We start from the raw sequence: 57,671 nt of genomic DNA, 5'->3' as shown, positions 1-57,671 counted from the left end.
TACCAATTGAATCAATCAACCCCTCAACAGAAAGATAAGTCAGACTGTCCGCACCAATGATTTGGCGAGTTTCTTCGACCGTATGATTGGCCGCAATTAGCTCCTGACGGGTCTGGATATCAATCCCGTAGAAACATGGATAAGCTAGCGCTGGACTACCAATAGCAACGTGAACCTCAGTTGCACCCGCTTCTTTCAAGAGCTGAACGATCCGACGAGAGGTTGTTCCACGTACAATAGAGTCATCAATCATAACCACACGCTTGCCTTTTACAACACCAGAAACAGCAGATAGTTTCATCCGCACCCCTTGCTCCCGCAATTCTTGAGTCGGTTGGATAAAGGTACGTTGGGTGTATTGGTTCTTGATGAGGCCCATTTCATTTGGTAGCCCGGACTCTTCCGCAAATCCCATAGCCGCGCTGAGGGAAGAATTGGGCACACCGACCACGATATCCGCCTCATGCTTGAATTCACGCGCCAATTGGGCACCCATACGTTTACGAGCCGTATGAACATTGACACCATGAATGTTAGAATCAGGCCGAGCAAAGTAGATATACTCCATAGAACAAATTGCCAGCTGGGTATCATCTGTATAGCTATCATACTGGATGCCCTTGTCATCAATGATCACAATCTCACCTGGCTTCAAATCGCGAATCCATTCTGCACCAATAACCTCAAAAGCACAAGTTTCAGAGGAAACTACCACAGCTCCGTTGGCCATTTTCCCGATCGAAAGCGGACGGAAGCCATTAGGGTCAAGAGCCGCAATCAACTTGTCTTCAAACAACAAGATATAGGCAAAACCACCTTTGACAAGACTGAGCGCTTCCTTGATTTTGCCCATCAGACTAGGATTGTGACTGCGACGAATGAGGTGAGCCAAGATTTCAGAGTCCGAAGTCGCACTGAAAATCGCTCCTCTATCTTCCAATTCTTTCTTGAGAGAGGCTGCATTGGTCAGATTTCCATTATGAGCCAAGCCAAACTGCATATCGTGAAAACGGAAGAGGAAGGGCTGGATATTATCTACAGAAGCTTCGCCAGCAGTCGCGTAACGAACATGCCCAATCGCACCAGTTCCTGTCAATTTATCTAAGTTAGCAGGATTTCTGAACACTTCTGATAGAAGTCCCATGTCACGATGGCGCTTCAATTGTCCCTGATCGTTGGAGAGGATTCCTGCCCCCTCCTGACCACGGTGCTGAAGACTATGGAGACCAAAATAGGTCAATTTAGCAGCATCTGGATGTCCCCAGATACCGAAAACACCACATTCTTCATTAAGAGATTTTACTTCGTATGTCATTTTTTATACCTAATTTTCATTTGTAATCACCAAGAGCTAGATCTACATGACTTTTACATTGCAGATACTATCTATTAGAAAATCTGCAAGTCTTATTTTCCAGTAAAGTATTTAACCGCCGACGCGAACAGGTGCTGGTCTTTATTTCCTGGGATGTTTTGGAAAAGACCGTCCTCATAACGTTCTGAGTGGCCCATCTTACCGATGATTTGACCGTTTTTGCTGGTAATTCCTTCAATGGCATGGACGGAACCATTCGGATTGTACTTAGAATCCATACTTGGTTTGCCGTCAAAATCAACGTATTGGCTCAAAATTTGGCCATTGTCACGGAGCTCTGCAAATTCCTCGGCCGTCACGACAAATTTCCCTTCACCGTGCGAAACAGGAATGGCGTGGATATCACCCACTTGCACACCAGTCAACCATGGTGAGTTGGTATTGGCAATGCGGGTTTCCACCATCTTGGCCACGTGTTGGTTGGCATCATTGTAGAAGAGGGTTGGACTAGTACTAGTAGCATCCTCAAAGTTCCCGTATGGAAGAAGACCTGATTTGACCAAGGCCTGGAATCCATTACAGATACCGATAATTAAGCCACCACGGGCGATAAAGCTATCAATAGCCACACGGACTTTTTCATTAAGCAGGATATTGACGATAAACTTGGCTGAACCATCTGGCTCGTCCGCAGCTGAGAAACCACCTGCAAAGAAGAGGATGTTAGCCTTGCCGATGTTGTCAACCATAGTTTCAACTGACTTGACAATGGCTTCTTCATGCAAGGTCACAAATGGTACCAAGTTAACCTCTGCACCTTCTTTTTCGAAGGCCTTGGCTGAGTCATATTCCGAGTTGGTGCCTGGGAAGACTGGGATGTAAACCACAGGTTTTTCAACCTTTTCTTTTGCTTTAATCACAACATCTGATACCACAGCTGGTACTTCATCTAGTTCTTTGGCTTGGGCAAACTCTGTTGGGTAAACTTTTTCCAGTTTTCCTTGGAAGGCACTGTCAAGCTTGTGTCCATCTAGCTTCACACCGTTGACAAGGAGTGTAAAGTCTGCACTTGTTTGACCGATTTTCTCTACTCCAGCAATTTCTTCAGGAGATGTGAAGACAAATCCGCCCAATTGTGCTGTCAAAGAACTTTCAAGTTCAGGCAAGATTACCTCTGCACCGATATGATTTCCAAAAGTAGCAAGTGCCAAACTTTCAACCACACCGCCGTATTTGACAGCTAAAGCAGCTGTTACTTTGTGAGCCTTTTGAAGGGATTCAAACTGAGCAAAGTTAGACTTAATCAAGTCAAAATCAATCTCTGCAGCAAGAGCTTGACCTGGGATGTAGTAGATGTTTTCCCCAGCAACTTTAAATTCTGGAGAGAGCACCTTACGGCTATCTGCTGTCGTTACCCCAAAGGCAACCAAGGTTGGTGGCACCGTCAACTCTTCAAAGGTACCAGACATAGAGTCCTTCCCACCGATAGATGGCAAGCCAAGCTGAATCTGAGCTTCGATAGAACCTAGAAGAGCAGCTACTGGCTGACCGAAACGCTCAGCTTGTTTGTCCATGCGCTCGAAGTACTCTTGGTAAGAGAAGCGAGCCTTAGACCAATTGGCACCTGTCGCTACTAGACGAGCCGTAGCTTCGATAACCGCATAAGCAGCACCGTGGTATGGAGACCATTCTGCCAAATAAGGGTTAAATCCTTGAGCCATGACTGAGGCAGTATGAGTCACACCATGTTGTACAGGCAATTTCTGCACAGAAGCCTCAGTCGGTGTGAGTTGGTAGCGACCACCAAGCGGATGGTTGACTGTAGAACGACCGACCGAACAGTCAAAGATGGTCTGCAAGCCTTTTTGACTCACATGGTTGAGATCAGACAAGACTTCAAGAGTATCCGCTTCAAGGGTTTCAGCAGATGTTTGACGTTCTTCTGGAAGCTTGACATCCTTGTCAACGACCTTAGCATCTACCACAACACGTACACCATTAGTATCAAGGAAACAACGTTCCAAGTCGACAATGGTTTCACCATTCCAGTGCATGACAAGATTTGGTTTTTCAGTCACTGTCGCCACAACAACAGCGTCAATATTTTCTTTGTTACATTCAGTAACGAAGGCATCCACATCTTCAGGACGAACCACAACCGCCATCCGTTCTTGTGATTCAGAGATGGCAATTTCTGTACCATTCAAGCCTTGGTATTTAAGAGGAACCTTGTTGAGGTCGATTTCAAGACCGTCTGCCAATTCACCGATAGCCACACAGACACCACCAGCACCAAAGTCATTAGACTTCTTGATAAGACGTGTTACTTGGCCATTACGGAAAAGGCGTTGAATCTTGCGTTCTTCGATGGCATTCCCTTTTTGAACCTCAGCACCAGCAGTCTCAACTGACTCAACTGTTTGAACCTTAGAAGAACCTGTCGCACCACCGACACCATCACGTCCAGTCTTACCTCCAAGGAGAATAATCACATCTCCCGCTTCCGGTTTTTCACGAACGACATTGCCCTTAGGAGCCGCACCAACAACGGCACCAAGTTCCATACGTTTAGCTACAAAGCCTGGGTGGAAGTATTCACGAACGTAGGTCGTCGCAAGCCCAATTTGGTTACCGTATGAAGAATAACCATGAGCCGCTGTCTTAGAAATGACCTGTTGTGGTAATTTCCCAGCACGCGTTTCCGAAATCGGTGCTGTAATATCACCGGCACCTGAGATACGCATAGCTTGGTAAACGTATGAACGTCCTGACAATGGGTCACGAATAGCACCACCGATACAAGTAGCCGCCCCACCAAATGGCTCAATTTCCGTTGGGTGGTTGTGAGTTTCATTCTTGAACATTAGGAGCCATGGCTCTTTCACACCATCAACGTCCACTTCGATTTCAACCGAACAGGCATTGATTTCGTCTGATACTTCCATGTCGTCCAAACGTCCATTAGCACGCTCATAACGACCGAAAATAGTCGCCATATCCATCAAGGTTTGCGGTTTTTCAGAACGCCCCAACTCCTCACGCATGGTAATATACTTGTCATAGGTTGACTGCAATTGTTTTTGGAATTTAGAAGCTGAAAAGTCGATGTGTTTCAACTCTGTCTCAAAAGTCGTGTGACGGCAGTGGTCAGACCAGTAAGTGTCCAAAACCTTGAGTTCTGTTTCCGTCGGCACGCGCCCGATTGACTTGAAATAGTCTTGGATAAAGAGTAAATCATCCACTTCCATGGCCATCCCTTGCTCGGCCTTGTAGCGAGCAAAGTCTTCTGCCGTATAGCTTTCAAAGAAAGTCAATTTTGGAATGGTCTTGTCTGACTCTGAAAATTCCTGCTTGGCAATCCCTACCGTGATGTCCTTGAAACGAGAATCAACTGGGTTGAGCAGATAGTTCTTGACCGCTTCCAACTCAGCCGCATCAATATCTTTATTCACCAAGTAAAGTTGGGCTGTATTAACCGTTACATCAGTCGAACTTCCTAGTAAAAGCAAGGCTTCCTGCGAAGATGCTGCACGCTGGTCAAACTGCCCTGGTAGGCTTTCAATGGCAAAGAAAGCATAGTTGGCAAGATCCGCCTGCACAGCTACTTCATCCAAAACATGGTCTGTCACCTGCTCAGAGAATATGTGCTTCTCTGCAGGTGCAAACAAGTCCTCAACCAAGTCAAAGACATCATACACTTGCACGATGCGAATACTTTTCAAGCTTGAAAGTCCCAAGTTATGCTGGAGTTCTCTAACCAAACTCTCTGACTTGACCTGAAAATCAGCCTTTTTTTCAACAAAAATACGTTTATCCATCAATTCTTATTCCTTTATTTCAGCTCTTGCAATGTTTCCAAATGACCTTGAGAGTCTTGCAAATAGATTATTTCAATTCCTTCAACTTTTCCCAAACAATCTCATAAACGTCTGTTAGCTCTCCTAATCCCCTACGGAAAACATCCTTATCCATGTGGTTGCCATCTGCATCCCACAAACGGCAGTTATCTGGTGAAAATTCATCTGCCAAGATAATCTTGCCATCCTTGTCAAAACCGAACTCTAGCTTAAAATCAATCAACTTAAGCCCAATCTCAGCAAACCAGACCTTCAAAAGTTCATTAATACGACGCGTTTCTTCCTTCAAGTAGACGATTTGCTTGTCATCCGCAATCTGTAGGAATTTCACATGCTCGTCATTGATAAATGGATCATCCAAATCATCATTTTTGTAGTAAAATTCGACAATCGGAGTCTCCAAGGCAATTCCCTCATCCACACCAAAACGTTTTGAAAAGGAGCCAGCAGTATAGTTGCGGAGCACGACTTCCAAAGGAATAATCTTAACCTTTTTATTGAGTTGTTCCGTGTCTGAAAGCTTCTCCACAAAGTGAGTCGCCACACCAGCCGCATTTAATTTCTCAAAAATAAAAGATGAAATCTGATTATTCAACACTCCCTTGCCCGCAATCTGCTCCTTCTTAACACCATTGAAAGCAGTCGCCTGGTCCTTGTAAGTTGAAATAATAAGATTTTCATCCTCAGTTGTATAGATATCTTTAGCTTTTCCCGAATAGATCAATTGTTTTGACATTTTAAAGTTCGCCTTTCGTATTACTTGAGCACATTCTACCATAAAAAACCTAAAATTACAAGAATTTAACCGAATAAATAACGTGGTAACCTCAAAAATCATAAAGAAAAAACTGCAAGAAGGATCTTTCTCACAGTTTTAAAATCATTTATACTCTTCGAAAATCAAATTCAAACCACGTCAGCTTCACCTTGCCGTACTCAAGTACAGCCTGCGGCTAGCTTCCTAGTTTGCTCTTTGATTTTCATTGAGCATTAACTCCAAAAACACGAACATTACTCTTTGTTCAAAAATTGATCCAAATAATAACGTAGGTAACTTTTCTTGCCCGTAATCATCTGCAGACGACCTTCCACCCCGTACCGAAGTTTTTCAGCCTGCTCCGAAGTTAGATTAGTCTCCGCCTCGATTTTAAAGAAATTCCCTTTTTCAGTCTTGGTAGCTGTCGCATCAATACTTGTAATCGTAGAATCCAAGAAAATTTGATTCTTGGCATCATGAGTCGTCATATAGCGAACAGAATCACCGACCTTGACTCTAGCAACATCTTTGGAACTTAGATAAGCTGTAAGTTTGGCATTCCCTTCTTTTTCCAAGGACGGATAGAGTTGGGCTAGTAAGGCACCTTCTGCAACCATGGTAGAATCACTGGTCTCAGGATTAAGATGAAGCACCCCATCCTCACTCGCCGTAATTTTCCCCTTGTCTAAAAGATTTCCCTGTACCTTCTTACCTGACTCCACCTCCAAGATTTTCTGGTCTAGAAGGGTCAATTCCTGACCAACCTTTGCTAAGTGTTGGGATTTGAGAGACTCCAATTGACTGCTTAAGCCTGACGCATAGGCTTGCTGGGTACCTGAACCTGCATACTGGACACGGTAAGTAGCAAGACTGGATTCTAACTGAGAAAGCTGTGCTTCAACCTGCGCAACAGCCTGAGCTTTAGCTTGCGGATTTTCCTCACCCTGAGACTTGTAGGACTGGTAGAGAGAGTAGGCTAGATTCTGACTGGCCAAGGAAGCACCTGTTTCAATAGCTGACTTAGCTGTCTGGTAATCGCGAATTTTAGCTTCTGTTTGACTGATGAGGTTCCCGATTTCAGCTTGGGTTTGGCTAGCTGCTGCATTCTGGGACGCGATGGTCTCATTTTGTTGCGATGTACTAGCCCTAAGACTGCCTGCTTGACTGATGTAGTCGCGAAAGGTGGCTTGGTAGCCAAACTTATCCTCCTCTGGAAAGTGGTTCTCCCCTTCTTGCAGGCTCTTTTGCAAATACTCCAATTGCTTTTTTTGATCCTTAAGCATGTCCAACTGACTGGCATAAGACTCCGCTTGGACACCCTCTGCCCCTTCTTGATATTGAACTAACAGTTCTCCCTTTTTAACCAGCTTATTTTCTTCCAGATGATTGACAAGAATACGATTGTTGCTAGTAGACTGGATACTTGCAAGGACACGACTAGGCTCGACAGTAGCTCTAGTAGACAAACTCATCTCCTTCTCTGCAAATGTTGCAAATCCAAATAAAAACACAAGCAGAAGGGACATGGGTACAATCACCCGACTGGAAAAATTATGGTAACGACGATTATAAAACTCCGCACTTTCTAAAAATTCTGGTTTCATCCTCTCCTCTTTCTAGCTATTTACCAAATGGGCATAAAATCCACCCTGTGCAAGCAAATCAGCATGATTTCCTTCTTCAACAATCTTGCCCTGATCCAAGACAACAACCTTCTCTGTCCGCTCAGCAATGGTCAAGCGGTGAGCGATGAAAATCAAGGTCTTATCTAAAGCCATGAGATTATCCACAATCCGCTTCTCTGTCAAAATATCCAAACTGCTAGTTGCCTCATCCAATATCAGAACAGGCGCATCTGTCAAGAGAGCACGCGCCAGAGCAATTCTCTGACGTTGACCACCTGAGATCCCTGCCCCATCCGAAGTCAATTCTGTCTGGTAATTCAGGGGCATGCGCTCGATATCCTCCCGAATCTCTGCCAACTCAACCGCCCGTAAGATATCTTCCTGTGTCGTCCCATCCTTGGCTCCAAGGAGAAGATTCTCCAAAATCGTTCCGTTAAAGACATAGGGCTGTTGAGGCAGATAGTTGATATACTGACGCAGGGCTTTTTTATCAATCTGATTGAGATTGACACCACCCAGACTAATCTCTCCCTGACTTGGGTCGTAAAAATTAACCATCATCTTGGCCAAAGTCGTCTTACCTGACCCTGAAATCCCCACAAAAGCCACCTTAGACCCTTGGGGAACGGTTAAATTGATATCCGACAAGACGTCTCGACCATAGCCATACTTGTAATGAACCTGCTTGAAGGTCATATCTCCCTTCATCAAGCTCAAATCCTCAACTGTTTTCTTCTCCTCAAACTCAGAAGCTACTAGATACACTTCATTTAGACGGTTATTGGCAACCTGCGCTGTCTGAAGCTTGGTTTGCAGATTGATGATATTTTCCAAAGGATTGGTAAAGTAAACCAGCAAGGTATTATAGGTAATCAACTGCCCCAAACTCATCTTGCCATCCATGACCAGAACAGCTCCCATCCAGAGAATGCCGACATTAAGCAAGAGATGGGCAACCTTTTTCAGAGCCTTTTGCTGACTCTCTGCCCGACTATAGGTAAAGGATTTCTTCAGATAATCCACAAATTCCTTGTCAATTTTTTGGTAACGCTGACTTTCACTGGTCAAGGACTTAATAGTCTCAATACCGTTGATGTCCTCGATGATAGAAGAAGACAGAACCGCATTGGCTTCCATGGTATCCCGATTCATCTTTTCAAAAGGCTTCATAAAGGCAAAGATAATCACTGTGTAGATAGGAAGTGCCAATAAGGTCATGAAAAAGAGATTGGTATTTTGTGAAAATAAAACAAGGGAAATAATGACAACCGTTGACACATCTAGGAAAATCGAAAGAATGGTCGAAGCCAGCGCATCAATGATACTGTTGGCATCTGTGAAACGAGACACGATTTCCCCTGTTCTACGTGTCGCAAAGAAGGACATAGGCAGGTGAAAAACATGCTTGATATAGGACAAAATCACATCAATCGACAAGCGTTGCCCCAAAACAAGTAAGAGATACTCCTGAGCGTAAGACAAAATCTGCTGGAGAATATAGACGATAACCAGCCCAATAGAAATAATCCCAAGCGTCGAACGCATCTGATCTGGCACATAGGTATCAATGATAGACTGCAGATAATAAGAACCCACAATATTAATCAAGGTTACCAAGAGTGTCGCCAAAACGATATTGGCAATCAAGCCACGCTGCTTCACTAATATAGGGATAAAAGAGAGCAGGCCATTCTTTTGATCCTTATGAGGCTTGTAGTCTGGACTAGGTGCCATAAAAAGAGTCACTCCTGTCCATTCTTCCGCAAAACGCTCACGTGGCAGTTTGGTCAATTTCACCCCAGGATCTGGATCGGCAATATGAATGCTATCCTTATCCTGCCCAGTCACCACATAGTAGTGGAGCAATTTTCCTTCCTTAAGCACATGGGTAACAAAAGGAAAAGTCAAATCTGGCAAGTCAAAAAGCGTCATATCCGCCTTAATGGCTCGCGTCTCAAAGCCAATCTCCTCTGCCACCTTGACCAAGCCCAAGGCCGTCGTCCCATCCATGGTCGTCTTGGCCAATTCTCGCAAGTGAGCCAAAGAATAATAACTACCATAGTAGCCAAAAACCATGGCTAATGAAGCTACACCGCAGTCCATCTGATCCACCTGCGGACGATAGTGACGTTTCCCAAATTTCATATTCATCTCCTTTTCCTAATACTCAATGAAAATCAAAGAGCAAACCAGGAAACTAGCCGCAGGCTGCTCAAAACACTGTTTTGAGGTTGTAGATAGGACTGACGAAGTCAGTCACATATATACGGCAAGGCGACGTTGACGTGGTTTGAATTTGATTTTCGAAGAGTATAAACTCATCTGATAACAACTATCTTACCCTAATCCCCAAACAAAAACTGGACTTCCTTCCCAAATGTGCCTATCTACCTCCCAAATGCACTTTTAGGATAAAAAAATAGGCAGAACAAACGTCATGCCTAAAATATATATTTATTTCTTTTTCTTCCTAATTCTTTTGTCAATCATATACAACACGATAATCGAAAACAGCGGTGGTACAATATAACTCTTTTCACTCATTGTCAGATGAAATCCCAGAGTTGCTAGTATCTTAAAGATGAAAATATTCATCAAAAATAGAAAAACAAATACTAAAAAATATTTTAAAATCTTCTTCATTTCTTTTCTTCAACTCTCCTAATTTCTATAACTATTTTATCAAAAATACATGTAATACTCAAGGAAAATCAAAAAGCAAACTAGGAAGCTAGCCGCAAGCTGTACTTGAGTACGGTAAGGCGACGCTGACGTGGTTTGAATTTGATTTTCGAAGAGTATAAAACTCCAAATAAACACCTCAACTACACTTTTTTTGGCAAAAAATAGGCAGAACAAACGTCCTACCTACTAAAAATATGCTATTGAAAGGAAAATGATTTTTTTCTGACACCCTAGGCAAGCTTGGGACAAATAAATCATTGATAGTAACCTTTACGACATCCTATTTAAAGTTACTTCAATTTTTAATGTCCCTGCTATTTCTAAGCCACCTATGGTATGATCTATTCATAGTCAGAATAGATTATACCGTTCTAAATTACGATTCATAGTTACTCCTTTTGTTGATTCGTTACTATAAGACACCTATTCCCTATAGAGCGTCTACTGCTTCAAATTTATCTATTCTTTTTTCTTTACTTCTATATAAAAGAATGAAGACCATCATAAATAATGCAATCGTTGGTATATTGAAACTATCAAGCCAAGTAGGTAAAGATACTTTATTTATGTCAGCTACTAATCTGATGATGATATAAGACATTGAACTAAGTAATACCATGATTTCAGGCCAAACTTTCAGTATTGATTTAACAAATTTCATATTAAACTCCAATGTGATGCATTCTGAGATTCTAGCCTAGTCATTTTAGCACAGACTAACAAATCATTCTTAACTGTTTACTCTACTCGCTTTTTATTGACCTTATATCCTAGATAAAAGAGCCCAAATAAAACGGGGTAAATTTCTGAATAAAATAGGATATTGATTGGATTTTTCAAAATCAAATACGTTACGATGTAGATTATGAGCGATACGGTAAAATAACCCTCAGTAAAGCCTAATAAAAATGTTTTCATAGAAAGCTCCTATTTACCTGACAAGAATGGCGGAAAAACGCTACCATTCATATACACAAAATCCTTTTGATTCATGTTCTTCATTTATAGTTTTGATTATTTTTTGACAAATCTTTGCGAAAATACCAAAATATCCTGCGAAAAGCAAACCAACTAAAGTCCATTGCCAATTAAAGGATACTAACGAACCTGTACGAATCACGTGAAGCGCGACATTAAGAGTTATTCCCAACAAAGGACATATAGTGGCTAGTTTAGGTAACAATGTATTAAGATTAAGGTTGCAACTGTTCATTATCTAACGCCCACGACGAGCCAAATCTGAACCGAATTTGTAACCAGCATTAAAAATTTGTACAGCAGCATTCAGTACTCCTGCAATCCCAACTGCTTCCGCAAGACCAAAACCACCTTTTGTTCCCACTAATTCATCGTTAGATAATTGATAAAATTGTTCTAAGTTCATAGTCGTCATTACCCCTTTGTATTATATTTTATTGCTATGTAAATGATTAAAATGAGTATTGGATAGGTAAATACTTCTGAGACATCCATAAAATTCATACTATACTGTCCAGATAATATTTTATAGTCAATTAAAATTTGAACGACAGTAAAAATAATACGTAGCGATAACAATACCCCTAATAATATCACTTCTTTTTTTAAAAACATAGAAATGCCTCTCTGACTACAATCAGATTATGGTCTATTCGCATAATACCCCAAAGCTGCTCCTCCAGCAAAAAGCGCTGCTGCTCCACCTGCTACTGCTGCACCTATCTTCCAGATAGACACTCCGGCGATTACAAGAGGCAATGCTCCCCCATCCACATCCATCAACTCTTCTTCTGTAAGAGCTACAAAGTTCTGTTCCATTTTGTCAAAATTTGTCATCTTTTTTCTCCTCTTGTTCTATTTTTTCTAAATCTTATCTTCTAAAAAATGGGGTTCCAATAAATATACCGCGTAACAATAGACCTGTAATTAGACCCCGTTGATAACTTTCCTTGCTACCACCCACCAGCAAAGCTAAGTCGCTCTCCTTTAATACTTCAATAGTATACTTATCATTCATTTCATTCATCTCTTATCCTCCTAAAAACCAAAACCTCTACGAAATCCAATGTACCAATCTGCAAGGGTCTTCACCCAATTTTCTCCACCTTGAATATCGGTCAATTCTTCCGAAGTTAGCTCAACAAATCCATAGTAATGTTCTTTCATTATTTTATTCCTTTCTTTTTTCCTCTTACTTATCTATTCGAAAAACAATTCGAAAATGTACAACTAATTAAATTTATTTGAAAAATAATTTAGTAAACCATGGATAGAAAATTGGTAGATACATGAAGCAAACTCCTTTCCTTTTCCTCTCACTTATTTATTCGAAAAAGAATTCGAAAATAAACAACTAAATCAAAATTTATTTGAAAAATAATTTAATGTACCATGAATAGAAAATTGGTAGATACATAAACCAGACTCCTTTCTTTTTCCTCTTACTTATCTATTCGAAAAACAATTCAAAAATGTACAACTAAATTAAATTTATTTAAAAAATAACTCAGTGAACCATGGGTAGAACATTGATATAAACATGAACTAGGCTCCTTCCTTTTTCCTCTTACTTATCTATTCGAGAAAGAATCCAAAAAAATAAGAATATCAGAAAATTTTCCGACATTCTTATTGATAAATTTGTAAGTCTATTAAAACTATTCTACCTTGTAAAAAAATCCCTCGGTACTACCATTGATAAGTTGGTGTCCAAACCATAAGCGGTCTTGTGTAATATCAGACGAGTCAGTATAGCCATTATCTGAAGAAGAGGTGACAGACATGGTTATAGGGATTCCTGCTGGTAAAAAGGCAATAGCTGCACCAGCACCTCCATCTTTAGAAACAGAATTTGCCTTAAGATAGTGGTCAATTTCTTTAGCATGTTCAATTGAAATTTTGGACTTATCACTTACTAAACCATTTTTGTCGAAAGTAAATTCAATACCTGAACGATTCCTCCAAGTTCCTGAGACACTAGAAAAATCTCCATTTTGAATTGCAGTAATATCCATCCCTTTACTTTCTGACGGAAGGCTTGTTTCTCCATTTATGAGACTTGTGACAGATTTCCAAAAGAAAGATCTTATGTCAAGGGAAGGTGGTTTTGTCCCCAGTCCCTCTTCTGTATCTGATTCCATAACTAGTTCTAACAGTGTTCCATCCTGATTTAACTTGTATAGTTTAAGTTGGATTTGATTAGTAGATACTCGGGTAGATAATTGAAAATAACCATTTTCTAAAGGATTAAAATGTACTCGCTCTCCAATAAAGTCCAGATTGTTTTCTGCATTGGTCAGTCGAATAACTTCACCATTTTTAAGAGTTCGAATATCTAATAAATCGTAATAGTTAGAATCCATTTTTAGGGCAATCAAAAGTTCGTCCGTACCGTCTTGGTCTAAATCATACAAGCTATACTGTAATCCATAATATTCGTTAGGATAACCATTTTTTAAGTTTGCTTTTGAATTGATCTCTGTATGTGAAGTTGACGAACCATCTAATACTTTGGCATATTCTTTAAGAACAGGATTATATAGGGTGTAATCAGGTTTCTTCTCTTCCGATGTAGAAGAAGTTGAACTAGTACTTGAAGCAATTGCTCCAGAACTTGTTGCAGAAGTGTTTTCACTCTGATGTTGGCAAGCCGTTAAAATAGAGATAGCTAATATACTAATACTGAATAGAAATAATTTTTTCATATGTTTAATCTTACAATTTGAAATTGTTTTTATACCCACTCACCGTTGTAATTGACACGATAACCGTCAGGTGTAGTTGTATTGATTGCGAGTGCACCAGAGCTATAGGCATAGTACCATTTGCCAGATACTTTCATCCAGCCTGTTTTCATAGCTCCTGAATCTTGAAGGTAGTACCAGCTACCGTTATCTTTGACCCAACCTGTCTTCATCGCACCTGAGCCGTCGAGATAGTACCACGTGCCGTTGTCTTTTACCCAGCCAGTTTGCATCCAACCAGAGTTATCAAAACGATACCAAACACCATTGATTTTTTCCCAGTCATTAGTTGTATAAGTGCCATCTTCGTGTTTATACCACCAGCGACCATTCGAATACATCCAAGTAGATTTAGACTGATGGGTCGTCATGGTTGTATCCGTGTTAGAATAGTTTCCAGATGACGAACTTGTAGAAGTTGACGAGCTAGATGAATTCGAACCTGATTGAGTTATTGTGTTAGTATTTGAATTTGTTGAAGGATTTCCGAAAGTCACCTCTTTTCTAGCTTTAAAGACACGTTTTCTGTTGTCAACTGAGTGATCGTGTGGAGAACCTGCCTCTCCTGACATCTCCAAGATATATGTTCCAGCAGGAAACTGTCTGATATCGAAAACATCCCCTTTAAATTTATTGCTATAGATTAAAGGTAAAAGAAATTGGTCGTTGACGTCATTAGTTAGACCACTAAAGATGACATCATTATTATGTTGGTAGACAATCTTTCCGCTAGCCTTATCAATTAGAGTAACATTTCCTCTAGCTGCATTATCTCCTCCGTGTTGTAGTGGCTCTGAGAGTACACCTTCAAAATTAACTCCAAAATGATGAATTTCAACCTTTGTAATTGTTGCTTCTATTTGTTTTTCAGTACTCGTATTTGAGATAATATTTGCTTGATTATTTGATAAGACTTCTAGTTTGGTCACATAAGTGTAAAAAGGTGCCCCTTTCCCTACGTTTTCTCTAACATCGGCTGTTAGTTTGTAACGAACTCCATCTAATTCAAACTTCATGGTATAGATACCATAGTCTGTTGCTTTAAAGACAATTGTTTTACCGTTGAATCTAGCGAGATAATTGGATTCAAAACTTGCAAATTGCTTAGAGAATTCTTGTCTATAAGCATTATCTACCCAATTAACCGTTACAAAATTAGTTTTTGACTTTGAAGCAGATAAAACATCTGTTAATTTTTCTTTACCTTTTGCTTCTCTTTTCTCTACAAGAGTCACATCTGTTGCGACTAAATCTGTATCACGATAACCAGGAGCAGGTTCTTCAACATAAGCATTAGCTGCAGGAGACCAGAACTTGATCATCGGGACGCCACTTATGGCATTGACACTTGAAATTGTAGCTCCTGTTGCTAGGAGTGATAAAACTGCTGTAGTCGTTAAAACGATTTTTTTCATAATTTTTGTATTCCTTTTCTTTTTATCTATTTTTTATAATCTTATCCTAGACCCACTCACCGTTGTAATTGACACGGTAGCCATCAGGGGTCGTCGTATTGATTGCGAGTGCACCAGAGCTATAGGCATAGTACCATTTACCAGATACCTTCATCCAGCCTGTTTTCATAGCCCCTGAGCTATCAAGATAATACCAGCTACCATTATCTTTGAACCAACCAGTCTTCATAGCACCTGAACCGTCGAGATAGTACCACGTGCCGTTGTCTTTTATCCAGCCTGTTTGCATCCAACCTGAACTATCGAAGTGATACCAGATATTATCTAATTTTGCCCACTGATTGTAAGGGTAAGACCCATCAAGTTGCATAAACCACCAACGAGAGCCCGATTGTCGCCAAAAACCCATACCCCTACCAATATCTTGCATTTGAAAAAAGAAACCTGGTTTATTAGTCCCGTTAGACTTACCTTGTTTTGTTTTCTTACTGGTATGAGTTCCGATAGCCTTCAAATCTTTGTCAAAAAGATTCGCCTTGGTCGCAAATGTTTGAATTTGAGAAGAATCGACTTCTGTGTATTGAATGGCTTTTCCATAACCGCCAGCTAATTCTTCAGAGCCACCAGATGCTGTTCCGAAACTTTGTGCAACGGTAATCCATCCATTTTTAGTGACAGGGTTTTCAAAGGCTGCCAAACCCATATAGGTCAATTCTGAATTGATTAAGGATTCGTAGTGTCCAGTTTGACCAGATACACTTGCCCCACTACGAGATTTGACGTAATCTGCTTTTTCGTCATACCATTGATTAATAGCTGTCATAAATCCATCATAGTTCCAAGCTAAGTTTTCGGCTAGTGAAAAATTCCCTGAAGGCCAGGCACTCCAAATATCTTTATTAGATAAACGTTTATGATGCCTAGTTACAGAAGCTTCTACTGCCCGAACGAAGGCTGTTTTTTCTAGTTCAGTTGACCATTTGATCGGAACATAGCTAGTAACTAGACCTTCATCTGCTGCCTCTTTTCGAATAGCATTGATACGATCTAAGATAGCCTGTTTATCTGGCGTTAAGAAAGTCCCTTCAATCCCAACTAGAGTAGTACCAGAAGAAGTACTAGTGACCTCAGAGTTTAAGATATTGTAGGATTGACCATTGATTGCTTGAGTGGAAACCAGCCTATCATTAGCAGCTACTGATTGTGATGTAACAATTCCTACCCCAAGAAGTGATAGAGCTGAAATCGTTGCAAGTGTGAACTTTTTAGCTTTGGTGTCCATTTCGTGTCCCTCTATTTTTATTTATTGTAAAGTAATCAGTTTGTCCTAAAATCTAGACTTTTTTGGACAAACTTGATAAAATGAAAGTGTAATAATAATTGGTCAAAATGCTGGATTTTAGAACCTTTTTTCTAACGAAAACGCTTCTAAAATAGACTGTATTTTCTGTCCAAAAAATCCTAGGTTTTTTGACAAGAACTATGAATTCTTTATCCAATTATGAAAGGTGCTTTTTGATACTCCTAAGATGTCTGCACCTTCTCGTAAGGTTATTTCTTTTTTCTTATATTGAGCTATCACATCAGGGAGATTATTCGGGACAATCAATTTTGGTCTACCGAATTTCTTCCCTTTTTTCTGTGCTTCCCGTATTCCTTCCCTTTGTCTTTGTTTGATTTGTTCTCTTTCAAACTGTGCCACATAAGATAGGACTTGTAAAACGATATCGGAGATTAGTTTTCCTGTGATATTATCATTGCTATTCTTTGTATTTAATAAGGGGAAATCTAAAACAGTTATATTTACTTTCTTTTTCTTAGTAATTGCTTGCCATTGTTCTAAAATTTCATCATAGTTTCTTCCCAACCTATCAATTGATTTAATAACCAATTCATCATTCTCTTTCAAGGTAGTTAATAATTTTTGATATTCCATTCTGTCAAAATCTTTTCCTGAAACGTAATCAATAAAAATATTTTCTTTTGATAATTTGTTTTCTACTAAGGCTGAAAATTGCCTATCAATATTTTGTTCTTTTGTAGATACTCGAACATAACCGTAACTCATAAAAACTCTCCTTTTTACACTTATTGTAAAATATAAAAGAGGGCAAAATGCCCTCAAGGAGTAGTGTATTCAATTTCTAGCAATTATATATTAGTTCAAACTACTTCATCAAGACTTAAAAGTATGTAAAAAATCACAAACTAAGACCTTCTTCATTCCTTTTCTTCAACTTTCCTAATTTCTATACCTATTTTTTATCAAAAATACATGTAAAACTCCAAATGATGCAAATAGACACTTCAACTGCACTTTTTAGCAAAAAATAGGCAGAACAAACGTCCTACCTACTAAAAATATGCTATTTTGAAAGGAAATTGATTTTTTACTGACACCCTAGGCAAGCTTGGGACAAATAAATCATTGATAGCAACATTTACGACATCCTATTTAAAGTTACTTCAATTTCTAATGTCCCCGCTATTTATAAGCCACCTCTGGTATGATCTATTCATAGTCAGAATAGATAACACCGTTCTAAATTACGATTCATAGTTACTCCTTTTTTGATTCGCTACTGCAAGATTCCTATTTACCTGATAAGAGGAGAGATGGTCCTCTTTACATGTGCAAGATAATTTTGAATCAGATTCATCATTTATCGTTTTGATTATTTTTTGACAAATTTTTCTGTTTTCTTCTCCGAAGACTTTAAAAATTTTTTTCTAATTAAATCATCCATATAGGGACCAAATATACCAACTACTAAACCAATAATAAAACTTTTAAAATCCATAATTACCACCAACATGTCGCTGCATATGCCACACCTCCAAGTATAGCTCCTCCCGCAGCACCAGTTGCTGCACCTTGCCATGTTCCTGTTTTAATTCCTAGCTGAAGACCTCGTGCTGCTCCTCCTCCAACACCTGCTTTGGCAAAATCTCCCCAATTGCATCCGCCACCTTCAAGGCAAGCGAGCATCTCAGTATCCATAATTTCAAATTGTGACATCGTTTTTGTATTCATAACGAATGCCTCCTTTTTTATTTTAATGCTTGTCTTGTTGCAAACTTGACAAGTTTGGTATAGCAGTGTTTATTAAATTGTTTCATCCAAATCTTGAATTACTGAAATAATCATTCCCTGTATTCCTCTTATTTATCTATTCGAAAACGAATTCAAAAATATAATATATGATATTCATTTTAATAAACTATATTAATAAAATGCATTGTAAACATTTCGCCCAAATGATCTACCAGCATTATAGATACCACCGAAAAATCTTCCCGTACTATCAATCACTTTGTGGACATCGATGTTAATATTACCTCTCCATGACACTCGACCACCCTCTACTGTTGCCAAATCTTTTTCTGTAAGACTTGTAAATTTTTCTTCAATTTTTATCATATTCATTATGTCTGTTCCTCTTTATCTATAATTTTTTATTGAAACAAATAATTGTAAATTGTTTCGCCAAACTTCTGCCCCGCCCAATAAACCGGTCCTAAAAGTAATGTCCCTAAAGCATAAATCCCAACTACTCCAACTATGAAAATGAATACTTTCACAGGAATTGACTGCAAACTGTAAAAATTCTCTACCCTAGTAATCCAACTTTCTATTATGCGTTCCATCAGCGCTCTTCCTTCCCTGTTAACGTCCACGACGCTTAGCATGTGCTCCTGAAGCACCATCTACCGCACCCAATAAAAATGTTCCTGCAATTGCGACTCCTCCAACTACTACCAGACCAAATAGCAAGCCTCCTTCTACATCGGCCAATTCCTCATGACTCATTACATGAAAATTATTTTCCATATTTTTAATTTGTTCCATCTTATTCTCCTTTTTTGATTCTTAACAATTGAAAAAGGTAGTTATTTGTATTTCCTTTTTCATATATTCTGTTCATTGTTGTAGGTAAGCTTCACTCTCTAAATATTATCTTAGAATCCAAATAATGCACGACGTAAAATGAACCCCACCATTAAACCATGTTGGTAACTTGCCTCACTACCACCCACCAGCAAGGCTAAGTCGCTTTCCTTTAATACTTCAATAGTATACTTATCATTCATTTCATTCATCTCTTATCCTCCTAAAAACCAAAACCTCTACGAAATCCAATGTACCAATCTACAAGGGTCTTCGTCCAATTTTCTCCACCTTGAATATCGGTCAATTCTTCCGAAGTTAGCTCAACAAATCCGTAATAATGTTCTTTCATTATTTTATTCCTTTCTTTTTCTTCTCACTTATCTATTCGAAAAAAATTTCGAAAACGTACAACTAAATTAAATTTTATTTAAAAAATAACTCAGTGAACCATGGGTAGAACATTGATATAAACATGAACTAGGCTCCTTTCTGTTTCCTCTTACTTATCTATTCGAAAAAAAGTTAAAAAAATAAGAATATCAGAAAATTTTCCGACATTCTTATTGATAAATTCATTCAAATCTAACAGATATTAGACATTAAGGTGTTTTTTTAGAGTTCTTCTGGCTGTTCGTGATACAGGGAAATGCAAGCCTTCTAACAAGGTCACTTCTGTGGCAGTCATCTCTTCAATGGCCTGTAAACTGACCAACGTATTGCGATTGGCATAGATAAAGTAATCTTTTTCAGCCTTGGCAGCTATATCCTTAAGACTGCCATAAATGGTCTTGATAGAATGATTGGCATAGTAGACCTTGATACGATGGGATTCCACTGAGGTTTCAAAGGCTAAAATCTCATGGTAGGGCAGAGTAAAGCCCCGTCTTCCCTCAAAACTATAGGTGAAGAGACGCATATTTTCCCTCTTGTCCACTGCCAGTACATAGTCCAGACAGCGCTCCAGCTGATGACAGTAGTCCGCCTCTGGCTGATCCTTGGAAATAAAATCCAAGGCAGATAAGTGGTAGCGAAAAGCTAGAGGTAAGGCCTCCGAGTGCGTGGACACAAAGACAATGCTTGTAAAAGGATCCCGCTCCCGAACCTGTTGAGCAACCTGAAAGCCCCGTTCACGCTCTCCATCAATCTCTAAATCCAATAAATAGAGTTGGTAATGGTCAAAATACTGAGAATACTTTTCAACATCTCCATAGCTTTTAGCAATATCAATTTCCAATCTTAAATTGCGAGAGCGACCGATATCTAGTAAAGTCTGCTCTATACGTCCCTGCTGAACTCTATCGTCTTCCAAAACTAAAATTCTCATTCCTCTCCCCCTCGTTTCTCATCCTTAAATGGCAATTCTAAATCTTGTCTAAAAGTCGTCTCTCCTAGCTGGGTATCTAAGTTCAAATCATAATGGAAAACCATATCTTCCAAGGTTGCTAAGCCCAGTCCACTGTGGTTTCCCTTGGTAGAGTAACCCTTTTGACTGAGAATGATGGGATTCAGTTCTTCTTTCTTACGAGTGTTTTCAATGATAAAACGAACACTCCTATCACTTGCCAACAAAGCAACCCGAATCTGCGGATTTTCCGCCTCACTGGCTGCTTCTAAGGCATTTGTCGTGAGGATAGAGAGGATACGGATAGCCTCCAACATCGGCAATGCCAGCTCTTCGACAATCCCCACCGTCTCCAAACTAAAATGAATTCCTTGATTATCTGCCACAATCATGGCTTTTGCCAAGGTATTGCGAATGGCTATATCTTGGATATTATGAAGATTAAAGGCCGTGTAGTCCGCCTTTCTCAGCTTTTCATTGGTCTTTAGAAAGACATCTTGATAAATAGTAGAAACCTCAGTCATATCTTGATTAGCTATGGCAGGCTCCATGCTGGCGACAATCCCTGCAAAATCATGACGGAAACCTCGAACCTCATCATAGAGATGACCCAACTTATCCACCATCCCTTGCAAGGAACGATTTTCTTCTTCCTGTCTCTGAATGGTCTGCTCATCACGATAAACCTGCTCTAAGTGTCTGATATAAAAGAGCCAGGAGAAAAAGAGAATGAAAATCAGGAGAGAAATGGTCGTGTCAAAGCGAACGTAAAAAGAACTATTTCTATTGGTCATGAACGAAGAGAATATCCTAAATCCAGTCAGAGGTAGGATAATGAAAAAGCTCTTACGATAGTGGGTTTTAAAAGTATCTGAAAAGAATAAATCCAAATCCAAAGACCAACGCTTCATAATTTTACAACATAGAAAGATTGATAATAAATCAAATATAGATATATATAAAGTAGAAAACGAATCTACGAAACAACAATGCTCACCAGATAATACACGAATCCAAATTGTCAAAAATAAATAACGAATACTTTGAAAGAAGAGAAAAAGATACAGAGAAAGAAAAAGAGATTCCCCTTTTCCCTTGTGCAATACTAATAAAAACATACAGTAAAAGTAGATAAGAACTCCTATATGAAATAATTCTCCAAATGTTTGACGAGCAGATAAACTAATTAAAAATATAAGTATCCAATAACGTTTTTTATAAAATTCTGGGGAAATTTGAGCGCCCAAATAAATAGTAGGAACTATGGTTGAAACGACTACCAACAGTAGATATATCACAGAAAATAAGAATTCTAAAATAAGCATAAATAAATCTAATCTCTAACTAATACTGTGAATTTAAGCAACGTGTCTACCCGTACCAAATAATTTATTGCACCATTTTACAGTATCTTCAAAAATCCCTCCACCATTCACTTCCTCCAATACCTCTGGGGTTAACTCTTCAAATTGTTCCAATTCTACAAATGTATTTTTCATTTCCATGACAGACTCCTTTTCATTATTTTATAGATAACTCTATCCCCTGTTCCATCTACAAAAGGCTTTAGTTTCCTTTTAAAATACAAGAAATCTAAAGCCTCCTGAAAATGGTATATTGGTTAGAGTGTTAACGATTAGTTGTGAAGATGTTATTTTTATTTAACCACAACCACTTTATAATATTCGTTTGAGTGTGGAGATTCAATTTTAATTTTTTCACCATATAAACCATCGATTTCTTTATCCAGATAATCTGAAACTCCTGATGGCAAGCGTTTCATCTTAAGAATTTCACCAGATTGATCCGCATAGGCTAGGATGTGATAGTGGGTTGTAGCCATACCATCATCAATTAATACAAAGTAACCTGTTTTGAGCTTACCTTGCTCATTTTCTAAATAGTATAGTTTATTGTTATTGATTGTAAAGTGGGTAGCTCCAAGACGAAGTCGTGCACCTGGATTTTCTAAATAGGCATCATTACCAACTTTTTTAATCTCTGAATAGGTTGTCATTGCTGGGATATTAACCACACGATGTCCATTTTCATCAAAGTAGTAGCGATTTGGTAAGTTTTGGAAGTTCTGTACAACTGCCTTAGGATCAATTTCTTGTCCTTCTTCTTTATTATCCACTAAAGCTAAGGTAGTATTTGCAACCTCATCCCCATATTTGTTAGAAAACTTCTGGAACTCTGGTCTGATATACCAAGTGTTTTTTTCAATAATAACATCGTCACCTTTAGCATTTAGCAAATATTCTTGCCCATCTCCAAGTTTGACAATATCATGAATATTGTATCCAGCATCTTTTCTATTTGCTAGATAGCCATCCTTACCAATGACATAACTTTCCCCATCACTGGCTGGAACAGCTCTGTCTGCGACCATAGCACCTGATTTTTCAAAGTAAGCCCATTTACCATTTGCAGTCGCCCATCCTGTTGCCATAGCGCCACTGTCTTTGAGGTAATACCATGTAGATCCTTCTTTGTACCAACCTGTACGCATAGCACCACTATTTGCTAGTGAGTACCATGTATTTCCTTCCTTGTACCAGCCAGTACGCATGGCGCCACTATCTGCTAGTGAATACCAAGTATCACCGTCTTTGAGCCAGCCTGTCTGCATTTTACCAGTGCTGTCGAAGTGATACCATGAGCCAGCATTTTGTACCCATTTATCCTTAGCTAGACTGCCATCTTGAGAAAGATTCCAGTCAGCACCATTTTTAACCCAAGTATCTGCAGCCTGTGCTTGGTTGATAGATAAAAGCAGACCAGCACCTGCAAGCAAACCAAGAGTAAGTAATTTAGATTTTTTCATAGCTATTTCCTCCTTTATTGAACAGCTATAAGAGGGCTTCCCCTCTTTATTTAGCTATATTCTAATACTTTTCATTGTCAAAGTCAATAATATTGTGAAAAATTAGACAATATTACCAATATCTACGAATTGTATTTTGAGCTATACCATATTGCTATAACTCTATAAAAATCCTTTCTTTTTCTCCTTTTTGGAGATTAATTTTTTCTAACTCCATTATATCCCCTATTTGTCCTCAGATTTCTCCTGTCCCTAGAAAGACTAAATCTGTTCCTAAACGGTCATTTAAAGCAAATAAAAAATTCCAAAGCAAATGCCTTGGAACTCCTATTGCTATTTTCCTTGAATGATTTTAACCACATCTCCTACGCTCTGCAGTTGGTCAATTTCTTCGTCGCTGATTTCGATATTAAATTCATCTTCCAGCGTCAAGATAAACTCCATCAAGTCAACTGAGTCAGCATCCAAGTCGTCTTTCAGACTCAAGGATTCTGTCACGACAAAATCCTCTCCCTGTCGCTCTTGGATAATGGTTACAATACGGTCAAAAATTTCTTTTTCTGTCATCTCTTTTATTCTCCTGAAAATTCACGCGCAGTCTGGGCAACTACGTCTGTTTCTAGCATGGTACGAATCTGGCGAATCGTACTATAAACAGCCTTGGCATCGCTTGAGCCATGAGTCTTGACAACCGGTGCCTTAACACCAAACAAGACCGCTCCACCAACATCTGAATAGTTGAGCTGTTTTTTCAAACCTCTGAGGCTGTCCTTGAGAAGGAGTGCGCCTAGTTTCGCTCGGAGACCACCACCTGTAATAGCTGTCTTGAGCAAGCCCATGATTCCCATGGCTGTTCCTTCAATGGATTTGAGCACAGCGTTTCCCGTGAAACCATCTGCCACGACAACATCCGCAACGCCATTCATCAAATCACGCGCTTCCACGTTTCCGATAAAGTTCAAACTTTCATCAGCTGCTAGTAATTCGTAAGTTTCCTTACGAAGCGGGTCACCCTTGCTACTCTCTGTTCCGTTGTTAAGTAAGCCAACACGTGGTTGCGCAATTCCACGGACATTTTTAGCATAGAAGGAACCTAGAACCGCGTATTGATGGAGATGCTGGGCTGTATTTTCTGCATTAGCACCGAGGTCCAGCATGTCAAAACCTTTCCCATCAATAGTTGGCAATGTTGACATAAGCCCAGGACGATCAATATTCTTGATACGACCCACGATAAAGAATCCTGCTGCTAGTAAAGCACCTGTATTCCCAGCCGATAGGACAGCATCTGCCTCTCCATCTTTGACAGCCTTAGCCGCCAAGACCATACTGGCATTTTTCTTCTTCCGAATAGCTCTCGTAGGTTCATCGTCTGAATCAATCTTCTCATCCGTATGGATAATGCTGACGCGCTCTGTTGCTGTTAGATATTGCTTGATTTTAGCTTCATCTCCGTAGAGTTGAACCTCGATATCTGAAAAGTCAGCTAGGGCTTGATTTACACCCTCAACGATGGCTTGGGGTGCGTAATCGCCTCCCATGGCATCTACTGCGATTTTTTTCATTTGTTTTCCTCTTTTAGTAATTGTCCCCAGTCTGCTAGGGAATCAATAAATTTCTTTGATTTTAGGTGAATCCCAACGTACTCTTCGTAGAGTTGATCCATAAATTGGCGTAGCTCTTGCTTGATTTCAGGCTTGAGCGAAATGGTCTCCAAGGTCTCAAAATCAATGGCTTGAAACTGATTGAGCAGATAAGGGATATTGGGATTGAGATGGCAACGTCTCTCATCTTCATGATAATGGTCTGAACAGAGGCAGGCTCCATATTTGAAAGAAAAGTCAAAAGCCTGACCGACCCGATGGCAGAAGACACACTCATTAAAATTGAGGCCGATCCCAAATCTGGTCAAGATTTGGATTTCAAAAATATTGGTCAAAACCTGATAATCCAAACCTGCTTCCATCAACTCCAAAGTCTTTTGTAAAAAAGCAAACAAGGGAGCATCCTGCTGATTATCCTGCAAACTAGCATCTGCAAGAGCTGCCACATAGGTCGCATAAGCCATGACAAAAAGATCGCTATTAATCTTGGGAAAGGTCATCACCTCATGATAGTCCTCAATGTAACTGAGCCCATCATCATTGATTCGCAAGAGAAATCGTGCCAGCACCAAGGGCTGAATAACAGGAGCCAGTTTGGACTGGCCAGCATGTTTGACGAAAAACATCCGCTTACCAGCCTGCTCAGTAAAAATCTTGACTAGCTTGTCATCCTCACGAAAATTGCGATTGTAGAGCACCAAGCCTTGACTCGTGATAGACTGAATCATGCTTCTCTCATGTACTCCTCAAGTCGTTTCATGGCTTCTTTGATCGTCTCCATGCTGGCTGCATAAGACAGACGCACATAGCCTTCTCCGTAACGCCCAAAGGCAGCTCCAGGGATAAAGGCAACGGCCTTCTTCTGAGCAAAATCCTTGAGAAAGTCAAAGGAATCTTGATTATAGCCCGCTGGAATCTTAGCAAAGATATAGAAGGCACCGTCTGGTTTGATAATCTCAAAACCAAGAGCAGTCATTTTCTCGATGATATAGTCCCGACGCTGGATGTATTCCTTTTTCATAGGTTCCGCATCATTTTTACCAGCCGTCAAGGCTTCCACCGCAGCGTGTTGAGCCATGGTATTTGCAGCAGTAACCAAATACTGGTGACTCTTAATCAACTGGGCTGTGAAGGCCGCAGGAGCGAAAATCAGACCCAAACGCCAACCAGTCATAGCATGCGATTTCGACAAACCATTGATAATGATAGCCTGGTCTCTCAACATCGTTCCTAGAGATACATGGGCTTCCCCTGTATAGGTCAATTCTGAGTAGACCTCATCACAGACAACGAAAATCTCGTACTTGCGTAAAACATCTGCCAAGGCTTCCAACTGCTCCCGACTATAGGTAATTCCTGTCGGATTAGCTGGATAGTTGAGAATAACCGCCTTGAGCTTGTCACCTTGCTCCAAAATGGCCTTCTCCAACATTTCAGGAGTCAAGACAAACCCATTTTCAGTTGTATCAATCTCGACAACCTCTGCCCCAACTAGATTGACAATCGGTTCATAACCCGGATAAGCAGGAGCTGGCAAGAGCACCTTGTCTCCCTCTTCCAAAATAGCTGTCAAAGTAGCAGATAAGGCCTCTGTCGCCCCAATTGTAACCAAGATTTCATTTTCAGGAGCATAGTCCAGTTGGTACTTTTCCTTAACAAAGTCACTGGCTGCCTGACGTAGAGTCAGCAGGCCACTCATCCCTGTATAGTAGGATTGGTTCTGATCAATCGCTCGCTTAGCCGCCTCCTTGACATGATCTGGCGTTGTAAAATCAGGTTCCCCCAAGGTCAAACGCAAGACCCCAGGAATCTCCGAAATAGCCTGGTCAAACTGACGAATCAACGAAACTTGAATCTTATCTAACTGTTTATTAAAGCGCTTAGTTAAATCCATAGATACCTCCTACTTTCAAAACGTATCTCTATTATACTACAAAAGCCCCCCGACCGCAAAAATACATTAGAGAATAGCTTTCCACTTTCTATTTTACTTTTCCTGTTAACAGGTCTATAATGGTAACAGATTCTATTTGGAGGTTCTTATGTCATTTCTATCAAAAAATGAAGCAGGTATCTTGGCCTGCCTTCTCATTTCTATCGTATCTTGGTACTTAGGAGGATTCTTCCCTGTTATTGGCGCACCCGTGTTTGCCATTTTCATAGGCATGCTCCTACATCCCTTTCTCTCGCCCTATAAACAACTGGATGCGGGATTGACCTTTAGTTCTAAAAAATTGCTCCAGTATGCCGTTATCTTGCTTGGTTTTGGTCTCAATATCTCGCAAGTCTTCGCAGTTGGGCAATCTTCACTCCCTGTCATCCTGTCCACCATTTCAATAGCCTTGATTGTTGCCTACCTCTTCCAGCGCTTCTTTACACTGGACACAAAACTGGCTACCTTGATTGGAGTAGGTTCTTCTATCTGTGGGGGTTCTGCCATTGCGGCGACAGCGCCTGTTATCCACGCTAAGGAAAAGGAAGTAGCCCAAGCCATCTCCGTGATCTTTTTCTTCAATGTCTTGGCTGCACTCATCTTTCCAACTCTAGGTACCTGGCTTCATCTATCCAATGACGGCTTCGCCCTCTTTGCAGGAACTGCGGTCAACGATACTTCCTCTGTAACGGCTACCGCCAGCGCCTGGGACAGTCTCTACCAGACCAATACCCTCGAATCCGCAACCATTGTCAAACTCACACGTACTCTGGCTATCATCCCCATCACTCTCTTTCTCTCCTACTGGCAAAGTCGTGAACAAAAAAATAAGCAAGGATTACAACTGAAAAAAGTCTTCCCTCTTTTTATCCTTTACTTCATCCTTGCATCGCTCCTAACCACCCTTCTGACCTCTCTCGGTGTGTCTAGTAGTTTCTTTACCCCTCTCAAACAACTCTCCAAATTCCTCATTATCATGGCCATGAGTGCTATCGGACTCAAAACCAATCTGCTAGCTATGGTCAAATCCAGTGGAAAATCCATTGTTCTCGGAGCCATCTGTTGGATTGCCATCATCCTCACCAGTCTTGGTATGCAGACCCTTATCGGCATTTTCTAATACTCTTCGAAAATCTCTTCAAACCACGTCAACGTCGCCTTGCCGTATATATGTGACTGACTTCGTCAGTCTTATCTACAACCTCAAAACAGTGTTTTGAGCAGCCTGCGGCTAGTTTGCTCTTTGACTTTCATTGAGTATAACACAAAAGGTAGCCCACCAGCTACCTTTTCTTATGCTTCCTCAATTAAGCGAGTATGTTCTCTCTTGATGCAGCGATTCATCACAATGTCATCGCATCCACCAGCACGCAAAATCTCTTCCGCTTCTAGACTTTCAAGTCCTAGCTGTGCCCAAAAAATCTTGGCATCAGCCTTGAGAAAATCACGCGCCACATCTGGCAAAAACTCACTGCGACGGTAAACATTGACAATATCTACAGGAAAAGGAATCTCCGCTAGGCTAGCATAAGCCTTCTCACCCAAGATTTCACCACCTGCCGCCTTGGGATTGACTGGGATGATTTTATAACCCCGAGCCTGCATTTCCTTGGTCACTCGATTGCTAGTTGTTTCTTCACGGTCTGACAAGCCCACCACAGCAAGGGTTTTACTCGCTGTTAGATACTGACGAATCACGCCATCACTTGGATTGATAAATTCTTGACTCATAGAAATCCTCCTTTTTCATCAGTATAGCACAATTTGAAAAGGCTTGCAGAATTCTACTACAAAAAAGGAGGACTAGCCCCCTTTTTATTTAGCCTCGTACCAGGTTGCCCCTTCATTCTCATCTGCGATAAGAGGAACACTGAGTTGAATGGCTTCTTCCATGGTTTGTTTCACCAATTTTTTCATCTCTACCAATTCAGATTTAGGCACTTCAAGGACGATTTCATCGTGCACTTGTAACAGCATCTTAGTCTGATAACCACCTGCAACCAAGGCTTTATCCAGCTGGATCATAGCAATCTTGAGAATATCTGCTGCCGAACCCTGGATAGGAGAGTTGATAGCTGTCCGCTCTGCAAAACCACGAATATTAAAGTTTCGCGAATTGATATCTGGCAACTCACGGCGACGCTTGAAGAGGGTCTCTACATAGCCCTTATCACGCGCCTCACGCACCACTTCATCCATATAGTTTTTAATACCTGGGAAGCGTTCAAAGTAGGTGTCAATGTAGTCTTTGGCTTCCTTACGACTAATACCCAGATTATTAGACAAACCAAAATCTGAAATCCCGTAAACCACTCCAAAGTTAACTGCCTTGGCATTGCGACGGTCGTTTGCAGTCACATCCTCAGGACGCTCAATGCCAAAGACCCGCATGGCTGTCGAAGTATGGATATCTGCCCCCTCTTGGAAAGCCTTAATCAAGTGCTCATCCTTAGAAATATGCGCCAAAACGCGTAATTCAATCTGTGAATAGTCCGAGCTGAGAAGGACACTATCCTCCCACTCTGGCACAAAAGCCTTACGAATGAGACGCCCCTGTTCCAAACGCACAGGAATATTTTGCAAGTTTGGATCCACACTAGACAGACGCCCAGTCTGAGTCAAATCCTGCACATAGCGCGTGTGGATCTTTCCATCAGCCAAAATCCAGTCCTGCAAGCCAATTACATAGGTAGATTGAATCTTAGCAATCTGACGGTAGTCAAGAATTTTCTTAACAATTGGCGCAATAGGAGCTAGACGCTCCAACACATCCACCGCTGTCGAGTATCCAGTTTTGGTTTTCTTAGTGTATTCTAGAGGAAGTCCCAATTTTTCAAAGAGAAGTACGCCCAACTGCTTAGGCGAGTTGATATTAAACTCCTCACCAGCCAGTTCGTAAATCTCCTGAGTTAGTTTTTCAATGACAAGCTCATTTTCAGCCTGCATCTCAAGCAAGGTTTCTTTTTTAACCTTAATCCCAGCGATTTCCATCTTGGCAAGGACAAAGGCCAGAGGTTGCTCTATATCATAAAGAAGCTCTAACTGCCCATTTTCGCTAAGTTTTTCAAGCAAAACAGGCTCTGTTTCGACCAACACAGCAAGCTTACGAGCCAAATGTTCCAAGAATTTCTCGCGTCCAGGAATGACCTTCTTGACTCCCTTACCATAGAAAGTCTCATCATCAACCAAATAAGTCTGACCATAAAGACTAGCGATGGTCGCAATTTCATTGTCCTCCACAGTCGAAAGGAGATATTTAGCCAAACGGCTGTCAAAAGCAGGTGCCTGCAAATCAATACCCAAACGATTCAAGAGAACTTTAGCCTTCTTAAAGTCATAAACTCTCAGAGGTGTTTTTTCTAGAAAATCCTTAAAAATAGGCTCTTGCAAAAGCTCAAGCTTGTCTGTGGCATAGAGCTTATCTCCACAAGACCAAGCAAAACCAACCAAATCATCCGTATGGTAATTCTCACCAAAAAGCTCAAAATGGAAGATAGACTCTTCAGTCAGCATATCTTGACTGATTTGGTCAACAATAGTAAAGTCCAAACTCTCAGCCACATCAGCTGACGACACATTTAAAGCCTGCTTGAGCTGTTTGAAGCCCATCTCATCGTAGAATTTCCCGAGATTTTCAACATCTGGACCACTATAGACCAAATCCTCCAAACCAATCTCAATCGGTGCCTTGGTATCAATGGTCGCCAGTGTTTTCGACAAAAAGGCCTGTTCCTTATCATTGATGAGATTTTCCTTCATCTTAGAAGTCTTCATCCCATCGATATTTTCATAAATACCCTCAAGCGAACCATGCTCCAGCAAGAGCTTGATACCCGTCTTTTCACCGATTTTGGTCACCCCAGGAATATTATCCGACTTATCTCCCATAAGCGCCTTAAGATCGATAAACTGAGTCGGTGTAATGCCCATCTTTTCCATAAGATATTCTGGCGTAAAGGCCTCAAACTCAGCCACACCTTTTTTGGAAATTTCAACCACCGTATGCTCATCCGTCAGCTGAATCAAGTCCTTGTCCCCACTGACAATGGTAATATCAAAACCATCTTGTTCAGCTAATTTATCTAGTGTCCCAATAATGTCATCCGCCTCATACTGAGCCAACTCATAGTGACGAATTCCCATATGATCCAACAACTCACGAATGAAAGGAAATTGCTCACGAAACTCATCAGGAGTCTTAGCCCGACCACCCTTATAGTCCGCATACATCTCTGTACGGAAGGTCGTCTTTCCCGCATCAAAAGCCACCAAAATATGACTCGGCTCAACCCGTTCCAACAAATGGCTCAACATCAACTGAAAGCCATAAATCGCATTGGTATGCAAACCAGCCGCATTCTTAAAACGGTCCAACTGTTGATAGAGCGCAAAAAACGCCCGAAAAGCAACAGAAGACCCATCAATCAATAATAATTTTTTCTTATCCATACACCCATTATAAAGGAAAGCACCAAAAAATACCATTGGAAAGAGCCAGAGCAAGTATTTTTCAAACTTTTTCCGAATAAATAGATAGTAGCAGTGAATCTAGCAAACTTAGATTTAAAACTGTGGTATAATAAAAGGAGGAAAAGGATGATTCTCAGACATCCGGGCATTAGCCCAACCAATGACTTGGTAGCTAAGAAAATCTTTAGCAACCCAGAAATCACTTGTCAGTTTATTCGCGATATGCTGGACTTGCCAGCAAAAAATGTGACGATTTTGGAGGGAAGTAACATTCACGTCTTGCCTTCCCTGCCGTACTCAGCGCAGGATTTTTACACTAGTATAGATGTTTTGGCTGAGTTGGACAATGGGACACAGGTTATCATTGAGATTCAAGTTCATCATCAAAATTTTTTCATCAATCGTCTGTGGGCTTATCTGTGCAGCCAGGTCAATCAAAACCTCGAAAAAATTCGCCAACGAGAAGGTGATACTCACCAGAGCTACAAGCATATCGCACCTGTTTACGCAATAGCTATTGTGGATAGTAATTATTTCCAAGATGATCTAGCTTTCCACAGTTTTAGCATGCGAGAAGATACGACGGGTGAAGTCTTAACCATCACCAATAATGGACAAGAAAACCATCTAGTCAAGATGGCATTCTTGGAATTAAAAAAATACAGAGAAACCAGCAAAGACGAGGTTCGCAAGCCGTGGTTAGAGTTTTTTGGGAACAAACCCTTTACCCAACAACCCGAGCGAGCTATCAGCCAAGCAGATCAACTGCTGGACTACAAGAGCTGGTCCGAGGAGGACAGGAAGATGTTTAGTCAACTACGTATGCGCGAAGAACAAGCATTATTGGCCCATGACTATGCCTTGGAACAAGCGGAGGAAAAGGGCTTAGAACGTGGTCGTGCGGAGGGGATTGAACAGGGATTAAAAGTAGGTTTAGTAAATCTAGTCCGCCAAGGTCTCCTGACTTCCGAGGTTGCCAGCCAGCAGTTGAGCATGACTGTCGCTGAGTTTGAAGCATTGTTATAAGATTATACAATCACTAATCATGACCACCCCTAAAACGGGTGGTTTGTACCAGGGCTATAAGCCCAAATTACCAGCCAGCGCCTAAAGACGCTGGCTTTCACTTTGTTCAAGCCTCATTGCTCTTGACTCGTCACTTGCCTCTTAAAGAGGCTTTAGTATTACTTACCACTATCCCTAAAGGGATCCTCATATTCTTTTACACTCAATTTATCTAGTGCTATATCATGCTTTACTCGTTCTTAAATATTCATACTCGTGAAGAAATCATCCACTGGATAATTTCTTTACTCTTGAATATATTTCTTAATTGTGGCTTCATTGAGTCCCACCGTACTCACATAATAACCTTCCGCCCAGAAATGTCGATTCCCAAACTTGTACTTGAGATTGGCGTGTTTGTCAAACATCATGAGTGCACTTTTTCCTTTTAAATAACCCATGAAACTCGAAACACTTATCCTTGGTGGAATACTTACTAACATGTATACATGGTCTGGCATTAAGTGACCCTCGATAATTTCAACTCCTTTATAACTACACAAGCGATGAAATATTTCGCCTAAACTACTTCGATATTGATTATAGATAACTTTTCGTCTATACTTAGGGGTGAACACAATGTGATACTTACAATTCCACTTTGTGTGCGATAAACTATGAGCCTTTTGTGCCATATTTTTCTCCTTTCGCTTTACAATTGACTTGAACACCTTTATTGTATCGTGTTCGGAGTTTTTTTGGTATAACCTTCGACGCGCACCCGCATAGCGGGTGGTTCTTTTGTCTCGCACCTAGCGGAGCGAGACGGACTAATAGTCACATAATAAAAGCGAACAAGAATGAAATATTGTCTTGTTCACTTTTTATTTTCTACTATCCAACAAAACCCTCACGCGATTATATACACAAAAAGAGAAGGTAACAAGTCCTTCTCTTTCATATTTTTAACTAATTAGTTTTTGCGTTTCACAAATGGAAGGGCACCAAGGAGCAAGCCTAGGAATCCTAATGATGCAATTGCAGCATTATCTTTGCCACCAGTGTTTGGAAGTTCTTTCTTATCTTCTGCTTTTGCAGCTGGTGCTTGATAAGTGTTGTCTTGACTAGTACCTGCTACAGCTGGAGCTGTCGGTGCTGGTGTTTCAGCTGTTGGTGCAGCTGGAGTATCTGTTCCAGGAGCTGGTGTAGATGGTGTTGTTGAACCTGGTGTAACAGATGGTCTGTTAATAATATAGCGATCACCTGGATACTCCCCACCATTTGCCTGATGGTCTAGGTTACTGTTACCTGAATCAGAACCAGTTACTGGACCTTCGTATGGGTTAACTTCATTTACCGCTGGTTTTACACCATTTAAAGCAATATTAAGTTCTTCTTCTAATGCTGTAGTATCTTTTCCATCAGCTTTATCTTTTGCAATTTGACGACGTAGTACACGAACTTCTTCTGCTTCACGGTCTGCTACATATGAATAATAATCTTCATCTGCTTGTTCTAATGCAGCTTTAGCTTCTTTTGCTTCTTTTTCTGCTTGTTTTAATGTTTCTTCTGCATCTTTTAATGCTGCTTCAGCTTTTTCTAAATCAGCTCTTGCTGCTTCTCTATATTGATCAGCTTGTTCACCGTCAGCATCTTTATAGCTTGCTAATTCTTTTTCAAATTTTGCTTTAGCTTCTTTTGCAGCTGCTAATTCCTCTTGAGCTGCTTTCACATTTTCTTTAGCTGCTTCAACAGCTGCTTTAGCTTCTTCTCTATTAGATTCAGCTTCTTTTTCATCATGTTTAGCTGCAGCTAATCTTTCTTCTGCATCTTTAACATCTGTATTTTCTTCATCTAAACGTTTGTTGATTTTATCTTGAGCATCAGCGTCAATTCCACCATTGATTGGTTTAACTTCGGTAACTTCACCAGATTCGTTACGTTTTAATTCAGCACCTGGAGCAGGTTTTGCATCTTTAACTTCTACAGGTGCATAGTTTTCACCATATTTTCCTGGGTCTGCTTCATCTGATTCAGTCTTGCTAGCTTCTGCTAAGTCTTTTAGTACTTCTTCAGGTGTGATTTGTTTTTCATCAATAGCTTTTAATAAATCTTCTTTACCGATAGCTGCCTTAGCTTCTAAGATTGCTACTTCTTTATCTTTAATTTTATCATTTTTATTAATAGCTTCTTCAGCTTGTTTTTCTAACTCTGTAAAGTAATCAGCGACATCTTCTTTAGTCACAGCAGTTGAAGCTGCTTCTTCAGCCTTCACAACTGATGGGTGAGAAGCAAGGAAACCTGTCCCTAAAACAGCTACACTAGCCAAGCTAGCAGTGAAAAGTTTTTTCTTATCCATAAAGTATTTACCACCTCTAATATCTTTTTACTTTCATTGCACCATTTTCTTTCGGAGAAATCAAAAAATAACATCCCTATTGACAAAAAAATAAGAGGAATTTCCCCTTATTTCTTTATTATATTCATTATACCCACTCACCATTGGCATTTACTGTGTAACCATCGATAGTTGTGTTCACAGCCAATGCACCTGATGAATATGAGTAATACCATTTACCGCTAACTTGGTACCAACCTGTCTTCATAGCACCTGAGCCAGCAAGATAATACCATGTACCACCTTGCTTGAGCCAACCTGTTTGCATAGCACCTGAAGCATTGAGGTAATACCAGTTACCATCTAAAAGCTTCCAACCAGTCTGCATAGCACCTGAACCGTCAAGATAATACCATGTACCATTGTCTTTTATCCATCTAGTACCCATTTTACCTAAACTGTCAAAATGGTACCAACTACCATTTATAAATTTCCAGCCTGTCTGCATAGCACCTGAGTCGTTAAGATAGTACCAATTACCATCAACTTGTTTCCAACCAGTTTTCATCACACCAGTTTCATCCAAGTAATACCATGCCCCATCTTTGACCCAACCTGTCTTCATTCCATCTTCTTTAGAGAAATAATACCAATCCAGTCCAATTTTCTTCCATCCAACATGACGATTTCCCTCATCATCAATGAAGAATTTTTTACCATCAATTAAAACAAGACCTGGTTTAAGGACACCTTCCTCATCTAAGAAATAATGTTTCCCGTCTACTGTAATATCCCCTGTTAGACGAACACCTTCTTTTAGATAGTAAGTTTTATCAGCAATTTTGATAAAGCCAGTTTTCTTATCACCATTTTCAACAAAATAGTAAACCTTATCAGCAACTTTTACAAAGCCTAGCTTTTTAACACCATCTTTTTCATCTAAATAGTATTGCTTATCACCTGAAGTCAATAGACCTTTTTTCATAGCTCCATCAGCTTCAAAGTAGTAAGTCTTATCATCGATTTTTTGCCAACCACTAACCTTTTTACCATCCTTGATATAGTAGACTTTTCCGTTCTCTGTTTTGAACTGACCTGCCGCTGCAGACTGATTTTGGTTAGTATTAGTTGTTGAATTTGAGCGATAGATATGGTAAAGTGTATCACCTTTTAATTCACCAGTAACATAAGTATAGTTGGCAATATCCAGACGACTGGTATCAGAAGCTGCAGAGCCTGTACGTGGATCTTTAATATCAACTGGAACATCACTACCAGGTTTATATTCTACAAAACGAACTTTTTTTACTGGAGAATTAGAATTTGTTGTTGAGCCATTATTATTGTTTGCACCAGTACTATTTTGGTTATTATTCCCATTAGCATTACTAGTGCTACCATTGTTTTGGTTGTTATCTCTATGGTATGGATTGGTCTGAGTACCAGAATTCGTAGTACCTGTCGTAGCAGTAGGCGCATACATATGATACATAATACCATCTTCTTCTCTACTAGAAGTATAGATATAACTTGCAATTTCAGGGTGATTCTCAATAGATGCAGCTGTCACAGCAGCACCTGTAAGTGCAGCTTTGATATCTACAGGTCCACCATTTTTAAATGTTGCATAGTGGACTTCTTTAACCGTAGAAGTTGTTGAAGTCGTTGTTGCCCCTGTTTCGGCAGCTTTTACTTGTTGAACTGAAGCCATAGCTAGCACTGAAGTAGCTAGTAAGATACCTGTTAGTGTTTTCTTCATGAGAAGAACCTCCTTTATTAAATGGTTAAATTTATATAGATTATATCTCTTTCCTATAATAAATGCAATAAAAAAACATAAAAAGTGTATAAATATTTAACAATAACAGAAAGAGAGCGGTTCAAACCACTCTCTTTGTTATTTTATACCCATTCACCGTTGGCATTTACATAGTAGCCACCGACTGTAGTATTTACTGCAAGGGCACCTGAACTATAAGCATAGTACCATTTACCACCAACTTGGAACCAGCCAGTTACCATAGCACCTGAACCTTTAAGGTAGTACCATGAATCACCTACTTTAGCCCAACCTGTTTGCATAGCACCTGAACTGTTTAAATAGTACCAAGTGCTACCATCTTGCAACCAGCCTGTTTGCATTTCGCCTGAACCATTTAGGTAGTACCAAGTGCTACCATCTTTAACCCACCATTTTTGCATGATGCCTTCAGCGTTAAAGTAATACCACTTACCACCATCTTGTAACCAGCCAACTTGACGTTTGCCTTCTTTATTTACATAAATCCAGTTACTATCAACTTTATTCCAGCCAGCTTTTGTATTAGATTCATCTGTTAAGAAATATGTTTTACCATCAACGGTAATTTCCCCAAACTTACGTTCACCTTCTTCAGTGACATAGTAATACTTATCGCCAGCACCCTTGATAAGACCTGTCTTACGCTCACCTTCTGTAGTAATGTAATACCATTTTCCAGCACTATCTTTTACAATACCTGACTTGGTTGTACCGTCTTCAGCAAAGAAGTACCATTTATCACCTACCTTATGCGCTCCAATTGTCACAACACCATCTTTGACAAAATAAGTTTTTCCATTTTCAGAGATAATCTCTGTCTTACGAGCTCCATCTGACACAAAATAATAGGTTTTTTCTCCTACTTTAATGAAACCAGTTTTCTTAACACCTTGTCCGTCTAGATAGTAACGTTCAGATGTGTTTTCAAGAACTCCGTGAGCCATAACACCTTCACTATCAAAATAGTAAGTTTTTCCATCAACATTAGCCCAACCTTTTACAGGATTTCCTTTATAGTAAAGATAACGATTACCAGCAGACACACGCCATTTTACATCTTTATCAGAAGTTTTATAGCCTTGAGTATTTAACTCACTGACAGACGCATCGGGATCGTTTACATAATCATCAATCTTTGTCCCTTTCTCAACGAATAAGTAGTATTTTCTTCCCCCTTCAACATAGGCACGTTGAAATTCAAATCCTTCAATTGTCGAATGTTTAGAGATCGGCTGATTCCCATCTTCAAAAAATACTGTCTTACGTTCTTGTGAACGACCATTAATCACTGTGATCCACTCAGTTCTATAAACAACTTCTTCCGCACTTACTGGACGAGCTGTAATTGCAGAGTAACTGGTTAAAACTGCTGCACTTGCCATTGTCAAGCTAGCTACTGCTAGGGCTAAAGCTTTTTTATTTTTCATATGAGCATTCTCCATGTTTAAAATTTTAGGTAATAAACCTAGTTTTATTGTATCTTATTTTTTAAAAAAATTCTAAAAAAAACTGAACTTTTTATGGAAAAAATAAAAAGCAGAAGAAATCTCCTGCTTTTTTGATTAAACTAGATTATTTAACCCATTCACCGTTTCCGTTTACAGTGTATCCACCTACAGTAGTATTAACTGCAAGGGCACCAGAACCGTCAACGTAGTACCATTTACCAGCAACTTCAAACCATTGGCTAGCTTTCATAGCACCTGATGCTTCAAGGAAGTACCATTTGCCACCGTGTTGCAACCAACCAGTTTCCATAGCACCTGAACCATTTAGGTAGTACCAAGTGTTACCATCTTTAACCCACCATTTTTGCATTACGCCTTCAGCGTTAAAGAAGTACCATTTACCGTCGATTTGTTTCCAACCAGTAACTTGTTTGTTGTTGTCATAGTAGTGCCAGCCGTTTTCACCTTGAACCCACTCAGTACGAACAACATTGTAGCTGTCAGTTTTTTCAATTTCAACTGATGCATTTACATACATATCATTATTTTCGTTACGTCCAACTGCATCTGCTGTAAATAGTGAAGATTTTGTTAGGCGCTCAGGTAAAAAGTAACCTTTTGGTACTGTCAAAATACGGTAAACCGCTACTCCACCCTCGTGTAATTCAAACTCAGCATCACCTGCTTCATTTGTCTTAGCACTTACAAGAGCTGGGGCATCTTTAACAGGTTTTCCACCTTGAGCATTCAAGAAATCTTCAGTAGTTTTGTAAACTAATAGCTCAAATTCAACACCTGCAACTGGTGCACCTTGTTTATCTTTAACGTTGATACGTCCATGTGTTCCATTTGTGAATGGTACAACCTTTTGAACTTTACCATCTTTAAGATTAAATTGGCTATCATATGGATTAGATACTTTATCCTTGAATTGATTGTTAGGATTAATTACCAAATAAGTATAAGTAGAACCATCTGCATATTGAACAGATACTACTTTATCTCCATTTGCTAGAACTTGTTCAGCACGGTTAGTTTCAGTTGCTTTTTCCACTTGTGAAGGATCGTAAGTTTTTTCAACTTTTCTAACTGATGCTGCTTCTTCAGGTGTCAATTGTCTGTCAGCTGAAACAGCTTGTACAGCACCAAATGCTGCAAGAGCGACTGCGCTTGTCAATAAAACTTTTTTCATCGTTTTATCTCCTTTATTTTTCTTTAAAATATTTTTTCGTAAGACTATCTTACTACCATACAGTATATAAATATTTGCAGGATTTGTCAAGGGTTTTCATCAACTTTTTACCTATTTTTTTCAAAAAAGGGGAAAAAACGTCTTTGTGAGATGAAATACTCTTCAAATACCGTATCTCACAAGTGAAAATCTCACAAATTTCTTAAACCCTGAGTCAAACCTCACATATCTAATCCATATCGATAGTTGGATAGAACTCACTTCCATGATATTATCCTATAACCCCTTCCAAATGTCAAGCAAAAATGACAAGTATTTTAGAAATAACTCGCCATTTCATTAACTTTCTACTATTTAAAATGTGACCTCATAGCAAGGACTCGAACTCAGCTACTGACATGCCCAATTGTTCACTCGCAACCTCGGATGTCAAAAGACCTTTATGTACTAGATTTACTAAACCTACTTTTAATCCCTCTTCAATGCCTTCTTCGCGCCCTTTTTCAATACCCTCTGCACGACCACGTTCAAGTCCACGCTCTAAACCTTGTTCAATACCTTCTGCTCGACTACGCTCAAGACCTCGTTCCAATCCCTGTTCAAGACCTTCCGCTCTAGCTGTTTCCAAAGCATAGTCCTGTGCCAACAAGGCTTGTTCTTCTCGCATACGTAGTTGACTAAACATCTTCCTGTCCTCCTCGGACCAGCTCTTGTAGTCCAGCAGTTGGTCTGCTTGGCTGATGGCTCGCTCGGGTTGTTGGGTAAAGGGTTTATTCCCAAAAAACTCCAACCACGGTTTGCGAACCTCGTCTTTGCTGGTTTCTCTGTATTTTCTTAATTCCAAGAACGCCATTACTATGATGACCTTATAAGAGTGCCTCAAACTCAGCTACTGACATACCCAATTGTTCACTCGCGAATTCGGAAGTTAAAACATGTTGGCGTACTAAATCTAGAAAGGTAAAGATTTTCCCACGCTCCAGTCCCTGTTCAACGCCTTCTGCTCGTCCTTGTTCAAGACCCTCTGCACGACCACGTTCAAGACCTCGCTCTAAACCTTTTTCGATTCCTTCCGCTCTAGCTGTTTCCAAGGCATAGTCATGAGCGAGTAAGGCTTGTTCTTCACGCCTGCGTTGTTCACTAAACATTCTCCTGTCCTCCTCGGACCAGCTCTTGTAGTCCAGCAGTTGGTCTGCTTGGCTGATGGCTCGCTCGGGTTCTTGGGTAAAGGGCTTGTTGCCGAAAAACTCCAACCATGGCTTGCGAACCTCATCTTTGCTGGTTTCTCTATATTTTTAGGTCTTATTTATGATGGTCTTTCAATAGTTCTTCAAACTCAGCCACGGTCATGCCTAATTGCTCACTCGCAACCTCAGGTGTTAGAAGACCTTGACGTACTAGATTTACTAAACCTACTTTTAATCCCTCTTCTCGCCCTTTTTCAATACCCTCTGCACGGCCACGTTCAAGTCCTTGTTCAATACCACGCTCCAGTCCCTGTTCAATACCTTCCGCCCTAGCTGTTTCCAAGGCATAGTCATGAGCGAGTAAGGCTTGTTCTTCACGCCTGCGTTGTTCACTAAACATTTTCCTATCCTCCTCGGACCAGCTTTTATAGTCTAGCAGTTGGTCTGCTTGGCTTATGGCTCGCTCAGGTTGTTGGGTAAAGGGCTTGTTACCGAAAAACTCCAACCATGGCTTGCGAACCTCGTCTTTGCTGGTTTCTCTATATTTTTTTAGTTCTAAGAACGCCATCTTAACTAAATGGTTTTCTTGTCCATTATTGGTGATGGTTAATATCTCACCTGTCGTGTCCTCTCGCATACTAAAACTGTGAAAGGCTAAATCATCTTGAAAATAATTACTGTCAACGATAGCAATAGCGTATACTGGTGCTATGTGTTTATAACTTTGGTGAGTGTTTCCTTCTTGTTGGCGAATTTTTTCGAGATTTTGATTGACCTGACTACACAGATACGCCCACAGGCGATTGATGAAAAAATTCTGATGATGAACTTGAATTTCAATGATAACCTGTGTTCCATTGTCCAACTCCGCCAAGACGTCTATACTGGTATAGAAATCCTGAGCCGAGTAAGGCAGGGAAGGCAAGACATGAATGTTACTTCCCTCCAAAATGGTCACATTTTTAGCTGGCAAGTCCAGCATATCGCGAATAAATTGACAAGTGATTTCTGGGTTGCTAAAGATTTTCTTAGCAACCAAATCATTAGTTGGGCTAATGCCCGGATGACGTAAGGTCATATTTCTTCTCCTTTCATTATAGCACATTTTTAAATCTAGGTTTACTAGATTCTCTGGCTCTATCTATTTATTCGGAAAAGAGACGAAAAAAAATAAAAGTTATTAAAATTATTGTTTATCCTTAATTTTGTCTGTATTAAAAAAGGTTTCGACACCTAATTTTTAAAATTAAAGCACACTGAATCTAGGAACGATTTGAATCATCTTGACCTGCTCTTGGTATTCTTGACTGAGTTTCCAAATCTTCTTTACAGACGGAAAGAGCATCATCGTGTTCCTTGATGATTCTGATTTTCTCACCTTGTTCAGCTATTACATCGTCCGCTATAGCGATTCCAAAATCTCGCATCTTATCCTTCATTCATCTTGGTAATCAACTTCTTAATGTTTGGTTTCTCATCTGGATTGTCAAAGATTCTCTGAATAATAGCTTGAGCAAATAAATCATTCCTTAGTTCAACCAATCCACAATATATCTTTCCAATTGCTTGGCAAACCAATCTTACTAGATAATATGATATTTGACTTTTCCATCAACTGTGCCTCTAAACTCATTAAAAAATCGTTCCAATCTTGAACAAAAGAATGTGAATGATGTTGTATAAGATTTTTCATAGCTAAAAGATAAGCAAATAAATCGTTATTATGGGTCTTTTTCTTTTTAGTCTCTGCATTCTTGTTTATTTGACGCAAATCAGCTGAAAAGAAACTTGGACTTGCTATTGTAAAATTTTGACCATATAGTCTTAAATGATGTGCTGTCCTATTTCTCATATACCATGTAGCTGAAACCCAGCCAAATAATTTACTCCGGATTTCTTCTCCATGAATTTTAGAATTTACCACACCAGTTGATAAAAATGTAGTATCTATCCAATACTCCCGGTACTCTTTTTTCAGTGCACTTATAAAACGAGTTGTTTCCCCAAAAGTCATCTCTTGAAAAAGAACCCAAATTGGAAATTTAGAACCTTTATTTTTGATATGATGCTGTATTGAAAGACTTTGATTCTCTGATAAATGTTTTTCTATAATTGAAATAAATTCGTGATATAATTCAGAGTTTTCATAAATAGTTTCATCCAAGTAACACTCACCTTTTTGATATTTTCCATTATATTGCTGACAAAGCGATTCAATAAAAGTTGATTTTATAAACTGCTCTAATCTACCAGAAAATATAAACAGAAACTGTGACAACCAGTCATTAAATTCATACAATAAAATCGCTGCTTGAAATTTTCCTTTATGAAGATTATCTGGAACCTGTTTAATAAAAGCAGAAAACGAATAGTAACTATGGCAACGTAAAAAATTTTTGGAATCTAGTTCCTCTTCAGGTGACATATCTAGCTTATCTGAAAGATAACTTACCAAATCTTCAAGAGGTAAAAATGCTTTCATTTCTCTCTTTAAATCTCTTGACAAAGAAATACTATTATCAGTTGTGTACATCATTAACCTTCTAAATCTATAAAAAAATGACTCCAGTTGCTATGAAACAGGGAGCAAAAGGAGTGCTTGTATCTAAATACTATACTATTCTATAAAAAAAGTCAAGTAAACTTGATATTTTTTCAATTTGTGTCTAATTGTTCACTCGCAAATTCGGAAGATAAAGCATGTTGGCGTACTAAATCTAGAAAGGCAAAGATTTATCCTTCAACTTTCCCACGCTCCAGTCCCTGTTCAAGACCCTCTGCACGGTCCGTTCAAAGCCTTGTTCTTCAGCTTGCTCCAAGGCATAGTCCTGTGCTAACAAGGCTTGTTATTCGCGCATACGTAGTTGGCTAAACATATTCCTGTCCTCCTCGGACCAGCTCTTGTAGTCCAGCAGTTGGTCTGCTTGGCTGATGGCTCGCTCGGGGTGCTGGGTAAAGGATTTATTCCCGAAAAACTCCAACCATGGCTTGCGAACCTCGTCTTTGCTGGTTTCTCTGTATTTTCTTAATTCCAAGAACGCCATTATTGTGACGTTCTTACAATAGTGCCTCAAACTCCGCTACTGACATACCCAATTGTTCACTCGCGAATTCGGAAGTTAAAACATGTTGGCGAACCATGTCTAAGAAGGCAAAAAGTTTCCCACGTTCTAACCCCTGTTCAATACCCTCTGCCCTAGCTGTTTCCAAGGCATAGTCATGAGCGAGTAAAGCTTGTTCTTCACGCCTGCGTTGTTCACTAAACATCTCCCTGTCCTCCTCGGACCAGCTCTTATAGTCTAGCAGTTGATCTGCTTGGCTGATAGCTCGCTCGGGTTGTTGGGTAAAGGGCTTGTTACCAAAAAACTCCAACCACGGCTTGCGAACCTTATCTTTGCTGGTTTCTCTGTATTTTTTTAATTCCAAGAATGCCATCTTTACCAGATGGTTTTCTTGACCATTGTTTGTGATGGTTAAGGCTTCACCTGTCGTGTCCTCTCGCATACTAAAGCTATGGAAAGCTTGATCATCTTGGAAGTAGTTACTATCTACAATTGCGATAGCGTATACTGGTGCGATGTGTTTGTAACTCTGGTGTGTATCACCTTCTCGTTGACGAATTTTTTCTAGGTTTTGATTGACCTGACTGCATAGGTAAGCCCACAGGCGATTGATGAAAAAATTCTGATGATGAACTTGGATTTCGATAATAACCTGCGTGCCATTGTCCAACTCAGCTAAGACGTCTATACTGGTATAGAAATCCTGCGCTGAGTAGGGCAGGGAAGGCAAGACATGAATATTACTTCCCTCCAAAATGGTTACATTTTTAGCTGGCAAGTCCAGCATATCGCGGATAAATTGACAAGTGATTTCCGGATTGCTAAAGATTTTCTTAGCTACCAAATCATTGGTCGGGCTAATGCCCGGATGTCTGAGAATTATATTTCCTCTCCTTTCATTATAGCACATTTTTAAATCTAGGTTTACTAGATTCACTGCTACTATCTATTTATTCGGAAAAGAGACGAAAAAAACCTGAGAATCATCTCAGGCTTGGTCATTAAATTTTTTTCTCAATACCGAAAAGTGGAGAAAGTGGTCGTTTTTCATGGATACGTACGATAGCATCACCTAGGAGATGAGCGATTGAAATCTGCTCAATCTTATCAATCAAACGCTCTTCTGGCAGATAGATGGTATCCAAAACAACCAATTTCTTAATAGCTGATTTTTGGATATTGTCCATAGCAGGACCAGAAAGAACTGGGTGCGTACAGCTTGCATAGACTTCAACAGCACCAGCTTCTGCAAGAGCATCTGCCGCATGACAAATCGTTCCAGCAGTATCAATCATATCATCAATCAAGATACAAGTCTTGCCTTCGACCTTGCCGATGATGTTCATGACTTCACTAGTATTCATCTTATCAACGCTACGACGTTTGTCAATGATAGCGATAGATGTTTTCAAAAATTCTGCCAACTTACGAGCACGAGTCACCCCTCCATGGTCTGGGCTGACAACCACATAGTCAGAACCAACCATGCCACGACGCTCAAAATAATCCGCAATCAGAGGAGCTCCCATCAAGTGATCCACAGGAATATCAAAGAATCCTTGAATCTGTGCAGCATGCAAGTCGATTGTCAATAAACGATCCACTCCAGCTACTTCAAGCATATTTGCGACAAGTTTTGAAGTGATTGGCTCACGCGCTCTCGCCTTTCTATCCTGACGTGCATACCCATAGTAAGGCATGACAACATTGACAGATTCTGCACTCGCACGCTTCAAAGCATCCACCATAATCAAAATTTCAAGCAGATTGTCATTTACAGGCGAACTAGTTGATTGTAGGATAAAGACGTGTTTCCCACGGATTGATTCTTCGATGTTGACCTGAATCTCTCCATCTGAAAATTGGCGAACACTTGATTTTCCCAACTCTATCCCAATCTCCTGCGCCACACGTTCTGCCAATTCTTTATTAGAAGAAAGGGCAAACAGCTTTAAATCAGAAAAAGACATGATTTCCTCCGGTATATATGTATCGCTTGTGCTTTTCACAAGATTTTTCCATCTACCATTGTAGCGCTTTTTGCACTATTTTTCAATCAAAAATAAAAGAAGGGCAACATATTTGTACCCTTGCATCATTCTTTTGAAAAATATTCTAGTTCATTATCTCATCGTGCTTCTCAACAAAGCGATAAGCCTGATAAAAACCGTAAAGAGCAATAGCTGTAACTACTGGAATCGCTAATGGCAACTCTGTCTCCAATTCAACAAAAGGAGAGTTAAACAAGAAATGAATTCCCAAGGCTAAACCTAGGAAAATAATCCCCTCTTTCTTGCCAGCCTTCTGCCCTTTATAGGCTCTGTAAAGCAAGTAAACACCTACTACAGCCAGACCTGAAAAAGTCCAGTGAGAGGCAATTCCTGAGATGATACGCTCTAAAATCCTCGCAATAGTAAAGTCAAATCCCTCTGGCAAATCCGTACGAATATAGCCAATATCCTCAATCATCTGGAATCCCAAACCAGAAGCAATCCCAAGTAAAAACAAAGATTTTAATTTTCGCACGGGAATCAAAGCTAAAACAAAAACAAGTGGCAACAATTTCAAGGGTTCTTCTACCAAAGGAGCCACAATAGCACTTTCAAAGGCATTTAAAAATCCACTATCTGGGAAAAGAATACCCAGCAAATCATGGATATAGGTATTAGCAAAACTAGATAGCCAGCCTGAAAGGAACATCCCACCCAATAAAGACAAAATCAAGGCCTTCTTTGGTAATTCCCATTTTTTCCCAATACGGAAAAGGAAATAAAGAGCCGGAATCATGTAAAAGAGAGCTAGAAAGATAGAAACTCCCATTAGTCCATATTCCGCAGCTGACATCGAACCATCCGTATAGTAGATAGTTTCATACTGCAAACCAATACATAGCAATAACATAAAAATAAATAAAATACTGTTTTTCTTCATACACTTTCTTTCTAAATGAAGTATTTATAATTCTACGACTGTCATACTTCCTGTATCTACATCATAAATGGCACCAGAGATAATGACATCATCTGGTATTAGGGGAGACTTGATAAGGAGTTGCATGTCCTCACGTACACTCTCCTCTATATCTTGAAAGGGCAAGAAGTCCTGGCCTGACACATCGACACCTAGTTCCTCTTTCAGATACTCCTGAAAAGGACCATTTTCAAAGGTCTGAGCACCACAGTCTGTATGGTGCAATACCACAATCTCTCTTGTCCCCATTTGTTGCTGGGAAATCACCAGCGAACGAATCATGTCCTCAGTCACTCGACCACCTGCATTCCGCAAGATATGAGCATCCCCAAGTGCCAATCCCAAAGCTGGCGCAACGTGCAAACGAGAGTCCATACAGGTCACAATGGCTACTCTAGTTTTGGGTTTAAGTGGTAGATTTAACTGCCCATGTAGGGCAACATAAGCCTGATTGGCTTGCATAAACTGTTCAAAATACGACACGATTCCCTCCTCGAAAATTTGATAGTCAAATATTTCTCCTATCTTATCATTTTTAAGAGGATTTGTCACGGATTATGCAAAGACCTTTTTCAAAACTTCCTGAATCGTTGTTACGCCAATGACCTGAATTTCCTTGGGCGGAGTGATTCCTGTCAAGGAATTTTTGGGTACATAAATCTTAGTAAAGCCCAATTTAGCAGCTTCGTTGATACGTTGTTCGATACGATTCACGCGCCGAATCTCTCCTGTCAAGCCCAGTTCTCCCACAAAACATTCCTGAGGATTAGTTGGCTTGTCTTTATAGCTCGAAGCAATGGCAACTGCAACTGCCAAGTCAATGGCAGGTTCATCCAATTTGACACCGCCAGCAGATTTGAGATAGGCGTCCTGATTTTGCAAGAGAAGACCTGCACGCTTTTCCAAAACAGCCATAATCAAGCTAGCACGATTAAAATCAAGTCCCGTCGTCGTACGCTTAGCATTTCCAAACATGGTCGGTGTTACCAAAGCCTGAACCTCCGCCAAAATCGGACGCGTCCCTTCCATGGTCACAACGATAGAGGAACCAGTCGCCCCATCCAAACGCTCTTCTAAGAAAACTTGACTCGGATTGAGGACCTCAACCAAACCGCCCGACTGCATCTCAAAAATCCCAATCTCATTAGTGGAACCAAAACGGTTTTTGACTGCCCTCAAGATACGAAAGGTATGGTGGCGCTCCCCTTCAAAGTAAAGCACCGTATCCACCATATGCTCCAACATTCTCGGCCCAGCCAAGGTTCCTTCCTTGGTCACATGACCTACGATAAAGATGGCAATGTTATTGGTTTTGGCCAGCTGCATAAGTTCAGCCGTCACCTCACGCACTTGAGAAACAGACCCCTGCACCCCTGAAATCTCAGGAGACATAATGGTTTGGATAGAGTCAATAACGAGGAAGTCTGGCTGGATTCTCTCTACCTCTGCGCGAACACTTTGCATATTGGTCTCTGCATAGAGATAAAACTCACTATCAATATCTCCCAAGCGTTCCGCTCGCAACTTGATTTGCTGGGCAGACTCCTCCCCACTGACGTAGAGAACCGTCCCCACTTGAGACAGCTGGGTTGAGACTTGTAAAAGAAGGGTTGATTTCCCAATCCCAGGATCCCCACCTATGAGAACGAGACTTCCTGGTACCACTCCACCTCCAAGTACACGATTAAATTCCTCCATCTCCGTCTTGGTTCGATTGACATTGATTGAAGTCACTTCAGCCAGTTTCATGGGCTTGGTTTTCTCACCTGTCAAGGACACACGCGCATTCTTGACCTCGGCAACCTCAACCTCTTCTACAAAAGAAGACCAAGACCCACAGTTAGGGCAACGCCCCAGATATTTAGGGGAATTATACCCACAATTTTGACATACAAATGTCGCTTTTTTCTTTGCGATGATAAACCTCTTTCTATATCTCTAACTCACACTCAATCACTTGGCAAAAATCAATCTTCTCATTTGGCACAAACTGGCGCATAAGCATGTTGTGAGTTACCACTATCACGGTCTGGTAATCTCGATACTTAGCCATGCATTCTAGAAAACGAGACTTCATTTCCGTAGCTGTCTCATATTGAATAGGACTATTAGGAAGTAACTCCCCCTTGTTTTCTAGAAACATAGTACGAGCTTTTTCAAAATTATCTGTGCTACTTTCATAGACCTGCCATTCATGCAATAATGGCTCCACTCTCAAAGGAAGTCCCGTAGCACAAACTACATAAGAAGCCGTTTCTAAAGCTCTTGTGACTGCAGAAGATATGATTATTTCAGCTGAAAGGAGTAAAGGATTGGTGCTCAGTTCCTGAGCTTGCTGCCGTCCCTTCTCAGACAAGGGCGCCAAATCTATCCCAAATCCCGTATAAGAACGCTCCTCTAACTCACGATAATCTGGCTCCCCGTGACGTACAAAGATAATCTTCATTCTAGTGCCCAGTCGATCCAAATCCACCAGTTCGAACGCCATCAGCCGCATCTCCATCTGCGATTAAGAAAGGTGCAAAGACAGCCTGGACAACACGTTCCCCAACTTCAAGAATAACCTCTTGGTCTGTGATATTCTTCATCTGCGCAAAAATATGCCCTTCATTCCCAGGATTTCCATAATAATCCCCGTCAACGACCCCAACTGAATTAATTAAAACCAAGCCCTTCTTACGAGGGTTTGAAGAACGATCATAGAGGTAGAGAACCTCAGTCGGCTGCATATAAGCCTTAACCCCTGTCGGAACTAATACAATCTCTCCTGGCGCAATAACCATACGTACTGCAACCTTTAAGTCGTAACCAGCCGCATGCGCTGTCTCACGCTTGGGCAATAAACTTTCATCTGTAAAACTAGAAACCAATTCAAAACCACGAATTTTCATCATCTTCTCTTTTCTATTATCATTTATTCTAGATTATTCTATCTTATTTATTCGGAAAAAGCACGAAAAAAAGAGCACACAATTCAAATCGCTTAGGGCTGCTGGATTCCTCCCCTGACCCGCTTCACGCAGAACTGTTGCTCCACTATTTATTATATCACATTCCTATTCATTTTAAAAGCAAAATTATTTTTTCCGTCTATTTCTAAAAAAGTCCTGCATAATAGCTGCGCATTCATCTTCCAAAATTCCCGTTTCAACCTCCACACGATGATTGAGACGCTCATCTGTCAAGATATCGTACAAACTCCCAGCAGCGCCAAATTTATGGTTTTTAGCCCCGTAGACCACGTTTGGAATACGGGCAAGTCCAATCGCCCCACTACACATGACACAAGGCTCAATGGTCACAAAAAGCGTGCAATCAAGTAAGCGCCAGCTCTCCTCACTCAGATTCGCATTCTCTATGGCCATAATTTCCGCATGCATAACTGCTCGCTGCAGTTCCTCACGCGCATTATGCCCGCGACCAATGATTTCTCCATCCTTGACAATCACACAACCAATTGGAATTTCATCGTGTTCAAGAGCAATCTTAGCCTCTCTCAAAGCTTCCCTCATAAAGACTTCTTTTTCTTCAACTGTATAATTCATCAATTTCCCTTTTTCTACTTGTCAGTTTTATTATTATATCATGAATCCTAACACAAAAAAAGCCACCGAATGCGGTGACTTTATAGGGAGATTATTATGAAAAAGAAAAGTTTAGGATATTTGTTACAACAAGTTAGGAGGTCTTCTTGTAACTGTCTATAGTATACCCGACCTATCTTAAACAAATCTTAAAAATCTCTTACGACCAAACACTTTCTAAAATATTTGTTTGTTCACGACCAGGACCTACTGAGAAAGTAGAAATACGAACGCCAACCAATTCACTCACACGACGAACATAGTTACGCGCATTCTCAGGAAGATCTTCCAAATTACGAACTCCAGTAATATCTTCTGACCAACCTGGCAACTCTTCATAGATAGGCTTGCAACGTTTCAATTGCTCAAGACTAGCTGGATAGTAGTCAATACGTTGACCATCAAGATCATAGGCCACACAGATTTTCACTGTATCTAAACCACTCAAAACATCGATAGAGTTCAATGAAAGGTTAGTAATACCAGAAACGCGACGGCTATGGCGCATCACAACTGAATCAAACCATCCCACACGACGTGGACGACCAGTTGTTGTACCATATTCATGACCGACTTCACGGATACGTTCTCCCACTTCATCAAACAACTCAGTTGGGAAAGGACCGTCTCCAACACGACTCGTATAGGCTTTACATACACCAACAACCTTGTCAATCTTGCTTGGACCGACACCAGAACCAATTGTCACACCACCAGCTACAGGGTTTGATGACGTAACAAATGGATAGGTACCTTGGTCGATATCGAGCATAACTCCTTGTGCACCTTCAAAAAGCACACGTTTACCGTTATCAAGCGCATCATTCAAAATGACAGATGTGTCTGTCACATATTTCTTGATTTGTTGACCATATTCGTAATACTCTTCAAAAATATCATCGAAAGCAATAGCTTTACTGTCATACAATTTTTCAAAAAGACGATTCTTTTCAGCAAGGTTACGTTCTAAACGCTCACGGAAAATATCTTTATCCAAAAGATCTGCAATACGAATCCCAACACGAGCAGCCTTGTCCATATAAGCTGGACCAATTCCCTTGATTGTAGTCCCAATCTTATTGTCGCCCTTAGCTTCTTCTTGCAAACGGTCTAACTCGATATGATAAGGCAAAATAACATGCGCGCGATCAGAAATACGGAAGTTATCAGTTGTAACACCTTCCTCATGAAGATAACTCAACTCTTTCACAAGAGATTTAGGATTTACAACCATACCATTCCCAATAACAGAGATTTTTTCAGGGAAGAAAATTCCAGATGGAATCAAGTGTAACTTAAATTTCTTACCATCGATCACAATCGTGTGACCTGCATTATCACCACCTTGGTAACGTGCAATCACTTCTGCATTCGCTGAAAGGAAGTCTGTAATCTTCCCTTTACCTTCATCACCCCATTGGGTACCTACAACAACAACTGAAGTCATAATCTTGTCTGAGCCCTCAGGCTCTTCCTTTCTCACATACATGGCAGGAATCTCACCCGCAATTATATCTTACAATTTATTATAAGAAAAAATCGCCTTTTTATCAAGAAGAAACAATAGAAAGATTTGCTATTTCCAACTATTAAAAAATGTTTTAGAAAAAATTCCGGCTATTTATCATTATTTTCCCATAAAAAGTTAAATTTGTTCGGAAATTAACTCATACTGTCTCAACAAGCAACAAAACCTTGTTTCATTATCAATTTTTCAAGATACAAACGATAAGAAACACGATAATGGTAAACAATAAAATCCCTACGACACCCAATGCCATATCGAACTAAATAATAAATCAAAAATTTAAAATGAAAATGTTCCCAGTCAAAATTATCACCAAATACAGTACCATACTCTTCTTCAATATTTCTATAAAAATCCGCCATCTGCTCATAAATTTTTTGTAACATAATCAAATACTCCTTTTCTTTTTTATGAACTTATTCTAACAAAAAATTTTACACATTCACTATCAATTCCTGAATTGTTAAAATACCAATCTCAACAAGAGAAAAAATAGGAAAAGTTGACAGAATAGAATAAATACCTTACATCAAAAACAAACTATTAAATCCCTAAAAATAAAAAATTCCTATAAATGATTTACAAAATTATCCTTTAAATGATTTACAAAATTATCCTTATTACAAATCATCCTGTACGGTTACCATTGCATTGAATCTTTCTCAGTTTAAGCTATAAAGTGATTGAATAGAAATGAAGCACTTTTTAGGGTAGAAAAAAATTCCATAAGATTTATAATGAAAAGGTACCAAACCATCATTAGAAAGAATCATATGGAACAATTACACTTTATCACAAAATTACTAGAGCTTACAGACACTAATTTCTAAATTATGGATATCATCAATAGGGGGACACATAAGGAAATCATCGCTAAACTGGACTACGATGCTCCGTCTTGCCCTGAGTGTGGAAGTCAAATGAAGAAATATGACTTTCAAAAACATTCTAAGATTTCTTACCTCGAAACGACTGGTATGTCTACTAGAAATCTACTTAGAGAGCGTCGATTCAAGTGCTATCACTGTTCAAAAATGATGATGTCTGAAACTTCTATCGTCAAGAAAAATATCTCGCTTCATTAGGTGCGAGATAGATTATTAATTATATAACAAAAAAGAGGTCAAAACCTCCTTTAATTAACTACTCCGCCAGTAGGACTCGAACCTACGACATCATGATTAACAGTCATGCGCTACTACCAACTGAGCTATGGCGGAATAAAGCTAAGTGACTTCCATATCTCACAGGGGGCAACCCCCAACTACTTCCGGCGTTCTAGGGCTTAACTTCTGTGTTCGGCATGGGTACAGGTGTATCTCCTAGGCTATCGTCACTTAACTCTGAGTAATACCTACTCAAAATTGAATATCTATTCAAACCAAGAAAACCGTTCGCTTTCATATTCTCAGTTACTTTGGATAAGTCCTCGAGCTATTAGTATTAGTCCGCTACATGTGTCGCCACACTTCCACTTCTAACCTATCTACCTGATCATCTCTCAGGGCTCTTACTGATATAAAATCATGGGAAATCTCATCTTGAGGTGGGTTTCACACTTAGATGCTTTCAGCGTTTATCCCTTCCCTACATAGCTACCCAGCGATGCCTTTGGCAAGACAACTGGTACACCAGCGGTAAGTCCACTCTGGTCCTCTCGTACTAGGAGCAGATCCTCTCAAATTTCCTACGCCCGCGACGGATAGGGACCGAACTGTCTCACGACGTTCTGAACCCAGCTCGCGTGCCGCTTTAATGGGCGAACAGCCCAACCCTTGGGACCGACTACAGCCCCAGGATGCGACGAGCCGACATCGAGGTGCCAAACCTCCCCGTCGATGTGAACTCTTGGGGGAGATAAGCCTGTTATCCCCAGGGTAGCTTTTATCCGTTGAGCGATGGCCCTTCCATACGGAACCACCGGATCACTAAGCCCGACTTTCGTCCCTGCTCGAGTTGTAGCTCTCGCAGTCAAGCTCCCTTATACCTTTACACTCTGCGAATGATTTCCAACCATTCTGAGGGAACCTTTGGGCGCCTCCGTTACCTTTTAGGAGGCGACCGCCCCAGTCAAACTGCCCGTCAGACACTGTCTCCGATAGGGATCACCTATCTGGGTTAGAGTGGCCATAACACAAGGGTAGTATCCCAACAACGTCTCCTTCGAAACTGGCGTCCCGATCTCTTAGACTCCTACCTATCCTGTACATGTGGTACAGACACTCAATATCAAACTGCAGTAAAGCTCCATGGGGTCTTTCCGTCCTGTCGCGGGTAACCTGCATCTTCACAGGTACTAAAATTTCACCGAGTCTCTCGTTGAGACAGTGCCCAAATCATTACGCCTTTCGTGCGGGTCGGAACTTACCCGACAAGGAATTTCGCTACCTTAGGACCGTTATAGTTACGGCCGCCGTTTACTGGGGCTTCAATTCATACCTTCGCTTACGCTAAGCACTCCTCTTAACCTTCCAGCACCGGGCAGGCGTCACCCCCTATACATCATCTTACGATTTAGCAGAGAGCTGTGTTTTTGATAAACAGTTGCTTGGGCCTATTCACTGCGGCTGACTTAAAGTCAGCACCCCTTCTCCCGAAGTTACGGGGTCATTTTGCCGAGTTCCTTAACGAGAGTTCTCTCGCTCACCTGAGGCTACTCGCCTCGACTACCTGTGTCGGTTTGCGGTACGGGTAGAGTATGTTTAAACGCTAGAAGCTTTTCTTGGCAGTGTGACGTCACTAACTTCGCTACTAAACTTCGCTCCCCATCACAGCTCAATGTTATAGAACTAAGCATTTAACTCAATTCACACCTCACTGCTTAGACAGACTCTTCCAATCGTCTGCTTTAGTTAGCCTACTGCGTCCCTCCATCACTACATACTCTAGTACAGGAATATCAACCTGTTGTCCATCGGATACACCTTTCGGTCTCTCCTTAGGTCCCGACTAACCCAGGGCGGACGAGCCTTCCCCTGGAAACCTTAGTCTTACGGTGGACAGGATTCTCACCTGTCTTTCGCTACTCATACCGGCATTCTCACTTCTATGCGTTCCAGCGCTCCTCACGGTACACCTTCATCACACATAGAACGCTCTCCTACCATACCTATAAAGGTATCCACAGCTTCGGTAAATTGTTTTAGCCCCGGTACATTTTCGGCGCAGGGTCACTCGACTAGTGAGCTATTACGCACTCTTTGAATGAATAGCTGCTTCTAAGCTAACATCCTAGTTGTCTGTGCAACCCCACATCCTTTTCCACTTAACAATTATTTTGGGACCTTAGCTGGTGGTCTGGGCTGTTTCCCTTTCGACTACGGATCTTAGCACTCGCAGTCTGACTGCCGACCATAATTCATTGGCATTCGGAGTTTATCTGAGATTGGTAATCCGGGATGGACCCCTCACCCAAACAGTGCTCTACCTCCAAGAATCTCTAATGTCGACGCTAGCCCTAAAGCTATTTCGGAGAGAACCAGCTATCTCCAAGTTCGTTTGGAATTTCTCCGCTACCCACAAGTCATCCAAGCACTTTTCAACGTGCCCTGGTTCGGTCCTCCAGTGCGTCTTACCGCACCTTCAACCTGCTCATGGGTAGGTCACATGGTTTCGGGTCTACGTCATGATACTAATTCGCCCTGTTCAGACTCGGTTTCCCTACGGCTCCGTCTCTTCAACTTAACCTCGCATCATAACGTAACTCGCCGGTTCATTCTACAAAAGGCACGCTCTCACCCATTAACGGGCTCGAACTTGTTGTAGGCACACGGTTTCAGGTTCTATTTCACTCCCCTCCCGGGGTGCTTTTCACCTTTCCCTCACGGTACTGGTTCACTATCGGTCACTAGGGAGTATTTAGGGTTGGGAGATGGTCCTCCCAGATTCCGACGGAATTTCTCGTGTCCCGCCGTACTCAGGATACTGCTAGGTACAAAGACTATTTTAAATACGAGGCTATTACTCTCTTTGGCTGATCTTCCCAAATCATTCTTCTATAATCTTTGAGTCCACATTGCAGTCCTACAACCCCGAAGAGTAAACTCTTCGGTTTGCCCTCCTGCCGTTTCGCTCGCCGCTACTAAGGCAATCGCTTTTGCTTTCTCTTCCTGCAGCTACTTAGATGTTTCAGTTCACTGCGTCTTCCTCCTCACATCCTTAACAGATGCGGGTAACAGGTAGTACCTGTTGGGTTCCCCCATTCGGAAATCCCTGGATCATCGCTTACTTACAGCTACCCAAGGCATATCGTCGTTTGTCACGTCCTTCTTCGGCTCCTAGTGCCAAGGCATCCACCGTGCGCCCTTATTAACTTAACCTTATTTTTCTGACCTTTCAGTCATAAACTCTTATTAATACTACAGCGTTTTCGGTTTATTTTCTTGTTACTATTTGATATAGATATTCAATTTTCAATGTGCATTACTTGGTGATCTCTCACCAATGGAGCCTAGCGGGATCGAACCGCTGACCTCCTGCGTGCAAAGCAGGCGCTCTCCCAGCTGAGCTAAGGCCCCACAAGACCTCTCAAGACTAAACAAGACCAATGCGCAGTTCCTTATCCTTAGAAAGGAGGTGATCCAGCCGCACCTTCCGATACGGCTACCTTGTTACGACTTCACCCCAATCATCTATCCCACCTTAGGCGGCTGGCTCCTTACGGTTACCTCACCGACTTCGGGTGTTACAAACTCTCGTGGTGTGACGGGCGGTGTGTACAAGGCCCGGGAACGTATTCACCGCGGCGTGCTGATCCGCGATTACTAGCGATTCCGACTTCATGTAGGCGAGTTGCAGCCTACAATCCGAACTGAGACTGACTTTAAGAGATTAGCTTGCCGTCACCGGCTTGCGACTCGTTGTACCAGCCATTGTAGCACGTGTGTAGCCCAGGTCATAAGGGGCATGATGATTTGACGTCATCCCCACCTTCCTCCGGTTTATTACCGGCAGTCTCGCTAGAGTGCCCAACTAAATGATGGCAACTAACAATAGGGGTTGCGCTCGTTGCGGGACTTAACCCAACATCTCACGACACGAGCTGACGACAACCATGCACCACCTGTCACCTCTGTCCCGAAGGAAAACTCTATCTCTAGAGCGGTCAGAGGGATGTCAAGACCTGGTAAGGTTCTTCGCGTTGCTTCGAATTAAACCACATGCTCCACCGCTTGTGCGGGCCCCCGTCAATTCCTTTGAGTTTCAACCTTGCGGTCGTACTCCCCAGGCGGAGTGCTTAATGCGTTAGCTACGGCACTAAACCCCGGAAAGGGTCTAACACCTAGCACTCATCGTTTACGGCGTGGACTACCAGGGTATCTAATCCTGTTTGCTCCCCACGCTTTCGAGCCTCAGCGTCAGTTACAAGCCAGAGAGCCGCTTTCGCCACCGGTGTTCCTCCATATATCTACGCATTTCACCGCTACACATGGAATTCCACTCTCCCCTCTTGCACTCAAGTTAAACAGTTTCCAAAGCGTACTATGGTTAAGCCACAGCCTTTAACTTCAGACTTATCTAACCGCCTGCGCTCGCTTTACGCCCAATAAATCCGGACAACGCTCGGGACCTACGTATTACCGCGGCTGCTGGCACGTAGTTAGCCGTCCCTTTCTGGTAAGATACCGTCACAGTGTGAACTTTCCACTCTCACACTCGTTCTTCTCTTACAACAGAGCTTTACGATCCGAAAACCTTCTTCACTCACGCGGCGTTGCTCGGTCAGACTTCCGTCCATTGCCGAAGATTCCCTACTGCTGCCTCCCGTAGGAGTCTGGGCCGTGTCTCAGTCCCAGTGTGGCCGATCACCCTCTCAGGTCGGCTATGTATCGTCGCCTTGGTGAGCCGTTACCCCACCAACTAGCTAATACAACGCAGGTCCATCTGGTAGTGATGCAATTGCACCTTTTAAGCAAATGTCATGCAACATCTACTATTATGCGGTATTAGCTATCGTTTCCAATAGTTATCCCCCGCTACCAGGCAGGTTACCTACGCGTTACTCACCCGTTCGCAACTCATCCAGAGAAGCAAGCTTCTCCTTCAGCGTTCTACTTGCATGTATTAGGCACGCCGCCAGCGTTCGTCCTGAGCCAGGATCAAACTCTCATTA

51 protein-coding genes, 2 tRNA genes, 3 rRNA genes, 1 other RNA gene and 7 pseudogenes (1 of these 64 running past the window's edge) are annotated in these 57,671 nt (G+C 40.8%); 3 read left to right on the top strand and 61 right to left on the bottom strand.

All coding sequences use genetic code 11. The features are described from left to right. The 32 genes and pseudogenes from purF to HT689_RS08910 form a co-directional block, all read right to left on the bottom strand. Positions 1-1,315, bottom strand: the 5' portion of a protein-coding gene (gene purF, locus HT689_RS09045) for an amidophosphoribosyltransferase (RefSeq protein WP_049522364.1). It extends 128 nt beyond the left edge of the window; 1,315 of the gene's 1,443 nt are visible here — the first part of the coding sequence; the start codon lies at positions 1,313-1,315; the stop codon falls past the left edge of the window. Between the two features lie 92 nt (positions 1,316-1,407). Continuing rightward, positions 1,408-5,133, bottom strand: coding sequence for a phosphoribosylformylglycinamidine synthase (locus HT689_RS09040; protein ID WP_173224656.1), 3,726 nt, complete (start codon positions 5,131-5,133; stop codon positions 1,408-1,410). A gap of 67 nt (positions 5,134-5,200) precedes the next feature. Further along, positions 5,201-5,908 carry a phosphoribosylaminoimidazolesuccinocarboxamide synthase gene (gene purC, locus HT689_RS09035; protein WP_173213953.1) on the bottom strand — a complete coding sequence of 236 codons (708 nt, stop codon included), beginning with the start codon at positions 5,906-5,908 and terminating at the stop codon, positions 5,201-5,203. A gap of 275 nt (positions 5,909-6,183) precedes the next feature. Continuing rightward, positions 6,184-7,533, bottom strand: coding sequence for a competence pheromone export protein ComB (gene comB, locus HT689_RS09030; RefSeq protein WP_173251723.1), 1,350 nt, complete (start codon positions 7,531-7,533; stop codon positions 6,184-6,186). A gap of 12 nt (positions 7,534-7,545) precedes the next feature. Beyond that, positions 7,546-9,699, bottom strand: coding sequence for a peptide cleavage/export ABC transporter ComA (comA, locus tag HT689_RS09025; protein ID WP_173251721.1), 2,154 nt, complete (start codon positions 9,697-9,699; stop codon positions 7,546-7,548). 309 nt (positions 9,700-10,008) lie between these two features. Next, positions 10,009-10,197, bottom strand: coding sequence for a hypothetical protein (locus HT689_RS09850; RefSeq protein ID WP_240148114.1), 189 nt, complete (start codon positions 10,195-10,197; stop codon positions 10,009-10,011). A 472-nt stretch (positions 10,198-10,669) separates the two neighbouring features. Continuing rightward, positions 10,670-10,900, bottom strand: coding sequence for a bacteriocin immunity protein (locus tag HT689_RS09020; RefSeq protein ID WP_173251719.1), 231 nt, complete (start codon positions 10,898-10,900; stop codon positions 10,670-10,672). A gap of 77 nt (positions 10,901-10,977) precedes the next feature. Continuing rightward, complete coding sequence (locus tag HT689_RS09845) at positions 10,978-11,157, bottom strand: hypothetical protein (RefSeq protein WP_240148113.1); 180 nt, start codon at positions 11,155-11,157, stop codon at positions 10,978-10,980. 80 nt (positions 11,158-11,237) lie between these two features. After that, positions 11,238-11,452: pseudogene (locus HT689_RS09840) on the bottom strand (bacteriocin immunity protein). Positions 11,453-11,455: 3 nt separating this feature from the next. Beyond that, on the bottom strand, positions 11,456-11,623 hold the full coding sequence (locus tag HT689_RS09015; RefSeq protein WP_173251716.1) for a class IIb bacteriocin, lactobin A/cerein 7B family: 168 nt from the start codon (positions 11,621-11,623) through the stop codon (positions 11,456-11,458). Between the two features lie 8 nt (positions 11,624-11,631). Beyond that, entirely contained in the window at positions 11,632-11,832 is a 201-nt protein-coding gene (locus HT689_RS09010) for a hypothetical protein (RefSeq protein ID WP_173280978.1), read from the bottom strand. Positions 11,833-11,859: 27 nt separating this feature from the next. Next, positions 11,860-12,054 carry a class IIb bacteriocin, lactobin A/cerein 7B family gene (locus HT689_RS09005; RefSeq protein ID WP_000180815.1) on the bottom strand — a complete coding sequence of 65 codons (195 nt, stop codon included), beginning with the start codon at positions 12,052-12,054 and terminating at the stop codon, positions 11,860-11,862. Between the two features lie 34 nt (positions 12,055-12,088). Beyond that, positions 12,089-12,244: a hypothetical protein gene (locus HT689_RS09000; RefSeq protein ID WP_001004584.1), complete on the bottom strand. Its 156-nt coding sequence runs from the start codon at positions 12,242-12,244 to the stop codon at positions 12,089-12,091. Between the two features lie 11 nt (positions 12,245-12,255). Further along, positions 12,256-12,384: a smi_0059.1 family bacteriocin-like peptide gene (locus HT689_RS08995; RefSeq protein ID WP_000658223.1), complete on the bottom strand. Its 129-nt coding sequence runs from the start codon at positions 12,382-12,384 to the stop codon at positions 12,256-12,258. Positions 12,385-12,875: 491 nt separating this feature from the next. After that, on the bottom strand, positions 12,876-13,922 hold the full coding sequence (locus HT689_RS08990; RefSeq protein WP_173251713.1) for a DUF6287 domain-containing protein: 1,047 nt from the start codon (positions 13,920-13,922) through the stop codon (positions 12,876-12,878). 29 nt (positions 13,923-13,951) lie between these two features. Further along, positions 13,952-15,376, bottom strand: coding sequence for an N-acetylmuramoyl-L-alanine amidase family protein (locus HT689_RS08985; protein WP_173251711.1), 1,425 nt, complete (start codon positions 15,374-15,376; stop codon positions 13,952-13,954). A gap of 46 nt (positions 15,377-15,422) precedes the next feature. Continuing rightward, positions 15,423-16,658 carry a CAP domain-containing protein gene (locus tag HT689_RS09925; protein ID WP_173251709.1) on the bottom strand — a complete coding sequence of 412 codons (1,236 nt, stop codon included), beginning with the start codon at positions 16,656-16,658 and terminating at the stop codon, positions 15,423-15,425. A gap of 198 nt (positions 16,659-16,856) precedes the next feature. Continuing rightward, positions 16,857-17,444, bottom strand: a complete 588-nt coding sequence (locus HT689_RS08975) for a recombinase family protein (RefSeq protein ID WP_173251707.1) — start codon at positions 17,442-17,444, stop codon at positions 16,857-16,859. A 607-nt stretch (positions 17,445-18,051) separates the two neighbouring features. Further along, positions 18,052-18,177: a PncF family bacteriocin immunity protein gene (locus HT689_RS09920; protein WP_007284823.1), complete on the bottom strand. Its 126-nt coding sequence runs from the start codon at positions 18,175-18,177 to the stop codon at positions 18,052-18,054. A 2-nt stretch (positions 18,178-18,179) separates the two neighbouring features. Continuing rightward, a complete protein-coding gene (blpU, locus tag HT689_RS08970) occupies positions 18,180-18,410 on the bottom strand; it encodes a bacteriocin-like peptide BlpU (RefSeq protein WP_049512844.1) in 231 nt (76 codons plus the stop codon). Between the two features lie 192 nt (positions 18,411-18,602). Beyond that, positions 18,603-18,803: an SPPN_00645 family bacteriocin-like peptide gene (locus HT689_RS08965; protein ID WP_001055966.1), complete on the bottom strand. Its 201-nt coding sequence runs from the start codon at positions 18,801-18,803 to the stop codon at positions 18,603-18,605. Positions 18,804-19,043: 240 nt separating this feature from the next. Then, a complete protein-coding gene (locus HT689_RS08960; RefSeq protein WP_000435077.1) occupies positions 19,044-19,226 on the bottom strand; it encodes a class IIb bacteriocin, lactobin A/cerein 7B family in 183 nt (60 codons plus the stop codon). A 110-nt stretch (positions 19,227-19,336) separates the two neighbouring features. After that, positions 19,337-19,477, bottom strand: a complete 141-nt coding sequence (locus HT689_RS08955) for a hypothetical protein (RefSeq protein WP_001004581.1) — start codon at positions 19,475-19,477, stop codon at positions 19,337-19,339. Between the two features lie 11 nt (positions 19,478-19,488). Then, positions 19,489-19,617 carry a smi_0059.1 family bacteriocin-like peptide gene (locus tag HT689_RS08950; protein ID WP_000658221.1) on the bottom strand — a complete coding sequence of 43 codons (129 nt, stop codon included), beginning with the start codon at positions 19,615-19,617 and terminating at the stop codon, positions 19,489-19,491. A gap of 243 nt (positions 19,618-19,860) precedes the next feature. Beyond that, positions 19,861-20,592, bottom strand: coding sequence for a response regulator transcription factor (locus HT689_RS08945; protein WP_173224636.1), 732 nt, complete (start codon positions 20,590-20,592; stop codon positions 19,861-19,863). After that, positions 20,589-21,404, bottom strand: coding sequence for a GHKL domain-containing protein (locus HT689_RS09825; protein WP_240148112.1), 816 nt, complete (start codon positions 21,402-21,404; stop codon positions 20,589-20,591). Before HT689_RS09825 ends, HT689_RS08945 begins: the two co-directional genes overlap by 4 nt. A 564-nt stretch (positions 21,405-21,968) precedes the next feature. After that, positions 21,969-22,115, bottom strand: a complete 147-nt coding sequence (locus HT689_RS08935) for a smi_0057.1 family bacteriocin-like peptide (protein WP_000425304.1) — start codon at positions 22,113-22,115, stop codon at positions 21,969-21,971. Between the two features lie 152 nt (positions 22,116-22,267). Then, positions 22,268-23,437 carry an N-acetylmuramoyl-L-alanine amidase family protein gene (locus HT689_RS08930; protein WP_173224631.1) on the bottom strand — a complete coding sequence of 390 codons (1,170 nt, stop codon included), beginning with the start codon at positions 23,435-23,437 and terminating at the stop codon, positions 22,268-22,270. Positions 23,438-23,770: 333 nt separating this feature from the next. Then, positions 23,771-24,004 carry an acyl carrier protein gene (locus tag HT689_RS08925; RefSeq protein ID WP_000136446.1) on the bottom strand — a complete coding sequence of 78 codons (234 nt, stop codon included), beginning with the start codon at positions 24,002-24,004 and terminating at the stop codon, positions 23,771-23,773. A gap of 5 nt (positions 24,005-24,009) precedes the next feature. Next, complete coding sequence (gene plsX, locus HT689_RS08920; protein WP_050072407.1) at positions 24,010-25,002, bottom strand: phosphate acyltransferase PlsX; 993 nt, start codon at positions 25,000-25,002, stop codon at positions 24,010-24,012. Then, positions 24,999-25,769 (bottom strand): DNA repair protein RecO, encoded by a 771-nt coding sequence (recO, locus tag HT689_RS08915; protein ID WP_173224628.1) that lies wholly within the window; start codon positions 25,767-25,769, stop codon positions 24,999-25,001. Before recO ends, plsX begins: the two co-directional genes overlap by 4 nt. Next, positions 25,766-26,935, bottom strand: coding sequence for a pyridoxal phosphate-dependent aminotransferase (locus tag HT689_RS08910; protein WP_173224625.1), 1,170 nt, complete (start codon positions 26,933-26,935; stop codon positions 25,766-25,768). The genes recO and HT689_RS08910 overlap by 4 nt, the downstream gene beginning before the upstream one ends. A gap of 148 nt (positions 26,936-27,083) precedes the next feature. Here HT689_RS08910 and HT689_RS08905 point away from each other — a divergent pair, with 148 nt between their 5' ends. Further along, complete coding sequence (locus HT689_RS08905) at positions 27,084-28,094, top strand: YeiH family protein (RefSeq protein ID WP_173224622.1); 1,011 nt, start codon at positions 27,084-27,086, stop codon at positions 28,092-28,094. Between the two features lie 173 nt (positions 28,095-28,267). Here the strand turns inward: HT689_RS08905 and HT689_RS08900 are convergent, their stop codons facing one another. Next, positions 28,268-28,705 carry a CoA-binding protein gene (locus HT689_RS08900; RefSeq protein ID WP_173224619.1) on the bottom strand — a complete coding sequence of 146 codons (438 nt, stop codon included), beginning with the start codon at positions 28,703-28,705 and terminating at the stop codon, positions 28,268-28,270. An 84-nt stretch (positions 28,706-28,789) separates the two neighbouring features. Continuing rightward, positions 28,790-31,423, bottom strand: a complete 2,634-nt coding sequence (gene polA / locus HT689_RS08895) for a DNA polymerase I (RefSeq protein ID WP_173224616.1) — start codon at positions 31,421-31,423, stop codon at positions 28,790-28,792. A gap of 147 nt (positions 31,424-31,570) precedes the next feature. On the opposite strand from polA, the gene HT689_RS08890 reads away from it, so the two are divergent. Next, the gene (locus HT689_RS08890; protein ID WP_173224613.1) at positions 31,571-32,470 is read left to right on the top strand and encodes an Rpn family recombination-promoting nuclease/putative transposase; all 900 of its coding nucleotides are present in this window, start codon (positions 31,571-31,573) and stop codon (positions 32,468-32,470) included. 158 nt (positions 32,471-32,628) lie between these two features. Here the strand turns inward: HT689_RS08890 and tnpA are convergent. The 22 genes and pseudogenes from tnpA to comW form a co-directional block, all read right to left on the bottom strand. Continuing rightward, positions 32,629-33,144: pseudogene (gene tnpA / locus HT689_RS08885) on the bottom strand (IS200/IS605 family transposase). Positions 33,145-33,422: 278 nt separating this feature from the next. Continuing rightward, on the bottom strand, positions 33,423-34,808 hold the full coding sequence (locus tag HT689_RS09820; RefSeq protein WP_240148087.1) for an LPXTG cell wall anchor domain-containing protein: 1,386 nt from the start codon (positions 34,806-34,808) through the stop codon (positions 33,423-33,425). Positions 34,809-34,935: 127 nt separating this feature from the next. Further along, entirely contained in the window at positions 34,936-36,546 is a 1,611-nt protein-coding gene (locus HT689_RS08875) for an N-acetylmuramoyl-L-alanine amidase family protein (RefSeq protein ID WP_173224610.1), read from the bottom strand. A 143-nt stretch (positions 36,547-36,689) separates the two neighbouring features. Beyond that, entirely contained in the window at positions 36,690-38,015 is a 1,326-nt protein-coding gene (locus tag HT689_RS08870) for an N-acetylmuramoyl-L-alanine amidase family protein (protein ID WP_173224605.1), read from the bottom strand. 145 nt (positions 38,016-38,160) lie between these two features. Beyond that, a pseudogene (locus tag HT689_RS09815) lies at positions 38,161-38,460 on the bottom strand (N-acetylmuramoyl-L-alanine amidase family protein); the annotation flags it as partial. Positions 38,461-39,595: 1,135 nt separating this feature from the next. Then, positions 39,596-40,090: pseudogene (locus HT689_RS08860) on the bottom strand (hypothetical protein); the annotation flags it as partial. A gap of 4 nt (positions 40,091-40,094) precedes the next feature. Next, positions 40,095-40,523 (bottom strand): annotated as a pseudogene (locus HT689_RS08855) (hypothetical protein); the annotation flags it as partial. Between the two features lie 7 nt (positions 40,524-40,530). Then, entirely contained in the window at positions 40,531-41,493 is a 963-nt protein-coding gene (locus tag HT689_RS08845; RefSeq protein WP_173224594.1) for an Rpn family recombination-promoting nuclease/putative transposase, read from the bottom strand. Positions 41,494-41,677: 184 nt separating this feature from the next. Further along, a complete protein-coding gene (locus HT689_RS08840; protein ID WP_004242079.1) occupies positions 41,678-41,842 on the bottom strand; it encodes a hypothetical protein in 165 nt (54 codons plus the stop codon). A 107-nt stretch (positions 41,843-41,949) separates the two neighbouring features. Next, complete coding sequence (locus tag HT689_RS08835) at positions 41,950-42,948, bottom strand: Abi family protein (protein ID WP_173224593.1); 999 nt, start codon at positions 42,946-42,948, stop codon at positions 41,950-41,952. A gap of 122 nt (positions 42,949-43,070) precedes the next feature. Then, positions 43,071-43,459 (bottom strand): annotated as a pseudogene (locus HT689_RS09810) (hypothetical protein); the annotation flags it as partial. A gap of 13 nt (positions 43,460-43,472) precedes the next feature. Then, positions 43,473-44,360 carry an Rpn family recombination-promoting nuclease/putative transposase gene (locus HT689_RS08825; protein ID WP_173224785.1) on the bottom strand — a complete coding sequence of 296 codons (888 nt, stop codon included), beginning with the start codon at positions 44,358-44,360 and terminating at the stop codon, positions 43,473-43,475. Between the two features lie 118 nt (positions 44,361-44,478). Then, positions 44,479-45,447 carry a ribose-phosphate diphosphokinase gene (locus HT689_RS08820; RefSeq protein WP_033680978.1) on the bottom strand — a complete coding sequence of 323 codons (969 nt, stop codon included), beginning with the start codon at positions 45,445-45,447 and terminating at the stop codon, positions 44,479-44,481. A gap of 145 nt (positions 45,448-45,592) precedes the next feature. Next, on the bottom strand, positions 45,593-46,408 hold the full coding sequence (locus HT689_RS08815; RefSeq protein ID WP_173224591.1) for a PrsW family glutamic-type intramembrane protease: 816 nt from the start codon (positions 46,406-46,408) through the stop codon (positions 45,593-45,595). A 24-nt stretch (positions 46,409-46,432) separates the two neighbouring features. Further along, a complete protein-coding gene (locus HT689_RS08810) occupies positions 46,433-46,930 on the bottom strand; it encodes a carbonic anhydrase (protein ID WP_173224589.1) in 498 nt (165 codons plus the stop codon). Positions 46,931-47,002: 72 nt separating this feature from the next. Continuing rightward, a complete protein-coding gene (gene radA, locus HT689_RS08805) occupies positions 47,003-48,367 on the bottom strand; it encodes a DNA repair protein RadA (protein ID WP_173224779.1) in 1,365 nt (454 codons plus the stop codon). 10 nt (positions 48,368-48,377) lie between these two features. After that, positions 48,378-48,935 (bottom strand): histidine phosphatase family protein, encoded by a 558-nt coding sequence (locus HT689_RS08800; RefSeq protein ID WP_173224587.1) that lies wholly within the window; start codon positions 48,933-48,935, stop codon positions 48,378-48,380. Next, positions 48,895-49,338: a dUTP diphosphatase gene (locus tag HT689_RS08795; protein ID WP_173224782.1), complete on the bottom strand. Its 444-nt coding sequence runs from the start codon at positions 49,336-49,338 to the stop codon at positions 48,895-48,897. The genes HT689_RS08800 and HT689_RS08795 overlap by 41 nt, the downstream gene beginning before the upstream one ends. A gap of 56 nt (positions 49,339-49,394) precedes the next feature. Beyond that, positions 49,395-49,492: signal recognition particle sRNA small type (gene ffs / locus HT689_RS08790), an RNA gene on the bottom strand. Positions 49,493-49,524: 32 nt separating this feature from the next. Next, positions 49,525-49,992, bottom strand: coding sequence for a tRNA adenosine(34) deaminase TadA (tadA, locus tag HT689_RS08785; RefSeq protein WP_173224585.1), 468 nt, complete (start codon positions 49,990-49,992; stop codon positions 49,525-49,527). Positions 49,993-50,191: 199 nt separating this feature from the next. Continuing rightward, positions 50,192-51,478 (bottom strand): adenylosuccinate synthase, encoded by a 1,287-nt coding sequence (locus tag HT689_RS08780; protein ID WP_173251393.1) that lies wholly within the window; start codon positions 51,476-51,478, stop codon positions 50,192-50,194. 230 nt (positions 51,479-51,708) lie between these two features. After that, entirely contained in the window at positions 51,709-51,945 is a 237-nt protein-coding gene (gene comW, locus HT689_RS08775) for a sigma(X)-activator ComW (protein WP_173224583.1), read from the bottom strand. 447 nt (positions 51,946-52,392) lie between these two features. On the opposite strand from comW, the pseudogene HT689_RS08770 reads away from it, so the two are divergent. Next, positions 52,393-52,629 (top strand): annotated as a pseudogene (locus tag HT689_RS08770) (transposase family protein); the annotation flags it as partial. Positions 52,630-52,705: 76 nt separating this feature from the next. Here the strand turns inward: HT689_RS08770 and HT689_RS08765 are convergent. The 5 genes from HT689_RS08765 to HT689_RS08745 all read right to left on the bottom strand — a co-directional run bounded on the left by HT689_RS08765 (position 52,706) and on the right by HT689_RS08745 (position 57,671). Continuing rightward, a tRNA-Asn gene (locus HT689_RS08765) sits at positions 52,706-52,779 on the bottom strand. Positions 52,780-52,784: 5 nt separating this feature from the next. Further along, positions 52,785-52,900: ribosomal RNA gene (gene rrf / locus HT689_RS08760) — 5S ribosomal RNA — on the bottom strand. 76 nt (positions 52,901-52,976) lie between these two features. After that, positions 52,977-55,878: ribosomal RNA gene (locus tag HT689_RS08755) — 23S ribosomal RNA — on the bottom strand. A 125-nt stretch (positions 55,879-56,003) separates the two neighbouring features. Next, positions 56,004-56,076, bottom strand: a tRNA-Ala gene (locus HT689_RS08750). 51 nt (positions 56,077-56,127) lie between these two features. Beyond that, positions 56,128-57,671, bottom strand: a 16S ribosomal RNA gene (locus tag HT689_RS08745). The 16S, 23S and 5S rRNA genes sit together here with 2 tRNA genes alongside, the layout of an rRNA operon.

It is taken from the genome of Streptococcus sp. 2342 (genome assembly GCF_013276795.1).
Lineage (GTDB): Bacteria > Bacillota > Bacilli > Lactobacillales > Streptococcaceae > Streptococcus.
The sequence above is the reverse complement of the archived record's forward strand: the minus strand, read 5'-3'. Positions and strand labels throughout refer to the sequence as shown.

What these genes read in the sequence shown, in the direction of transcription:
- HT689_RS09040 (WP_173224656.1), bottom strand. Translation starts at nt 5,133, where the DNA reads ATGGATAAACGTATTTTTGTTGAAAAAAAGGCTGATTTTCAGGTCAAG.
- purC (WP_173213953.1), bottom strand. Translation starts at nt 5,908, where the DNA reads ATGTCAAAACAATTGATCTATTCGGGAAAAGCTAAAGATATCTATACA.
- comB (WP_173251723.1), bottom strand. Translation starts at nt 7,533, where the DNA reads ATGAAACCAGAATTTTTAGAAAGTGCGGAGTTTTATAATCGTCGTTAC.
- comA (WP_173251721.1), bottom strand. Translation starts at nt 9,699, where the DNA reads ATGAAATTTGGGAAACGTCACTATCGTCCGCAGGTGGATCAGATGGAC.
- HT689_RS09850 (WP_240148114.1), bottom strand. Translation starts at nt 10,197, where the DNA reads ATGAAGAAGATTTTAAAATATTTTTTAGTATTTGTTTTTCTATTTTTG.
- HT689_RS09020 (WP_173251719.1), bottom strand. Translation starts at nt 10,900, where the DNA reads ATGAAATTTGTTAAATCAATACTGAAAGTTTGGCCTGAAATCATGGTA.
- HT689_RS09845 (WP_240148113.1), bottom strand. Translation starts at nt 11,157, where the DNA reads ATGAAAACATTTTTATTAGGCTTTACTGAGGGTTATTTTACCGTATCG.
- HT689_RS09015 (WP_173251716.1), bottom strand. Translation starts at nt 11,623, where the DNA reads ATGAACTTAGAACAATTTTATCAATTATCTAACGATGAATTAGTGGGA.
- HT689_RS09010 (WP_173280978.1), bottom strand. Translation starts at nt 11,832, where the DNA reads ATGTTTTTAAAAAAAGAAGTGATATTATTAGGGGTATTGTTATCGCTA.
- HT689_RS09005 (WP_000180815.1), bottom strand. Translation starts at nt 12,054, where the DNA reads ATGACAAATTTTGACAAAATGGAACAGAACTTTGTAGCTCTTACAGAA.
- HT689_RS09000 (WP_001004584.1), bottom strand. Translation starts at nt 12,244, where the DNA reads ATGAATGAAATGAATGATAAGTATACTATTGAAGTATTAAAGGAGAGC.
- HT689_RS08995 (WP_000658223.1), bottom strand. Translation starts at nt 12,384, where the DNA reads ATGAAAGAACATTACTATGGATTTGTTGAGCTAACTTCGGAAGAATTG.
- HT689_RS08990 (WP_173251713.1), bottom strand. Translation starts at nt 13,922, where the DNA reads ATGAAAAAATTATTTCTATTCAGTATTAGTATATTAGCTATCTCTATT.
- HT689_RS08985 (WP_173251711.1), bottom strand. Translation starts at nt 15,376, where the DNA reads ATGAAAAAAATCGTTTTAACGACTACAGCAGTTTTATCACTCCTAGCA.
- HT689_RS09925 (WP_173251709.1), bottom strand. Translation starts at nt 16,658, where the DNA reads ATGGACACCAAAGCTAAAAAGTTCACACTTGCAACGATTTCAGCTCTA.
- HT689_RS08975 (WP_173251707.1), bottom strand. Translation starts at nt 17,444, where the DNA reads ATGAGTTACGGTTATGTTCGAGTATCTACAAAAGAACAAAATATTGAT.
- HT689_RS09920 (WP_007284823.1), bottom strand. Translation starts at nt 18,177, where the DNA reads ATGGATTTTAAAAGTTTTATTATTGGTTTAGTAGTTGGTATATTTGGT.
- blpU (WP_049512844.1), bottom strand. Translation starts at nt 18,410, where the DNA reads ATGAATACAAAAACGATGTCACAATTTGAAATTATGGATACTGAGATG.
- HT689_RS08965 (WP_001055966.1), bottom strand. Translation starts at nt 18,803, where the DNA reads ATGAATATGATAAAAATTGAAGAAAAATTTACAAGTCTTACAGAAAAA.
- HT689_RS08960 (WP_000435077.1), bottom strand. Translation starts at nt 19,226, where the DNA reads ATGGAACAAATTAAAAATATGGAAAATAATTTTCATGTAATGAGTCAT.
- HT689_RS08955 (WP_001004581.1), bottom strand. Translation starts at nt 19,477, where the DNA reads ATGAATGAAATGAATGATAAGTATACTATTGAAGTATTAAAGGAAAGC.
- HT689_RS08950 (WP_000658221.1), bottom strand. Translation starts at nt 19,617, where the DNA reads ATGAAAGAACATTATTACGGATTTGTTGAGCTAACTTCGGAAGAATTG.
- HT689_RS08945 (WP_173224636.1), bottom strand. Translation starts at nt 20,592, where the DNA reads ATGAGAATTTTAGTTTTGGAAGACGATAGAGTTCAGCAGGGACGTATA.
- HT689_RS09825 (WP_240148112.1), bottom strand. Translation starts at nt 21,404, where the DNA reads ATGACCAATAGAAATAGTTCTTTTTACGTTCGCTTTGACACGACCATT.
- HT689_RS08935 (WP_000425304.1), bottom strand. Translation starts at nt 22,115, where the DNA reads ATGGAAATGAAAAATACATTTGTAGAATTGGAACAATTTGAAGAGTTA.
- HT689_RS08930 (WP_173224631.1), bottom strand. Translation starts at nt 23,437, where the DNA reads ATGAAAAAATCTAAATTACTTACTCTTGGTTTGCTTGCAGGTGCTGGT.
- HT689_RS08925 (WP_000136446.1), bottom strand. Translation starts at nt 24,004, where the DNA reads ATGACAGAAAAAGAAATTTTTGACCGTATTGTAACCATTATCCAAGAG.
- plsX (WP_050072407.1), bottom strand. Translation starts at nt 25,002, where the DNA reads ATGAAAAAAATCGCAGTAGATGCCATGGGAGGCGATTACGCACCCCAA.
- recO (WP_173224628.1), bottom strand. Translation starts at nt 25,769, where the DNA reads ATGATTCAGTCTATCACGAGTCAAGGCTTGGTGCTCTACAATCGCAAT.
- HT689_RS08910 (WP_173224625.1), bottom strand. Translation starts at nt 26,935, where the DNA reads ATGGATTTAACTAAGCGCTTTAATAAACAGTTAGATAAGATTCAAGTT.
- HT689_RS08905 (WP_173224622.1), top strand. Translation starts at nt 27,084, where the DNA reads ATGTCATTTCTATCAAAAAATGAAGCAGGTATCTTGGCCTGCCTTCTC.
- HT689_RS08900 (WP_173224619.1), bottom strand. Translation starts at nt 28,705, where the DNA reads ATGAGTCAAGAATTTATCAATCCAAGTGATGGCGTGATTCGTCAGTAT.
- polA (WP_173224616.1), bottom strand. Translation starts at nt 31,423, where the DNA reads ATGGATAAGAAAAAATTATTATTGATTGATGGGTCTTCTGTTGCTTTT.
- HT689_RS08890 (WP_173224613.1), top strand. Translation starts at nt 31,571, where the DNA reads ATGATTCTCAGACATCCGGGCATTAGCCCAACCAATGACTTGGTAGCT.
- HT689_RS09820 (WP_240148087.1), bottom strand. Translation starts at nt 34,808, where the DNA reads ATGGATAAGAAAAAACTTTTCACTGCTAGCTTGGCTAGTGTAGCTGTT.
- HT689_RS08875 (WP_173224610.1), bottom strand. Translation starts at nt 36,546, where the DNA reads ATGAAGAAAACACTAACAGGTATCTTACTAGCTACTTCAGTGCTAGCT.
- HT689_RS08870 (WP_173224605.1), bottom strand. Translation starts at nt 38,015, where the DNA reads ATGAAAAATAAAAAAGCTTTAGCCCTAGCAGTAGCTAGCTTGACAATG.
- HT689_RS08845 (WP_173224594.1), bottom strand. Translation starts at nt 41,493, where the DNA reads ATGACCTTACGTCATCCGGGCATTAGCCCAACTAATGATTTGGTTGCT.
- HT689_RS08840 (WP_004242079.1), bottom strand. Translation starts at nt 41,842, where the DNA reads ATGCGAGATTTTGGAATCGCTATAGCGGACGATGTAATAGCTGAACAA.
- HT689_RS08835 (WP_173224593.1), bottom strand. Translation starts at nt 42,948, where the DNA reads ATGTACACAACTGATAATAGTATTTCTTTGTCAAGAGATTTAAAGAGA.
- HT689_RS08820 (WP_033680978.1), bottom strand. Translation starts at nt 45,447, where the DNA reads ATGTCTTTTTCTGATTTAAAGCTGTTTGCCCTTTCTTCTAATAAAGAA.
- HT689_RS08815 (WP_173224591.1), bottom strand. Translation starts at nt 46,408, where the DNA reads ATGAAGAAAAACAGTATTTTATTTATTTTTATGTTATTGCTATGTATT.
- HT689_RS08800 (WP_173224587.1), bottom strand. Translation starts at nt 48,935, where the DNA reads ATGGCGTTCGAACTGGTGGATTTGGATCGACTGGGCACTAGAATGAAG.
- HT689_RS08795 (WP_173224782.1), bottom strand. Translation starts at nt 49,338, where the DNA reads ATGAAAATTCGTGGTTTTGAATTGGTTTCTAGTTTTACAGATGAAAGT.
- tadA (WP_173224585.1), bottom strand. Translation starts at nt 49,992, where the DNA reads ATGAATTATACAGTTGAAGAAAAAGAAGTCTTTATGAGGGAAGCTTTG.
- HT689_RS08780 (WP_173251393.1), bottom strand. Translation starts at nt 51,478, where the DNA reads ATGACTTCAGTTGTTGTTGTAGGTACCCAATGGGGTGATGAAGGTAAA.
- comW (WP_173224583.1), bottom strand. Translation starts at nt 51,945, where the DNA reads ATGTTACAAAAAATTTATGAGCAGATGGCGGATTTTTATAGAAATATT.